This window comes from Methylotenera sp. (assembly GCF_029945705.1).
Classification (GTDB): Bacteria; Pseudomonadota; Gammaproteobacteria; order Burkholderiales; family Methylophilaceae; genus Methylotenera.
Genome location: NZ_JAQSDC010000056.1, coordinates 1 through 57,671, shown reverse-complemented (window position 1 = coordinate 57,671; position 57,671 = coordinate 1). Strand labels below are relative to the sequence as shown.

General features: G+C 42.2%; 55 protein-coding genes (1 of these 55 running past the window's edge). 9 read left to right on the top strand and 46 right to left on the bottom strand.

Annotated features, from left to right (window positions below):
• From PSU78_RS12635 to PSU78_RS12610, 6 genes are all read right to left on the bottom strand, one after another.
• Window positions 1–1,061, bottom strand: the 5' portion of a protein-coding gene (locus tag PSU78_RS12635; protein ID WP_300388543.1) for an EAL domain-containing protein. Its footprint begins 1,633 nt before the window's first position; 1,061 of the gene's 2,694 nt are visible here — the first part of the coding sequence; it begins with the start codon at window positions 1,059–1,061; its stop codon lies beyond the left edge, outside the window.
• Window positions 1,062–1,463: 402 nt separating this feature from the next.
• Entirely contained in the window at window positions 1,464–2,240 is a 777-nt protein-coding gene (locus tag PSU78_RS12630) for a metal ABC transporter permease (protein WP_300388541.1), read from the bottom strand.
• A 75-nt stretch (window positions 2,241–2,315) separates the two neighbouring features.
• Entirely contained in the window at window positions 2,316–3,221 is a 906-nt protein-coding gene (locus PSU78_RS12625; protein ID WP_300388539.1) for a zinc ABC transporter substrate-binding protein, read from the bottom strand.
• Between the two features lie 10 nt (window positions 3,222–3,231).
• On the bottom strand, window positions 3,232–4,590 hold the full coding sequence (locus PSU78_RS12620; RefSeq protein WP_300388537.1) for a hypothetical protein: 1,359 nt from the start codon (window positions 4,588–4,590) through the stop codon (window positions 3,232–3,234).
• A 66-nt stretch (window positions 4,591–4,656) separates the two neighbouring features.
• Window positions 4,657–5,001, bottom strand: coding sequence for a DUF2946 family protein (locus tag PSU78_RS12615; protein ID WP_300388535.1), 345 nt, complete (start codon window positions 4,999–5,001; stop codon window positions 4,657–4,659).
• A gap of 86 nt (window positions 5,002–5,087) precedes the next feature.
• Window positions 5,088–7,013, bottom strand: a complete 1,926-nt coding sequence (locus PSU78_RS12610) for a sigma-54-dependent Fis family transcriptional regulator (protein ID WP_300388577.1) — start codon at window positions 7,011–7,013, stop codon at window positions 5,088–5,090.
• 300 nt (window positions 7,014–7,313) lie between these two features.
• Between PSU78_RS12610 and PSU78_RS12605 the strand changes: the two genes are divergently transcribed.
• Window positions 7,314–9,200, top strand: coding sequence for a methanol/ethanol family PQQ-dependent dehydrogenase (locus PSU78_RS12605; RefSeq protein ID WP_300388533.1), 1,887 nt, complete (start codon window positions 7,314–7,316; stop codon window positions 9,198–9,200).
• Between the two features lie 91 nt (window positions 9,201–9,291).
• Here PSU78_RS12605 and PSU78_RS12600 read toward each other — a convergent pair whose 3' ends face one another.
• The 6 genes from PSU78_RS12600 to cysB form a co-directional block, all read right to left on the bottom strand.
• The gene (locus PSU78_RS12600; RefSeq protein ID WP_300388531.1) at window positions 9,292–10,647 is read right to left on the bottom strand and encodes an ATP-binding protein; all 1,356 of its coding nucleotides are present in this window, start codon (window positions 10,645–10,647) and stop codon (window positions 9,292–9,294) included.
• Window positions 10,623–11,288: a response regulator gene (locus PSU78_RS12595; protein ID WP_300388529.1), complete on the bottom strand. Its 666-nt coding sequence runs from the start codon at window positions 11,286–11,288 to the stop codon at window positions 10,623–10,625. The genes PSU78_RS12600 and PSU78_RS12595 overlap by 25 nt, the downstream gene beginning before the upstream one ends.
• A 16-nt stretch (window positions 11,289–11,304) precedes the next feature.
• Complete coding sequence (locus tag PSU78_RS12590; protein WP_300388528.1) at window positions 11,305–12,063, bottom strand: hypothetical protein; 759 nt, start codon at window positions 12,061–12,063, stop codon at window positions 11,305–11,307.
• Window positions 12,064–12,086: 23 nt separating this feature from the next.
• Window positions 12,087–12,845 carry a hypothetical protein gene (locus PSU78_RS12585; protein WP_300388526.1) on the bottom strand — a complete coding sequence of 253 codons (759 nt, stop codon included), beginning with the start codon at window positions 12,843–12,845 and terminating at the stop codon, window positions 12,087–12,089.
• Window positions 12,846–13,083: 238 nt separating this feature from the next.
• Window positions 13,084–13,653, bottom strand: a complete 570-nt coding sequence (locus tag PSU78_RS12580) for a DUF302 domain-containing protein (RefSeq protein WP_300388524.1) — start codon at window positions 13,651–13,653, stop codon at window positions 13,084–13,086.
• Between the two features lie 26 nt (window positions 13,654–13,679).
• Window positions 13,680–14,609, bottom strand: a complete 930-nt coding sequence (gene cysB / locus PSU78_RS12575) for an HTH-type transcriptional regulator CysB (protein ID WP_300388522.1) — start codon at window positions 14,607–14,609, stop codon at window positions 13,680–13,682.
• Between the two features lie 168 nt (window positions 14,610–14,777).
• On the opposite strand from cysB, the gene PSU78_RS12570 reads away from it, so the two are divergent.
• The 7 genes from PSU78_RS12570 to fdxA all read left to right on the top strand — a co-directional run bounded on the left by PSU78_RS12570 (window position 14,778) and on the right by fdxA (window position 21,348).
• Window positions 14,778–15,548, top strand: coding sequence for a sulfite exporter TauE/SafE family protein (locus tag PSU78_RS12570; RefSeq protein WP_300388520.1), 771 nt, complete (start codon window positions 14,778–14,780; stop codon window positions 15,546–15,548).
• 73 nt (window positions 15,549–15,621) lie between these two features.
• Entirely contained in the window at window positions 15,622–17,304 is a 1,683-nt protein-coding gene (locus PSU78_RS12565; protein ID WP_300388518.1) for a nitrite/sulfite reductase, read from the top strand.
• The gene (locus PSU78_RS12560; RefSeq protein WP_300388516.1) at window positions 17,301–17,918 is read left to right on the top strand and encodes a DUF934 domain-containing protein; all 618 of its coding nucleotides are present in this window, start codon (window positions 17,301–17,303) and stop codon (window positions 17,916–17,918) included. Before PSU78_RS12565 ends, PSU78_RS12560 begins: the two co-directional genes overlap by 4 nt.
• Window positions 17,918–18,676: a phosphoadenylyl-sulfate reductase gene (locus PSU78_RS12555; RefSeq protein ID WP_300388514.1), complete on the top strand. Its 759-nt coding sequence runs from the start codon at window positions 17,918–17,920 to the stop codon at window positions 18,674–18,676. The genes PSU78_RS12560 and PSU78_RS12555 overlap by 1 nt, the downstream gene beginning before the upstream one ends.
• Window positions 18,677–18,699: 23 nt before the next feature.
• Window positions 18,700–19,644, top strand: coding sequence for a sulfate adenylyltransferase subunit CysD (gene cysD / locus PSU78_RS12550; RefSeq protein ID WP_300388512.1), 945 nt, complete (start codon window positions 18,700–18,702; stop codon window positions 19,642–19,644).
• Window positions 19,645–20,928, top strand: a complete 1,284-nt coding sequence (cysN, locus tag PSU78_RS12545) for a sulfate adenylyltransferase subunit CysN (RefSeq protein ID WP_300388510.1) — start codon at window positions 19,645–19,647, stop codon at window positions 20,926–20,928.
• Window positions 20,929–21,024: 96 nt separating this feature from the next.
• On the top strand, window positions 21,025–21,348 hold the full coding sequence (fdxA, locus tag PSU78_RS12540; RefSeq protein ID WP_013147898.1) for a ferredoxin FdxA: 324 nt from the start codon (window positions 21,025–21,027) through the stop codon (window positions 21,346–21,348).
• Between the two features lie 112 nt (window positions 21,349–21,460).
• Here fdxA and PSU78_RS12535 read toward each other — a convergent pair whose 3' ends face one another.
• On the bottom strand, window positions 21,461–22,120 hold the full coding sequence (locus PSU78_RS12535) for a hypothetical protein (protein WP_300388507.1): 660 nt from the start codon (window positions 22,118–22,120) through the stop codon (window positions 21,461–21,463).
• Between the two features lie 246 nt (window positions 22,121–22,366).
• On the opposite strand from PSU78_RS12535, the gene PSU78_RS12530 reads away from it, so the two are divergent.
• Window positions 22,367–22,873: a YgjP-like metallopeptidase domain-containing protein gene (locus PSU78_RS12530; RefSeq protein ID WP_300388505.1), complete on the top strand. Its 507-nt coding sequence runs from the start codon at window positions 22,367–22,369 to the stop codon at window positions 22,871–22,873.
• A gap of 53 nt (window positions 22,874–22,926) precedes the next feature.
• On the opposite strand, the gene PSU78_RS12525 is transcribed toward PSU78_RS12530, so the two are convergent.
• The 33 genes from PSU78_RS12525 to rfbD form a co-directional block, all read right to left on the bottom strand.
• Window positions 22,927–24,126: a multidrug effflux MFS transporter gene (locus PSU78_RS12525; protein WP_300388503.1), complete on the bottom strand. Its 1,200-nt coding sequence runs from the start codon at window positions 24,124–24,126 to the stop codon at window positions 22,927–22,929.
• Window positions 24,127–24,194: 68 nt separating this feature from the next.
• Window positions 24,195–25,424, bottom strand: a complete 1,230-nt coding sequence (gene pqqE / locus PSU78_RS12520) for a pyrroloquinoline quinone biosynthesis protein PqqE (protein ID WP_300388501.1) — start codon at window positions 25,422–25,424, stop codon at window positions 24,195–24,197.
• Between the two features lie 24 nt (window positions 25,425–25,448).
• A complete protein-coding gene (gene pqqD / locus PSU78_RS12515) occupies window positions 25,449–25,757 on the bottom strand; it encodes a pyrroloquinoline quinone biosynthesis peptide chaperone PqqD (RefSeq protein ID WP_300388499.1) in 309 nt (102 codons plus the stop codon).
• A 39-nt stretch (window positions 25,758–25,796) separates the two neighbouring features.
• Entirely contained in the window at window positions 25,797–26,573 is a 777-nt protein-coding gene (gene pqqC / locus PSU78_RS12510; RefSeq protein WP_300388497.1) for a pyrroloquinoline-quinone synthase PqqC, read from the bottom strand.
• Between the two features lie 9 nt (window positions 26,574–26,582).
• A complete protein-coding gene (gene pqqB, locus PSU78_RS12505) occupies window positions 26,583–27,497 on the bottom strand; it encodes a pyrroloquinoline quinone biosynthesis protein PqqB (protein ID WP_300388496.1) in 915 nt (304 codons plus the stop codon).
• Between the two features lie 100 nt (window positions 27,498–27,597).
• Entirely contained in the window at window positions 27,598–27,669 is a 72-nt protein-coding gene (gene pqqA / locus PSU78_RS12500) for a pyrroloquinoline quinone precursor peptide PqqA (RefSeq protein WP_012777389.1), read from the bottom strand.
• Between the two features lie 164 nt (window positions 27,670–27,833).
• The gene (gene aroG, locus PSU78_RS12495) at window positions 27,834–28,904 is read right to left on the bottom strand and encodes a 3-deoxy-7-phosphoheptulonate synthase AroG (protein ID WP_300388494.1); all 1,071 of its coding nucleotides are present in this window, start codon (window positions 28,902–28,904) and stop codon (window positions 27,834–27,836) included.
• Window positions 28,905–30,047: a histidinol-phosphate transaminase gene (gene hisC / locus PSU78_RS12490; RefSeq protein WP_300388575.1), complete on the bottom strand. Its 1,143-nt coding sequence runs from the start codon at window positions 30,045–30,047 to the stop codon at window positions 28,905–28,907.
• Window positions 30,048–30,081: 34 nt separating this feature from the next.
• On the bottom strand, window positions 30,082–31,164 hold the full coding sequence (gene pheA, locus PSU78_RS12485) for a prephenate dehydratase (RefSeq protein WP_300388492.1): 1,083 nt from the start codon (window positions 31,162–31,164) through the stop codon (window positions 30,082–30,084).
• Window positions 31,161–32,243 (bottom strand): 3-phosphoserine/phosphohydroxythreonine transaminase, encoded by a 1,083-nt coding sequence (serC, locus tag PSU78_RS12480; RefSeq protein ID WP_300388490.1) that lies wholly within the window; start codon window positions 32,241–32,243, stop codon window positions 31,161–31,163. The genes pheA and serC overlap by 4 nt, the downstream gene beginning before the upstream one ends.
• Before the next feature lie 50 nt (window positions 32,244–32,293).
• A complete protein-coding gene (gene gyrA, locus PSU78_RS12475) occupies window positions 32,294–34,957 on the bottom strand; it encodes a DNA gyrase subunit A (RefSeq protein ID WP_300388488.1) in 2,664 nt (887 codons plus the stop codon).
• Window positions 34,958–35,091: 134 nt separating this feature from the next.
• Window positions 35,092–36,276 (bottom strand): O-succinylhomoserine sulfhydrylase, encoded by a 1,185-nt coding sequence (locus PSU78_RS12470; RefSeq protein WP_300388486.1) that lies wholly within the window; start codon window positions 36,274–36,276, stop codon window positions 35,092–35,094.
• A gap of 223 nt (window positions 36,277–36,499) precedes the next feature.
• Window positions 36,500–38,056 (bottom strand): amidophosphoribosyltransferase, encoded by a 1,557-nt coding sequence (gene purF / locus PSU78_RS12465; protein WP_300388484.1) that lies wholly within the window; start codon window positions 38,054–38,056, stop codon window positions 36,500–36,502.
• A gap of 106 nt (window positions 38,057–38,162) precedes the next feature.
• The gene (locus tag PSU78_RS12460) at window positions 38,163–38,654 is read right to left on the bottom strand and encodes a CvpA family protein (protein ID WP_300388482.1); all 492 of its coding nucleotides are present in this window, start codon (window positions 38,652–38,654) and stop codon (window positions 38,163–38,165) included.
• Between the two features lie 57 nt (window positions 38,655–38,711).
• The gene (locus PSU78_RS12455) at window positions 38,712–39,479 is read right to left on the bottom strand and encodes an SPOR domain-containing protein (RefSeq protein WP_300388480.1); all 768 of its coding nucleotides are present in this window, start codon (window positions 39,477–39,479) and stop codon (window positions 38,712–38,714) included.
• 78 nt (window positions 39,480–39,557) lie between these two features.
• Window positions 39,558–40,871, bottom strand: coding sequence for a bifunctional tetrahydrofolate synthase/dihydrofolate synthase (gene folC / locus PSU78_RS12450; RefSeq protein ID WP_300388478.1), 1,314 nt, complete (start codon window positions 40,869–40,871; stop codon window positions 39,558–39,560).
• Between the two features lie 68 nt (window positions 40,872–40,939).
• Window positions 40,940–41,803, bottom strand: coding sequence for an acetyl-CoA carboxylase, carboxyltransferase subunit beta (accD, locus tag PSU78_RS12445; protein WP_300388476.1), 864 nt, complete (start codon window positions 41,801–41,803; stop codon window positions 40,940–40,942).
• 73 nt (window positions 41,804–41,876) lie between these two features.
• Window positions 41,877–42,680: a tryptophan synthase subunit alpha gene (gene trpA / locus PSU78_RS12440; protein ID WP_300388474.1), complete on the bottom strand. Its 804-nt coding sequence runs from the start codon at window positions 42,678–42,680 to the stop codon at window positions 41,877–41,879.
• A gap of 20 nt (window positions 42,681–42,700) precedes the next feature.
• On the bottom strand, window positions 42,701–43,903 hold the full coding sequence (trpB, locus tag PSU78_RS12435) for a tryptophan synthase subunit beta (protein WP_300388472.1): 1,203 nt from the start codon (window positions 43,901–43,903) through the stop codon (window positions 42,701–42,703).
• A 68-nt stretch (window positions 43,904–43,971) separates the two neighbouring features.
• Window positions 43,972–44,589 carry a phosphoribosylanthranilate isomerase gene (locus PSU78_RS12430; RefSeq protein WP_300388470.1) on the bottom strand — a complete coding sequence of 206 codons (618 nt, stop codon included), beginning with the start codon at window positions 44,587–44,589 and terminating at the stop codon, window positions 43,972–43,974.
• A gap of 62 nt (window positions 44,590–44,651) precedes the next feature.
• Window positions 44,652–45,470, bottom strand: a complete 819-nt coding sequence (truA, locus tag PSU78_RS12425; protein WP_300388468.1) for a tRNA pseudouridine(38-40) synthase TruA — start codon at window positions 45,468–45,470, stop codon at window positions 44,652–44,654.
• Between the two features lie 25 nt (window positions 45,471–45,495).
• Entirely contained in the window at window positions 45,496–46,143 is a 648-nt protein-coding gene (locus PSU78_RS12420; RefSeq protein ID WP_300388574.1) for a CbiQ family ECF transporter T component, read from the bottom strand.
• A 73-nt stretch (window positions 46,144–46,216) separates the two neighbouring features.
• The gene (locus PSU78_RS12415; RefSeq protein ID WP_300388466.1) at window positions 46,217–49,192 is read right to left on the bottom strand and encodes a FimV/HubP family polar landmark protein; all 2,976 of its coding nucleotides are present in this window, start codon (window positions 49,190–49,192) and stop codon (window positions 46,217–46,219) included.
• A 150-nt stretch (window positions 49,193–49,342) separates the two neighbouring features.
• Window positions 49,343–50,455, bottom strand: a complete 1,113-nt coding sequence (gene asd, locus PSU78_RS12410) for an aspartate-semialdehyde dehydrogenase (RefSeq protein WP_300388464.1) — start codon at window positions 50,453–50,455, stop codon at window positions 49,343–49,345.
• 47 nt (window positions 50,456–50,502) lie between these two features.
• Entirely contained in the window at window positions 50,503–51,558 is a 1,056-nt protein-coding gene (gene leuB, locus PSU78_RS12405; protein WP_300388462.1) for a 3-isopropylmalate dehydrogenase, read from the bottom strand.
• Window positions 51,559–51,640: 82 nt separating this feature from the next.
• Window positions 51,641–52,279: a 3-isopropylmalate dehydratase small subunit gene (leuD, locus tag PSU78_RS12400; RefSeq protein WP_300388460.1), complete on the bottom strand. Its 639-nt coding sequence runs from the start codon at window positions 52,277–52,279 to the stop codon at window positions 51,641–51,643.
• Between the two features lie 57 nt (window positions 52,280–52,336).
• Complete coding sequence (locus PSU78_RS12395; protein WP_300388458.1) at window positions 52,337–52,456, bottom strand: entericidin A/B family lipoprotein; 120 nt, start codon at window positions 52,454–52,456, stop codon at window positions 52,337–52,339.
• An 18-nt stretch (window positions 52,457–52,474) separates the two neighbouring features.
• Window positions 52,475–53,890: a 3-isopropylmalate dehydratase large subunit gene (gene leuC, locus PSU78_RS12390; RefSeq protein WP_300388456.1), complete on the bottom strand. Its 1,416-nt coding sequence runs from the start codon at window positions 53,888–53,890 to the stop codon at window positions 52,475–52,477.
• Window positions 53,891–53,919: 29 nt separating this feature from the next.
• Window positions 53,920–54,414: a YajQ family cyclic di-GMP-binding protein gene (locus tag PSU78_RS12385; protein ID WP_300388454.1), complete on the bottom strand. Its 495-nt coding sequence runs from the start codon at window positions 54,412–54,414 to the stop codon at window positions 53,920–53,922.
• A 108-nt stretch (window positions 54,415–54,522) separates the two neighbouring features.
• On the bottom strand, window positions 54,523–54,834 hold the full coding sequence (locus PSU78_RS12380) for a pyrimidine/purine nucleoside phosphorylase (protein WP_300388453.1): 312 nt from the start codon (window positions 54,832–54,834) through the stop codon (window positions 54,523–54,525).
• A 163-nt stretch (window positions 54,835–54,997) separates the two neighbouring features.
• Window positions 54,998–55,540, bottom strand: a complete 543-nt coding sequence (gene rfbC, locus PSU78_RS12375) for a dTDP-4-dehydrorhamnose 3,5-epimerase (RefSeq protein ID WP_300388451.1) — start codon at window positions 55,538–55,540, stop codon at window positions 54,998–55,000.
• Entirely contained in the window at window positions 55,537–56,424 is an 888-nt protein-coding gene (rfbA, locus tag PSU78_RS12370) for a glucose-1-phosphate thymidylyltransferase RfbA (protein ID WP_300388450.1), read from the bottom strand. Before rfbA ends, rfbC begins: the two co-directional genes overlap by 4 nt.
• A gap of 44 nt (window positions 56,425–56,468) precedes the next feature.
• Window positions 56,469–57,371 (bottom strand): dTDP-4-dehydrorhamnose reductase, encoded by a 903-nt coding sequence (gene rfbD, locus PSU78_RS12365; RefSeq protein WP_300388572.1) that lies wholly within the window; start codon window positions 57,369–57,371, stop codon window positions 56,469–56,471.
• Window positions 57,372–57,671: the final 300 nt, after the last annotated feature.

Sequence of the window (57,671 nt, the reverse complement as noted above, 5' to 3'; positions counted from 1 at the left end):
ATATTGAGTACGTTAGACATGAGAGTATTCGGTTTAGCTTCCAAACCATCATTCTCAAAATTCCCATCTGCAATACGTTTTACGACATCAATAGCCAGAGCGGGATCGCCACCAATCGGATTAACGATCAAACGTCGCAATTGCCATAGAATAATCACAAGAAGTGCCGCACCTATTAGCATGCATGTAGTAATAACGATCCACGAGTGTGATAAACCAACTGCGCGAGCCTCACTCAATGGATAAGCAACAACTACCTTAAATCCCCAATTGGGAATTTTTTCTGAGACAAATTTCCAGTCTTTAGGCTGCTCAAGAAATAAGTGTTCTGCCTTAGCTAATTTGATGTGCGCTGAATGGAATCGAATTTTATTATTGCTATCAAGTACCATAGTAAAACCACTTTTCAGCTGTCGCTTATTACGTACGGCATCACGAATCACTTTCATATCGACTTTGTAACCCACATAATAAGCGCCTATCACATTACCCTGAGCATCATACATAGGGTCGTAACGCGTGATATAGGGCTCATCTAGAATGTCCACAACACCATGAAATGCTTTTCCTTGACTAAGCGCCGTGAAAGCGCTGCCGTTAGGATTGAGTATAGTGCCAGTTGCTCTAGACATATTGGCTTTTAAAACATTAGTGGAAACTCGCACAAAATCGTGACCATCTTTTATAAAAATAGTCGCAGTACCACCGGCTAAGCTAGTCAAATCATCGACCAGTTTAAATAAATTGGTGACGGGTGTGCTGCCGAAGATTAAGTTAGGAACGACCCTGCCTTGAGAGTTAATCTGACCATCAATGAACGGCTCACCAAGGATTTGACTTTGCTCTTTTAAAAGACGCATGGATAAATCAGCTTTATCCGTGACAAGCTCATCCGTTACATTTAGTAAACGAACTAAGGTTTTTGCTTGTTCATCTGCTTCGATTTGAATGCTATCTAGCTGTTGCGAGGTCTGTTGTTGAATTAACACAAATGGCACAGCTGCTAAAAGCATGAGCACAGGTAGAATGAAGCGCCAAATTGTGGATATTTTACTAATCATATAAATTTACAATTCATTTACACTTTATTGCGCAATCATAAGCTAAGTTTAGTTTTTTAAACAACTGCAATACCAGATTAGCAATTTAAGCATCTCGTCATTGTCTGAGTTAAAACTTAAAAGACGGCACGTAATTCGAACTGGCTTTTCTGCCAATATGGTATTTTCAAAACTCACGCTATTAATTATCACGAGATTTTTATGTAGACTAAAAACACTCGCTAAAATTAGTGCATAGTTATTTAACTACGTGACAGTCGTATTTAATCTTGGGAATATAAGGGAGATATGGTTGCAAATCAGACCATTGCCTGATTTGCTAAATAAAACGCGTGGGGATAGTGTTCAAGTGCTTATATAGAATTTACTAAGCACTTGAATCAAACACTTAAATCAGATGCTCTATATTGTCTTACTACTGACTTTAGATTGTGCCATAAGTATACTAGCAAACACGCCCACCGCTGCCAAACACCAAACAATGACCGCCCCAGAAGGCAGATCAAATATGGCTGAAAGCGCTAAGCCCATTACGTAAGCAGTTGCGCCGATTAAATATGCACCTAACATTTTTCTTGGTTCTGACCAATTTCTAACGGCAAGCGCAGGAATAATCAAACTAGAAAATACTAAATAGACGCCAACCAGTTGCACTGAAGCAGTGACTGCTAGGGCAAATAAGCCATAAAAACCTGCACGACCCATTTTGTCTTTCAAGCCAAACCAGACAGCTAAAATTAGCAAGGTAAGGACTGAAACTGGTAATAACTGGGTCATACTGACCCAAAGAATTTGACCTGCCAGTAAGTCTTTTAAGTGCTCGCCCCCATGTGGGTTGTTAGCCAATAACAGTATTCCCGCACTCGCTGCCAACACAAAAAATACACCGATTAATGCCTCTTGTACTTCTGGCCACTTTTTTTCTGTCCAAGTAAGCAGTAATGCGCCCAATAACGCGGCACTTACTGCAACGATTTGCACCTTGATACCTTGCGGCTCCCAGCCCATAGCATCGGCTGCAATAACCCCTAGAGCAGCAATTTGTGCCACGGCAAGGTCGATAAACACGATACCTCGCTTAAGCACTTGCTGACCTAGCGGCACATGTGTGGCCAATACTAATAAGCCAGCTAAAAAAGCTGGGCCAAGGATGGTAAGATTTAAGGTATCAAGATTCATTAGTGCACTCCGTATCAATATCTATTGGTAATCAAAATAGTCATTTAGCTTTACTTAACCACATCACTATGCACATTACTTAGCCGCATCTAAAAGACGTTGCACAGTGTCATCAAATAAAGAAAACAAGTCTTTTGCACGATCTGACCCGCCTACTGTAAATGGCAATGCTACTGCTGGAATCTTAGCTCTTTCAGATAACCATTGCGATGGACGCTCACTGTTGTATGCAGCTCGAATCACCATTTTTGCAGGTTGGCGCTGCAATTGCGTAAGCACCTCACTAAGATGACTGCTAGTTGGCTCAACGCCTGGTTTTGGCTCTAATGTCGCCACTTCACGCAAACCCAGCCAGTCTTCTAAATAGGGGAAACCTTTGTGTTGTACGACAATAGCCATGCCTTTAAGTGGCGCTGCTTGAGTCTCCCAGCGCTTGCTTGCCTCTTGCCAGCGTTGCGCAAAATCTTTATGTTTAGCTTGATAAAACGTAGCGTTAGGTGCATCGACTTCTGCAAGTCGCTGTGATAACGCATCACCCACTTTAGCTATATTACGTGGATCGGTTTGAATATGCGGGTTGCCGCCTGGATGCACGTCACCATCTGCACGATCTAAACGGCTTGGAATTTCTAACATACGCACATAATGCGCCGCCTCAAAGTTACCAGCTTTACCCGCTAACACATTGGTATTACCAGCTTGGCGCAGCAACACTGGCAACCAACCAATTTCCAGCTCGGAGCCTGTACATACCAACAAATCAGCTTTACGCAGCTGCGCAACTAAGCTGGGTTTTGCTTCAATATGATGAACGTCTTGCAAGGCGTTGGTTGCAGTAAATACAGTGACTTTATCGCCACCTAGCTCTTGCGCAAGCGCGCCCCACTCTGGCTCACAGGCAAATACATTCAGTGCGGCTTGAGCGGATTGCGTTGTAACGAGTAATACAGATAGTGATAATGCTTTAAATATATGTTTCATCTAAATCTCCTTAATATTTGTGGGCACCGTGAGCGCCTAAGCTCATTTGGTACTGGATGAACACTTGATTGTCAGTCGCTTCTTGGCGAGATTTATCGCTAGATACCTGTAAGCGGATACGAGAGAATTCGCTTGGACTAAAGTCCAGCATGGCGCTGATGCGTTTAGGGTCATAACTACTATTCGCTAGATTTGCGGCATTATCGCCATAGTTAACGCTACCGCTGTTCAATTGGTCGTAACGCAAGCCAGCACGCCAATAAGGCAAGAATTTATAAACGCCTTGTAAGTACCAGCCATCTTGCGATGCCGTGTAGCGACCAGTGTTAGCCGCTTGATCAACATCATATGTGAGGTCACCTTTCTGAGTGCTATGCAAGTATTCACCCTGCAACTTGAAGCTAGTATTAGTAGCATTACCATTTGGCGCCCATTTCCATACAAAATCGGCTAACCAAACTTTACTGTTACCAGTGAAGCTATTGGTTACATCACTACCCAAGGCATCAATATCGTTAGACTTCCTATCTTTAGGTGAAACGTCTAGATAAGACAAGCCTGCGCGCCAACTACTGCTAATGCCTAAGTCGCCACCAACATGCGCGAATATTGAGCCTGCACCGCCGCCATTTTCATCTCGTCCCTCTGTATCAGCAATACGTCCGCGGCCATATTCAGCACCAAACTCCAGAAATAAATCAGTTGGTGCCAGCCATTTCAGTTGTATCCCATCATCACCAAACTGATTGCCAAGGAAAGCCTGATAAGCCAAGGGATTGTCTACAAAATCCCAAGTATGGGCATGCTGGTCATTGAGATAGCCAATGCTAGAAAAAAACCGGCCGGCCTTAAGCGTCACACCATATGGCAAGGTGGTTGTTTGCACAAAAGCCTCTTCCACGCCTATGGTGTTGTCTGGCGCTAATGCTAAATTGAGGCCGCCATAAAAGTTAGGGTCTACGCTGGCATAAACCCCTAACTCAGACTCGCCTAAATTAAAGCCCTTGGTACCAGGCCCGATTTCACCACCCGCTTGAAAGCCTGTGATGTGGTAATTGGAATCTTGAGAACGGTTGGCATAAGTACCAGATAAAATTAAAGAAATATCTGGATTAAGCGCATTGCTGGCAGTTGGTCTAGCACTGGCTTGTACGGAGGCTTCCTCGGCCTTTTTATCCGCATTACCTGCGACCGTTTCAGTCGTTTGTAAACGGGTCTCTAAGGTTTGAATACGTGTTTCATAACTCTGTTTCATTTGTTGAATTTCAGCGCGTAGTGCTTCTAATTCGTTGCTATCGTTTGCTTTTGCTGCAGCGGGCAGCAAGAAGGTAAGCGCAATGGCGCGCACCAATATTTTCTGGTTGAACATGTGAACCTCGTCGTTGCAAAAATGAATAAAACCACGCCTTAAAAGGTGTGGATTAAGATTTAAGGTCTAAGCGAGGATAGGTGGGGCGCGAGAGTGGTAAGAAAAGAAACGTGTAGAAATAACCGACTGGTGTAGAACCGTCGATAACTCAAATTGTCCAGAAGCAATATTGAGGATATGCGCTTGCGAACCAATGGCAGCGGAAAGGCCTGCAAGTGATAAACACTTTCCACAGACCTCAGAATGATTCGTAGACTTATCTTCACTTGAAGATTTTTGAGTAGAGGATTGCTGATTTGAAGACTGTTGTTGAAAGTCTGCCGTATGCACATAAGCATGCACCATTGCCTGTTGCTGCCCGAACACGAGCAGCACAGCAAAAAAAAAGGTCAGAAATGAACGACGAATCATGAATTTATTATAGCAAACTAAATATTAAGTCATGTGAATTTATTTAGACACTCACCATTAGTCTATAAAAGCACTGATGAATAAAGTTAAGGAATCAATCTGATTAGTTTCAATTTTCGGTATAGTGTATTACGGCTAATACCAAGCTGGCGCGCCACTGCAGACACATTGCCAACATGTTGCTGCATGGCTGAACGTATAGCATTTTCAGCTAAACCCTCTAAAGCCAACACTTGCGGCGCGGCTATTTTAGGTCTTTGCACATTGCCTAGATTTAAGCCTTGTAATTCATCAATAAAATCTTGTGTAAGATGCATTTCAGAAACTTCTACGCCATCAGCAAGTGCTAAAGCCGTCCTTAACACATTGTGTAATTGACGAATATTACCTGGCCAAGGGTGGGTTTTAAAAACATCCATGACTTCTGGAGAAATATTAACTCCACTAGTTTGTTCAACTTGAAGAATGACATCAATGAGTGCCTGTAAATCAGTGCGGTCACGCAATGCTGGCAAAGCCACACTCAAGCCGTTTAAGCGATAATACAAATCACTTCTAAACTCGCCAGATTCGACTTTTTCTTTCAACTTTTGGTTAGTGGCGCTCACCAATGCAAAACTCACTGGAATAGACCTTGTACTGCCTAAAGGCGTGACTTTACGCTCTTGAAGTACGCGCAATAAGCGCGCTTGCAAGGCCAGCGGCATATCACCGATTTCATCCAAAAATAAAGTGCCGCCATCGGCTTGTTCTATTTTACCCGCACTACCTTTGCGCTTTGCACCTGTGAATGCGCCCTCTTCATAACCAAATAGCTCTGCTTCAATTAAGCCCTCAGGCAAAGCTGCACAATTGACCGCTATCCAAGGACCTTTGTGTTGCGGGCTGGCCTCGTGTATCGCGCGGGCGAACAGTTCTTTACCAACACCAGTTTCACCTTGGATCAAAATTGGAATATCACGATTCAGCACTTTTTTAATTTGTTGAATGGCATGCTCAACCTTAGCGTCACCGCTATTCAACAAATCTAAATTAGCCGCACTAGCCCTTTTTGCGTCACGTGACGTAATCGCAGGTGGCTGATGCTTTTGCAAAGCTTCTACTTTCACATAGAGACGCGCGCCGTTATTTAGTCTTAATGGCACGATTAACTTATCTACACCATTCATTTGTCTGAGTAAGCTTGCAAGAGGAATATCAAAAATATTCTCAAAATCAACGGTCTGGTTATTTTGCGAATTTAGACTGAGTTGAAATTGCCCGCTACGATTAGTCGCCACCAGTTTTCCAGCTTCTGTAAACATGGCAACGCCTTCCCACAAGGTGCCAATAAACTCGGGCCGCGCATGAAAATGTAAAATAACGTCGCTCTGATGGCTGGCTAAAAAAAGCCTGTTCTCAATCATTTGAGCAGACATTTTAACTAAAGCTAGCGTGTGTTGCTGCGAAGTGTTTGAGTCGTTCGAAACATCAAGTGTTGCAATGAGCTGATTCTTGGCACCAAAGATAGGCACGGCTGAACAACTAAGCGAATGATGGTAAGCCATAAAATGCTCTGCGCCCTGCACTGTCATTGCAGATTGCTCAATTAATACAGTGCCGATAGCATTAGTGCCACGATGATCTTCGCGCCATGATGCGCCAGGCGATAAAGCAATACGCTGCTCTTCTCTCAGTAAATGATGACTGCCTAAACTATTTAAAATCACGCCTTGGTCATCAGTCAAAATCACAATGTTACGCATATGTGCGATTTGCTCGTTCAGTGTTTCCATTTCAGGCAAAGCAAGTGAAAGCAACTGGCGATTTTGCTCACGCTTAAGCGCGAGCTCTTGGGCGGTGATCACTTCTAAATTAGATGGAGAATTAACATTGACGCCGTTAGCAAGGCAACGTCGCCAAGAACGCTCTATGGCCTCAGCAATACTACCTTGCTCTACATTCCCATTACTTAAGAAATCGTTTCTGGCTTGAGAAACGCTCTGCGGGCGATCTATCGAAAAATGATTCATTGATTGGGTAAAGCTTTCAATTTGGGTGAACAATTTATTGAACATGTGTCACGCAACACATTGTTCAATATTGACACAGTGTTAAAAAGTTAATGAATATCATATCTAAGCAAATAATCATTCAATAAAAATAGTTGATTGATTTTAAACCATTTTATTTAACCTTAACCACTTTATGTGGCTCATTTTTGATGTTGGCACATCAATTGCAATATCTACATAGCAACAGTCGTTACAAATACTTTTAGATGCGCGACATGAGCAACACATAACTTAAAAAATATTATATTTGAGGAAAATATGAACCATCAATTTAAACGTAAATTTGGTGCCAGCCTAGCGTTAAGTGCAGGACTTTTTGGCTTAATAAGCACACCTGCTTTTGCTGATGACGAGCAATTAAAACTAATGAACGATGATAATCAGTGGACTCAACCACGTAAAGATTACAGCAATACAGGTTATAGCCGTTTGTCACAAATCAATAAAAGTAATGTTAAAAATTTAAAACTTGCATGGTCATTCGCAACTGGCGTTAACCGTGGTCACGAAGGCGCGCCGCTTGTTGTTGGTGACATCATGTACGTGCACACGGCATTTCCAAATAACGTATATGCTTTAGATTTAAACGATAATCAAAAAATTGTTTGGTCATACTTTCCGAAACAAGATGCAAGCGTTCAAGCTGTATTGTGTTGCGACAACGTCAACAAAGGCTTAGGTTATGGCGATGGCAAAATTTTCTTGCAACAGAATGACGGTGTTTTAGTCGCATTAGATGCCAAAACTGGTAAAGCCATTTGGGATACTAAAGTCACTGATCCTAAATCAGGTTCATCTAACACCAATGCTCCACATGTGTTCAAAGACAAAGTGATTACTGGCTGTTCAGGTGGTGAGTTTGGGGTACGTTGCTACATCTCAGCATATAACATTAAAGATGGTGCATTGGTTTGGCGTGCATATAGCACAGGTCCAGATGATGAAATGCTGATTGGTAAAGACTTCAATAAAGCAAATCCGCACTACAGCGCATTATCAGCTTATGAAGATGTGAATGGCGGTAATAAGCTAGGCGGTTCATTCAAAGCTATTCCTAAAGAAAAACTTCAATATCCAGAAGCGAATCTAGGCGTAAGAACTTGGTTAAAACCACAAGCTAGAAAAGAGGGCTGGCAAACTGGCGGCGGCCCTACATGGGGCTGGTACTCATACGATCCAGCGCTTAATTTAATGTACTACGGTACAGGCAACCCTGGCACTTGGAACCCTGATGTGCGTCCTGGTGACAACAAATGGTCTATGACAATTTTTGCACGTGACTTAGACACAGGCGTAGCAAAATGGGGTTACCAAATGACACCTCACGATGAGTGGGATTACGATGGTATGAATGAGGTGGTATTGTGGGATGCGAATGGCAAAAAATTAGCCTCTCATTTTGACCGTAACGGCTTTGGTTATACCTTTGACCGCACAAATGGTACTTTGTTAGTCGCACAAAAAATGAACCCTTTCGTTAACTGGGCAACATCTATCGACATGAAATCTGGCGTGCCGATTAAAGATCCAAAATACTCAACTCACCAAGACTACAATGCTAAAGGCATTTGCCCATCTGCATTAGGTGTTAAAGATGAACAACCTTCAGCATTTTCGCCACGGACAAAAATGTTCTACGTGCCGCTTAATCATGTATGTATGACTTATGAGCCAGTTGAATCTAAATACGTTGCGGGTCAACCATGGGTAGGCTCAACATTGACCATGTTCGCAGGCCCTGATGGCGTAATGGGCGGCTTTATGGCTTGGAATGGTTTAACAGGCAAATCTGCTTGGTATAACAAAGAAAAATTCTCAGCTTGGGGCGGCGCTTTAGTGACTGCTTCAGACTTAGTGTTTTACGGTACGTTAGATCGTTGGGTTAAAGCGCTTGATGCCAAAACGGGTAAAGAGCTTTGGAAATTTCAAGTAGGTTCTGGCGTTGTTGGTAACACCATTACCTACGGTCACAAAGGTAAACAATACGTTGGCGTGCTATCAGGTATTGGTGGCTGGGCTGGTGTTGCAATGAACCTAGGTTTAACCAATGAAACCGACGGCCTAGGTGCTGCCGGTGGTTACAAAGAGTTAACTAAGTACAATGCAGCGCCGGGTGGCGGTGCAATGAATGTGTTTAGCTTGTAATTTGTAAAGCTGTATCGTGATAAGAGCCAATCTAAAAAATTGGCTCTTATTCATTGCAAGTTCCAAATCAATAACAATAAAAATGGCTCACTTAAGCACTCAATGCATCAACTGGCAGAGGTAAGTAAATCTTAACTTTTAAACCAGAAACAAAACTATCAGAATCAAGAAGCGCAATTCTCCCACCCGCCCTGAGTAAAATGCTTTTTACAATGGATAGACCAAGCCCCGAGCCTTGCGAGTCATTGCCTAATATTCTATAAAACGCATCAAAAACTCTCGCTCTTTCTGCTTCTGGTATGCCATGTCCGCTATCTTCAATCTCCAAAACTAAATCATTCAGCTCTTTACTTATACTTAAGTCAATTTGCCCACCATCAGGGGTGTAGCGTATTGCGTTGTCTATTAGGTTTTTAATGAGGCATATCAAATCTGCTTCATTCATCTTTACAATCGCGTCTATTGCTGACTTTACACCCACATTTAAACTTTTAGCTTCCGCGAGGGGAATTAAGTCTGCTAGCACTTTTAGTAGAGTTTGATGTACAGACAAATTTTCTGCTTCTACATTGTTGAGTCTTTGGGCTTTTGCAAAAGACAGTAGTTGCTCTAATAACACTGAAGCTCTAGTGATGCCTTGCCGTAACGTAGCTAAACGTTCCACTGCAATTGCCGTCATTTCAGCGCTTACAAGCCGCTCAGCTTGCAATGATAAAGCTGTTAATGGAGATCTTAACTCATGGGCAGCATCGGCAATGAATCGCCGCTGTGACTCTGCGGACTGATTGACTTTGTGAAAAAGAAAATTAATTGAACGTATAAATGGTAATACCTCGCTTGGCATATTTTCTTCAGAAAATGACGTCAAATCTTCGGCAGAGCGTCTATCAATACTTTCTGATAATGCTGTCACTGGCCTGAAAGCATTGCGTATTAATAAATATGCAACTGCAATTAGAACAGGTAGAAGTAACAACATAGGCAATGCCGTTGATACTGCCCCGCTGATCGCAGCCTCATCACGCAAAATAGTTTGCTGTCCAATCACAACCTGCTGTTGATTTACTAAGGTTAACTTTAAAACTCGATACTTAATATTATCTATTAATAAAGTTTGGAGTCCATCTGATAAATTACTAGGTAACTTTAATTGAGATGGCGAAGCAAATTCGTGTGCTTGATTTGAAGTTTGGCTATTGGGTATATATTGAATAATGATTTCAGTGCGTTCTGCCATCTCATTATTCAACGTTATGTTGCGTTGATTTTTCTGAACAAGAAAGCCTATTTGTTTAAGGCCTTCATCTTGAATTTCTCTAGCTTCATGTAGTGCACTAGAGTACGAGATGATGACAGATATTACCGCCATTAAAATAATGATTATCGCAATCCAAAATGAAAGTCGATATTGAATTGAATAGTTTAATTTGCTTTTGAAACCATCCATCCAACACCCCTAAGATTTTTTATCACATGGCTCCCAAGTTTTTTGCGTAATGCGTGAATTAAGAACTCAACAGCATTACTCTCAACCTCTTCACCCCAGCCATAGATTCGAGTTTCTAAATCACTACGTGAGAGAATGGCCCCTGGTCTTAACATCAATGCTTCTAAAAGAGCATACTCGCGATTTGAAAGCTGAAAACCAGCTTGATCACTCATGCTGACTTCGTGTGTAACCGTATCAAGCGTCAACAACCCGTTACTCAATAATGTATTAGCCCCACCATTATTTCTACGTAGCACCGCTCGCATTCTAGCCAACAATTCTGATAGCTCAAATGGTTTACTAATATAATCATCTGCTCCGCAGTCTAAGCCTCTTATTCGGTCATTGGTGCCATCGCGTGCAGTAATAATCAATACTGGTACTTGATGATTCTTTGCACGTAATGCGCTAAGCACTGACAGCCCATCCAACCCAGGTAAACCTAAATCCAAAAGCACAAGGTCATAATACTCAACAGCAAGCGCCTCAAGGGCAGCCTTGCCATTTGTGAGCCAATCGACAGCATAAGAAGCATCGCGTAAGCCGCCCTGAAGAGCCTCGCCAATCATCATGTCATCTTCAACCAATAAAACTCGCATAAGTGTGTGTGTGGCTTTAATAAACCACTTGTAGAGCAAGAAATACGGACAGCTTATTGGTTTCAGCGACACTATTCAATGCGCGCCCTGCCGAAAATAATAGGCCATAATCCTTTGATATATTGTAAATACCACCTAGATTAAAACCGCTACTGAGCTGGTCAGCCTTTGTCGTTGCTGATTCACGAAATAATTCGCCACCAATCTTAAAGTGATCACTTAGTGCATATAGCGCTGTTGCGCCAAGAAACAAAGAGTTAGTAGCCAATGAATATCGATTAATTCGGTATCCGGCCCCACCATATAGTGTCCATTTGCCAGTGTTAAGTTGTCCCCAGATGGGCAGAAATGCCTGAGTCTTACCGCTAGCCACCCCTAATTTACTATCTCCTGTTGGCAGCTGTAACATCGGATAAATACCCAACATGAATTCAACGTCATTTCCCTTTAGGTGCAAAAATCTATATTTAATGCCAATTTCAGTATTATCAAAGTCCGATTGCGTGTCGTCACCTTCAACTTGATAGGTATAGCGAGACTGAACATGCAATTGAATCTGGTCAGAATACCCATAATTAACATCAATGCTCGGCAATGCTGTTGAGGTAGAACCCTCAACCCACGTTTTACTGATGGCGTAATTCACCTCCCAGTCTTTTGCTGAAACAGGTTCTGGATCGTCCGTAATAAATGGCGCACCTGCAAATGCAAATTCAGTTGAAACCAAGCCGATGACTACAAAAGTAGTTCGTATTATTTTATTTAGCGTATTCATTTTAATTTTGACAGAAGATGCACTTAATGTGACTTCTGCGCAGCACGTTGCGGAAAGTAATAGATACACAAGACGATAAAGCCCAACAAAACCGCACTGGCTCCAAATCGACTTAAGTCCAAACCGCCCGCAGAAATTGGCTTATCGAGGTAGTCACCAAGCACAGCACCTAAAGGACGCGTTAACACAAACGCTGACCAAAATAAGATGGTTTTAGATACATTTATCCAAAAATGCGCTGCAATAATGAGTAACAATAATCCTCCAAAAATCATTGCTGCCCCTAGGTAACCTAAACTTGGTGTATCTGCGACCCAGTCACCCAAAGCGGTACCCAACGTTTGAGAAAACATAATGGTCACCCAATAAAACATCTCAGCTTTTGGCGTGTTAATACTCTCTACAGCAATAGAACCAATTGAACGATACCAAATAACTAATGAAGCTATGAGCAATGTGAATAGAAGTGTGGACCCACCAGCGTAGCCAATACCTAATGAGCGGTCTGCAAAGTCAGCAACTGTTGTACCTAGTGTGGTAGTGGCTATGATTGTCGTCCAGTAAAGTACTGGAGTAAATTTTTTGGCTTTAATCTGAGCAATTACTGCAACGGCAAAAATTACTGCAAAAATGACTGAGCTTAAAAGATAGCCTAAGCCAAGCGACATAGAAAACGCGTCTCCACCAGTCTCACCTAGGGTAGTCGCCACAATTTTGACTATCCAAAATAATAAAGTGACCTCTGGGACTTTGCTAATCACATGATTCAATTCTGTGTTCATATCTACTCCGGAAATTAGTTAAAACCAAAAACATTCTAAATGTAATGAAAGATCACTATAGCAATGAATACTTAGTGCTAACTTAGGGAAGGGAAAGCTAGAGAAGAGCCGCTTTAAATAAATCTCAGCTTAGCCACACTAGGCAATAGCTTTATTGCCTAGGTAACTTTCTCTCAATTTGGCAGCAAGTAAAGGTCTTTACCTAATGTGATGAGTGTATGTACTACAAAAATATCCATTAAATATCCCCTTTACTCGCTTTATCCATAATTTCCAGCAAGGTACTTTCTAATTCTTGAGCAGCTTTTTGGGCGCGAGGGGTAGGATTCTTTATACTTCTCAAATCATAAGTTGGTCTCGCTAAACCAATAAATAGTTTTAGTTTTTTGTTTGCATCGGGCTTTTCATAGAGCGCAATGCGACAAGGCGCGAACACCAAAAACTCAGGGTGATCTAAGAAAATATCGGTACCCAAGCTCAAATTACAGAAGCTGTGTACCTCTTTAATGCCTTGCGGGTCTATACCACGCTTTTTGATGTGTTCACCAATAGGAAAGTTAGCGGGATTAACAAAGTTTCTTCCCTCAGAGAGGCTTTTGAGGCTATCCACTACATCTTGATAACTCACACCATCATGCACAGCCAACTCATAAATTGCGGTAGTGTTATCTATTGGGGGCATACCCGCACGCACTTGGCCCGATAGCTCTACTTTCTCAGGAGTTACTTTATCAGAGATAGCTGGCTTTACTGCAGCACAGGCACTCACTATTAACACTAAAACTGACAATGAAATAAACTTACGCATCTCAACACTCCTAGCTTTAAAATGAATTAAGTGCCACTTATTTTAAGTGCTTCGTTCACTGCTTTACGATTAAATTTTGGCGCCATGAGTTCAATAAAACCATACATATAAGCACGTAAGAAAGCATCTTTACGAACACCTAAATAGGTCGTGCTGTTTGGAAATAGATGGCTGACATCAACCATTGCTAAATTTGAGTCACGCTCAGTGTCATATGCCATATTCGCTAGCAACCCTACGCCCAACCCTAATGTCACATAGGTTTTAATCACGTCAGCGTCAATTGCGGTCAGCACAACGTTAGGTGAAACGCCTGCTTCGCTAAACGTTTTTGATACCAAGCTACCACCTGTGTAGCCAAAATCGTAGGTAATCAACGGATAAGCCGCTAATTTCTCCAGTGTCAATGTGCCATCTAGCAGCAACGGATGACCGTGTGGCACCACCACGCAACGGTTCCATTCATAACAAGGCAGGCATAATAGGTTTTCAAAATCACTAATATACTCAGTCGCAATGCCAACGTCTGCATCACCTTTTGCAACTTGTTCAGCCACTTGGCTAGGGTTGCCTTGGTGAATGTTTAACTTAACATGCGGGTAAGCTGTCATAAATGCTTTTACAACCGCCGGCAATTTATAGCGAGCTTGAGTATGCGTAGTCGCAATTGTCAAGGTGCCAGTTTCGGTATTACTAAACTCATCACCTACGCGTTTGATATTATCGATTTGATGCATGACTTTTGCAGCTAACGATAGTATCTGCTGGCCTGGCTCAGTAATGCCCGTGAGCCGCTTTCCATTGCGTAAAAATACCTGCAAACCGATCTCTTCTTCAAATAACTGAATCTGCTTACTCACTCCTGGTTGTGAAGTATATAAAGCATCAGCTGCACTCGTGATATTAAGGTCTTGGCGAGCCACCTCGTTGAGATAACGTAGTTGTTGTAGTTTCATAGTCTTTTAATTTCGTTGTCTTTGTTATTTCAAAGTTAAGCAATTCAATATAACTAAAAATTATACATATAGAATGACATATTCTAAAAAATATATTTTATACCTGATATAGTGCGCAGTCTTTAGGAAAAATGTTTAATAAACTGCTTTAATTAACGGATACTCCACATGGAATTTGGTTATATTGTCGCTGGCTTTGTTGTCGGCATGTTGGTTGGTTTGACTGGTGTGGGCGGCGGCTCTTTAATGACGCCGATTCTTGTGCTATTTTTCCACATCAAACCCGCTTTAGCTGTAGGCACGGATTTGCTCTACGCTTCAGTGACAAAAAGTGTAGGTATTTTCGCACACGGCAAACTTGGCAATATCGATTGGAAAATAGTACGACTGTTAGCATTTGGTAGCGTTCCAGCGTCTATTTTAACGACCCTGTATTTGCGTAATCAAGATATCGCTTCAGATGCTGCAGTGAATACCATTAAATTTTGGCTTGGCATTGCGCTATTAGTGACTTCACTTTCTGTGCTATTTCGCAATCAGTTGGTTAAATTTTCAAACAAAGAACATTTGGTGAATGAGAAATGGACGCCCTATTTAACCGTCATATTAGGCATAGTGTTAGGCGCATTAGTCACGCTAACCTCAGTTGGCGCAGGCGCATTGGGGGTAACAGCCCTCTTAATCATCTATCCGCGTAGATCTATTCTCACTATTATTGGTTCAGATATTGCGCATGCAGTGCCACTAACATTGGTTGCTGGGCTTGGTCATGCAAGTATTGGCACCGTAGATTACAGCTTACTTGGCACTTTATTAATCGGCTCAATTCCAGGCATTTGGATTGGTAGCCACTTGAGTTCAAAAATACCTGAGCATGGGGTACGTATTGCACTTGCATTAATATTGATTTTTGTGGGCTTAAAACTCGTTTTCCATTAAAATAACGAGTTACCTAGCTCTGCACTGCCGTAGAAATTATTAGTTAAGTTTTTGAGATTAAGAAAAGCACAACATGTATAAGTATGATGAAATAGACCAGACACTAGTCGATGAGCGCGTTGCGCAATATCGTGATCAAACACGTCGTTATTTGGCAGGCGAATTAAGCGAAGAAGAGTTCCGTCCGCTACGTTTACAAAACGGCCTGTATATACAACGCCAAGCGCCTATGTTGCGTATTGCCGTGCCTTACGGCATGCTGTCAAGCAAGCAATTACGTAAATTGGCTGACATTACTGGCAAGTACGACAAAGGTTACGGACATTTCAGCACGCGCCAAAATTTACAATTAAATTGGCCTAAATTAGAAGATGTGCCAGAAATTTTAGCTGAATTAGCGACGGTTGAAATGCACGCTATTCAAACTTCGGGTAACTGTATCCGCAATATTACTACCGACCAATTCGCTGGCGTTGCACCTGATGAAATTATTGACCCACGCGTCATGGCTGAAATCATGCGTCAATGGAGTACATTTCACCCAGAATTTGCACTATTACCTCGAAAATTCAAAATTGCTGTTTCTGGTACTACGGACGACCGTGCTGTGGTGCAAATGCACGACATCGGCATGGAGTTTTATAAAGATAATAATGATAAAGTCGCCATTAAAGTATGGGTAGGCGGTGGTTTAGGTCGTACGCCGATTCTAGGCGCGGTAATTCGCGAGCATTTAGAATGGCAGCATGCGCTAACCTATTGCGAAGCGATTATTCGCGTTTACAACTTACATGGTCGTCGCGATAACTCTTACAAAGCGCGTATCAAGATTTTGGTAAAAGCACTTGGTATTGAAGAGTTCAAACGCCAAGTTGAAGAAGAGTGGTCGCACTTGAAAGATGCACCTAACACGATTCCTGAAGGTGAATTAGAGCGCGTTAGCAAACATTTCGAAGCTATGCCTTATGAAGTATTACCAGCACATGATGCAAGTTTTGATGGGGCTATTGCAAGTAATCCAGCTTTTGCTGCATGGGTAAAACGTAATGTGCATGCGCACAAAACTGCTGGCTATCGTGCCGTTACGCTCTCTTTAAAACCACATGGTACAGCGCCTGGGGATGCAACTGCGGAGCAAATGCATGTTGTTGCCGACCTTGCCGACCAATATAGCTTTGGCGAATTGCGTGTATCACACGAGCAAAACTTAATTTTGGCCGATATCAAACTAAGCGACTTGTTTGCTGTGTGGGAAAAAGCCCGTGCAAATGGTTTAGCAACGCCAAACATCGGCTTGTTGACTGATATTATCTGCTGCCCAGGTGGCGATTTCTGTTCATTGGCTAACGCAAAAAGCATCCCGATTGCTACTGCAATTCAAATGCAGTTTGATAATCTAGATTACTTGCATGATATTGGCGATATTGAACTCAATATCTCTGGTTGTATGAACGCCTGTGGTCATCACCACATTGGCCACATCGGTATCTTAGGTGTCGATAAAGATGGTTCTGAGTGGTACCAAGTCAGCATTGGTGGTAGCCAAGGTAATGACGCAAGCTTGGGCTCAGTGATTGGGCCATCATTCTCTGCAGAAGAAATGCCTTCCGTAGTACAAAAATTGATTGATGTTTACATTCAAGAGCGCACACCTGAAGAGCGCTTTATTGATACCGCACGTCGCCTCGGTGTTGCACCATTCAAAGCACATGTTTATGCAGACAAAAGCACAGCAAAACCAGGAGTAACCGCATGAGTAATCTAATCACGCTAAATAATGGCATTGCTTCCATTACTGAAAATGAATGGACTGTCGTTAAACTACCAGTTAGCCAAGTGGAAGAACGTAAACAGGCGGGTAAAGTAGTTTTATTCAAGCTCACTGGCGAAAAAACTGTTTCAGCCGAACAAATTGCTAATACTGAGATTCCAAGCAATGGCAAAATAATTGTACCACTAAGCGTATTTATCGCGCGCAAAGCCGAGCTACAAGGCCGTATGACCACCAATGAAATCGGCGTGTGGGTTGATACCCATGAAATTTTAGAAGATTTAGTGGCTAGTGTAAGCGATTTAAATAGCTTGCCGATTATCGCCGTGCATGTAGAACGTTTTGCTGATGGTCGCATATTTTCACTAGGCACCCTATTGCGCTCACGCTATGGCTTTAAAAATGAATTGCGTGCGATTGGAGATGTATTGCGTGACCAATTATACTTCTTTAAACGCAGTGGCTTTACTAGCTATCTCGTTCGTGCTGATCGCTCAGCCACAGAAGCTTTAGCAAGCTTGAGTGACTTTACCAACCCATACCAAGGTGCGGTGGATGAACCTCGCCCTGTGTTTAAACGCTACAATCGGATTGCGTAATGAATAGTATCGTTTCTATACTCAAACCAGCGGCTAGCAATCCCGCTACTAAGCCTGAATTGACTGATACTCTTGTTGCCAGCGTGAATGCAAAAGCGGCTGCCGTCATTATGTTATTGCGCGATGCTAGAGCTGAGTTAAAAGCAATTACCTTCGCCAACAGCTTTGGTGCAGAAGACATGGTGTTAACTGACATCATCTTAAAAAATCAGTTAGCGATTGAGATTTTCTCACTCGATACTGGTCGCTTACCTGTTGAAACGTATGACTTGATTGCAGAAACTGAAAAGCATTACAGCACAAAGCTTAATGTGTATTTTCCACAAGCCGCCACGGTCGAGTTTTACGTTAAGTCTAATGGCATTAATGCTTTTTACGAAAGTATTGATTTGCGTAAAAGCTGCTGTCATATGCGTAAAGTAGAACCTTTGCAACGCGCACTTAAAGGCAAAGCTGCATGGGTGACTGGTATGCGCGCGGCACAAGCCACTACACGAACTAGCTTACCAGTGCGCGAATTTGATGAAGGCAACAAACTAGAAAAGTTTAATCCATTAAGCGATTGGACAGAGCAAGAAGTTTGGGCCTATATCCGCATGCACGAAGTACCTTATAACCAACTGCACGATCAGTTTTACCCAAGTATCGGTTGCGCACCATGTACACGCGCCATTGCCATGGGCGAAGATATTCGTGCTGGCAGATGGTGGTGGGAAGACCCACTAAACAAAGAATGTGGACTTCACGTAAAGAATTAATTATATAAAGTAAGCTATTGAATATGTTAAATAAAGAAAAAATAAATCACCAACCCCTGTCGCATTTAGATTGGCTAGAGTCCGAAGCTATTTATATTTTGCGCGAAGTTGCAGGTCAATGCTCAAATCCAGTGTTGCTGTTCTCGGGTGGTAAAGATTCACTATGTATTTTACGTTTAGCTGAAAAAGCTTTTCGCCCAGGTCGCTTTCCGTTTCCATTAATGCACATTGATACTGGTCACAATTACCAAGAAGTGATTGATTTCCGCGATCAGCGTGCTGCTGAATTGGGCGAACGCTTAATTGTGCGCTCAGTTGAAGATTCAATGAAACGCGGTACTGTCGTGTTGAAATCAGCCGATGAATCGCGCAACAAACACCAATCCGTCACGCTACTTGAAGCGATTGAAGAATTTGGTTTTGATTGCTGCATTGGCGGCGCACGCCGTGATGAAGAAAAGGCCCGCGCTAAAGAACGTATCATGAGTTTCCGCGATGAATTCGGTCAATGGGATCCGAAAAATCAGCGCCCAGAATTGTGGAGCTTGTACAACGCTCGTTCACACAAAGGCGAGAACATTCGCGCTTTCCCTATTTCAAACTGGACTGAAATGGACGTTTGGCAATATATCGAACGTGAAAAACTACAATTACCAAGCATCTATTTCGCCCATCAACGCGACGTGGTCATGCGTGGCGGCTCAATCGTGCCAGTGAATGTGCCGCTTGTCAATGGCGAGGTGACCAACCCTGTGAAAGCTGGCGAAGAAATCATCAACATGCAAGTACGCTTTAGAACGGTTGGCGACATTAGCTGTACCGCACCAGTAATTTCAGATGCTGATACCGTTTCTAAAATTGTACTTGAAACTGCAACATCGACCATTACAGAGCGTGGCGCAACGCGCTTAGATGACCAAACCTCTGACGCATCAATGGAACAACGTAAAAAAGAAGGCTATTTCTAAATGAGCAATGTAACAAAACAACATAACGATAGTCTTTTGCGCTTTATGACTTGCGGCTCTGTCGATGACGGAAAAAGTACGCTTATCGGCCGCCTCTTATTTGATACCAAAACCATTTTGGCAGACACATTAACGCAAATTTCGAACACCTCGAAAAAGCGCGGTATGGAAGCGGTAGATTTGTCTCTATTGACCGATGGCTTGCAAGCTGAACGTGAGCAAGGCATTACCATTGACGTAGCTTATCGTTACTTCAGCACAGGTACACGTAAATACATTATTGCCGATGCGCCTGGTCACGAACAATACACTCGCAATATGGTAACGGCTGCGTCCACCGCTAATTTAGCGATTATCTTAATTGATGCGCGACGTGGCGTTTTAACGCAAACACGTCGTCACAGCTATTTAGCGCATTTGGTTGGTATTCAGCATATTGTAGTTGCCGTGAACAAAATGGACTTAGTGAATTACGACCAAGCCACTTACGACAAAATCTGTGCAGATTATCTAACGTTTGCCAATGAAATTGGCTTTGCACAAGCTAGAGATATTAAGTTCATTCCAATGTCTGCCTTAACTGGCGACATGTTGGTTGACCGCTTAGAGAACATGCCTTGGTACACAGGCGAAACGCTACTTGAGATGCTAGAAAAAGCACCTGCAGCACATACTGAAAATGATGAAGAGTTCCGCTTTCCAGTGCAATTTGTATGTCGCCCGCACGCCAGTGCAGATGCTGATTTACATGACTTTAGAGGCTTTATGGGTAGAATCGAAAGCGGCTACATTGCCGTAGGCGATGCTGTGACTGTATTACCAAACGGCTATCAATCTAAAGTTAAAGCCATTCAAATTGGTGATGAGCAATTACAAAGCGCACAAACTGAGCAAAGCGTCACGCTATTGCTAGAAGACGAAATTGATACTTCACGCGGCGACATGATTGTAAAAACAGGCAGCACCATTGAACCTGTTAAACAAATCGAAGCCTTTGTTTGCTGGTTGTCAGAAACGCCATTATCCCCTGCTCGTACTTATGTGATTCGTCACACTACGCGCGAGTCAAAGGCTAAAGTCGGCGCTATTGCATACAAAGTAGATGTGAATACGCTTGAAGAACAAGCGACTTCTGACTTAAAAATGAATGATATTGCGCGCATTACCTTCAAGTTAGCACAACCTCTTATGGTTGATAGTTACAGTGCTAACCGCGCAACTGGTGCTTTTATTGTCATCGACGAAAGTACAAACAATACGGTTGGCGCTGGGATGATTGTTTAAGCCTTGTTTGGTATAGCGCAGCAATTAAGCCATGCAAATTAATTAAATTTCAAATAAAATAGCGTTTTACGCTTTATAGCTGTTAAGGAACTAAAAATGACCTATGTCGTTACTGAAAACTGTATTCAATGCAAATTTACTGATTGCGTTGATGTTTGCCCTGTAGATTGCTTTGTAGAAGGCCCTAACTTCTTAGCAATTAATCCAGATGAGTGTATTGATTGCACACTATGCGTTGCAGAGTGCCCCGCTGAAGCAATTTTTGCAGAGGATGATGTACCAGCAGATCAACAAGAATTTATCGCCTTAAATGCGCGATTGGCTGAGTTATGGCCAGTCATTACCTCACGTAAAGCAGCGCTAGAAGATGCAGAAGCAATGAACGGTGTACCAGGTAAGCGTGATTTATTAATCGAATAACGTTTTCATTTTTTAATTAAAGAGATTTAGTTAAAAGTAGTATTAAAAAAAGGAGACTTTCGTCTCCTTTTTTATTTTTATTATGACGCAAGATACTCAACAACTAAGTCGATTAAGCATGGACGTGTTGATCCAAATCAGCTGCATTTACATCACCTTTCCAAAAGTAATAAAACTCTCGTCCAACTTTCAATATGACTTTATAAGCCTCATTTGATGAGAATAAAGTCAAGTTTGCATCGACAGCATGCCGGTAGGCGACTGGTTGTTTATGTGGAGCACTCCGTAATAGAATCAATAGAAGTTTAGCTAATTTTTTACATGCGCTGACTGCGAACTCCTCTACTCCGTTACCGCGCAACACTTTCTCATACTCCTCTAATGGCTGCATCTCTGATTTTGTTAACGTATGCTTATCTAATGATTCCCACAAATTTTTTAATTCAGTCTCACCTGGTTTCCATTTCATTAAATTTGCACCAAAGGCATTATCTTGATTCATCGCGACAACCGCTTTAATATCGTCTATCCAAAATGAAAAAAACTCTCTAATCACCGGCAAATAACTAAACCACATTGATTTGTCTAAGTTTTTAAACAACTGCTCTACCGCATCCCTAAAGGCGTTGCCATCACAATGAATATTTTCAATCCATGGAATAAGCTTAAGTATAATAACCTCACGCTGCCGAAGTTCAACTTTGGTAAAGCCTTTACGCTCTAAAAGATTTAGATATGCACTTAATGCGACATGTTCACGGCTCTTATTCATTATCTGCTCTACTTTCTAATAACGTCACTTACTGTTGTTGCTGTTCAGCGTCTCTATAAAACCCAAATACAAACTTACTAATACACAAGATATAATGCATTTTAAATGGAGGGTAAGCTTTTCAATTTAAAGAACAAAAATGGGTATCAGTGGCAATTTATCACTTGAATTGAACTCGGAACACTAGATAAAAAACCTCAAGAATCTTCAAGACTGAATTAAAGTTTGTATAATAATTAAAAATGTATGACACCACCTCCACTCAAATACTTGCAACATTACGCGGCTTCTCTGCAGGAGAAGATTCGGCAGTTACAATCTCAAGACATGCTAGGCGAATACATCGCGCAACGTTATCCAGAATCGCACCAGATTCAAACTGACAAAGCTTTGTACATCTATAGCAACGAGTTGAAGCAAACTTTTTTGCGCAATGCGCCATTGCTAGACAAAGTGCATTATGACAACCGCTTAACTGTCGATCATCATGCACTAGGATTGAATACTGCAATCTCACGCATACAGGGCGGCAAGCTTAAAGCTAAAAAAGAAATACGAATTTCTTCGTTCTTTAAAGAAACACCTGCGGATTTTTTAAAAATGATTGTTGTGCACGAACTTGCGCACCTAAAAGAACGAGATCATGACAAAGCTTTCTATCAACTTTGCCAGCATATGGAACCTAATTACCATCAATTAGAATTTGATTGTCGGGTGTATTTACTTTGGAAAACAGAGAGTTTAAACAAATAGCCCAAGTAAGGTAAATTTAATCGCCTCTGCAATTAGCTAATCTAAGCGCTAAGTTATGGCTGATTGAAAAATTTGCTTTGACGAATCATTACCCAGCCAAACAATAAATATCCTGCCATCGCTAACGCCAAGCCAGACGGCGCATACCAGACTAAAGGTACAATCAAACCAGCAGACACTGTCGACAGCAACATTTGTATAAATGCTTGACCTGAAGCCGCAGTGCCTCTGATTTTAGGATGACGATCAAGGGCGATAAGTGAAAGTATGGGCATTGCTAATGCCATACCGATGTTAAATAAAGCAATGGGCAAAATGTTAAAAACAGGATTTGTGGGTAATATATAACAAATCGCCACATTCAAGATGACCATTGAAGCCATCCACAGATAAGCCACTTTAACTACTTTTTGTTTTGCATAGCGCCCTGCGGCACGTTTTGCCAAATACGAACCCAAAATCATGCCGCAGACAGTAGGGATAAACATGTAGCCAAACTGATGTTCTGTAAAACCTAACTGCTTCACTAAAAACACTGGGCTAGCTAACACGTATAAGAAAAAGCCTGCAAAATTCGCACTCAGTGCCAAGACGACATAATTAAATTCTTTATCACCAAAGATGACTTTGTAGTCTTTGATGACTTGCTTAACAGAAAGTGGCATACGTTTTTCCACTGTCATGGTTTCAGGTAAATAACGCATCGCCGCCCATAAACTTAGCGCCGCATAAATTGCTAAGAAAATAAAAATGGCTTGCCAATGAATTCCTAACAATAATCCACCAATAATAGGGGCAATAGCAGGGGCAATACCAAACAGCATTTGCACCGTTGCCATCACCCGCTGGGCTTGTGCACCTTCAAACAAGTCACGTACCATTGCACGAGCCACCACATTACCAGCACCACCAGACATACCTTGTAATGCACGAAAGAACCACAATGTTTCGATATTCGTTGCTAAAGCGCAACCTATAGATGCCAACACAAATACACCTAGACCCCATTTAATCGTGGTAATACGACCTATTGAATCAGAAATAGCACCATGAAATAAGGTCATGAGTGCGTAAGGCAAAAGATAAAATGTTAGGCTTTGCTGTATTTGTACATCGCTTGCACCGAGTTGCACACCCATCACATGAAATGCTGGCAAATAGGTATCAATAGCAAAGGGAGCAAGTGCCGCAAGACTTGCCAACACATAAACTAAGAAATTAGAATGGGATGATTGGATAGATTTAATGTTCATAGACTTGAATAATGAAAAAAGCGCGCTAGCTTAAAATGCTGCGCGCTTTGTATTATATCTGCTAAAGCTTAAGGTAAGGCATGAAACTCTTCTACTCGCTCTTTATCACCAGCCGCGTATTTTTTAGAGTTCTTATCCGTTCTAAAAATAATCGGCTGATTAGCGATTACAGGGTTTTTGCTGTCTTCAATGGCTTTTTCAATTAAATGATGATTGGGTGAAAGCGAACACACTGGGTCGGCACTTTCAGCATCGCCTGTCAATAAAAACGCTTGGCAACGGCAACCGCCTAAATCATTCATTTTTTCAGGACAAGTGACACAAGGTCCTTTCATCCAAGCCGTTCCACGGTATTTATTGAATGCTGGCGATTCTTTCCAAGCGTATTCCAGACCATTTTCACGCACATTTGGGAATGCCATATTTGGCAAAACGCGTGCAGAGTGACAAGGCAAGACGTCGCCGTTAGCAGTCACAATCATAAACACTTCACCCCAACCGTTCATGCATTTCTTAGGGCGGTCGCCAAAATAATCAGGCACCACAAAAAAGATTTTCATCTTATTGCCCACTTTTTGGCGGAACTCATTGGTGATGCGCTCAGCTTCATCAATTTGCTCTTTCAATGGCATCAGTTGACTACGGTTAACAAGACTCCAGCCATAATATTGAGTATTGGCAAGTTCAATATAATCCGCACCCAGCGCCTCAGCCATTTCTAAAATTTCTTTCATATGGCCAATGTTGTAGCGGTGTATCACCACATTCAATACCATTGGATAACCATGATTTTTAATCATAGCGGCCACTTTTTTCTTTAATTCAAAGGTCTTGGTGTCAGTAATGAAGTTATTAATTTCTTCAGTAATATCATGCATTGAAAGTTGAATATGATCTAAGCCACCTTCTTTAAAAGCTTGAATACGCTTTTCAGTTAAACCCACACCGGAGGTAATCAGGTTGCTGTAATAACCCAACTTTCTAGCTTCAATCACAATATCTTCAATATCGTCACGTAGCAAAGGTTCGCCACCAGAGATGCCTAACTGAATTGCACCCATTTTGCGGGCATCACGCAAGGCTTGAATCCACTGCTCTGTGGATAATTCGTTTTGTGTATGCTTATCATAATCAGTTGGGTTGTAACAAAAAGCGCAATGTAATGGGCACCTATAAGTGACTTCAGCCAATAACCAAAGCGGCTGTGTTTGGGTAATATTAGCAGCAACACCATTATTTTTGGCTTGCGCATGTATTTCTTTTTGAACTACTGACTCACCAAGCGATGTTTGTGTCATGTGCTATCTCATTCTGTATAAAAACTAATTAACTTTCCGAATCCAAGCTTTTCCAAATGCCATATCAAACATGCCAATGACATCACCTTCAATGGTTGTAGCATCTGGAAATGCTACTTTCAGCTCATCCACAATCGCTCCCACAGTAGCTTTACCATCAACCCGCTTGATTACCTCACCTGCTCCACCGTGCAGTTTAACCATACCTTCTGGAAAAAGAATCACGTAGCTTTGCTGGGCCTCTTCCCATTGAAAGCGATGGTGCATGGCAATCGAAAACACATCTGTGAGCTGAATGCCTGATAGTGTAGGATCTATTGCTAAATTTTCCATTATATTTCCAATAAAATCACAAGAGTTGAATCGTAAGTTTTAGTCAAAATGAATAACTGGCTGATGGAAGTAATCTTTACCATCAATCTTAATATCAAGCGTTGAAGCCAGCATGATGGAGTCTGCAATTACCCATAAAACGTTTAATTTGAACTGTAAAATTTCTAGTGCGCGCATTTGCATTTCACGTGAGGTACTAAAATAATCTAAGGTAACACCCAAGCCCTGCTCTACATCACGGCGCGCTTCTGTTAAACGCTTTTTAAAGTAAGTTAAACCTTCTTCTTTAATCCAAGGGTACATAGTAGGCCATGAACTAATACGTTGTTGGTGTATGTGCGGTGCAAATAGTTCGGTTAAACTTGAACATACAGACTCTTGCCATGGACGCTGTTTAGCAAAATTGATATAGGCATCCACAGCAAAACGCACACCAGGACTCACCATTTTTAAGCTCACAATATCTTCACGGCTTAGGCCAACTGCGGCGCCAAGTTGAATCCACGCTTCAATGCCACCGACAGTATCACCCACGCCGTCATGGTCAGTAATTCGCACTATCCATTGCTTACGCACTTCAACATCTGGACAATTAGAGAGAATTGCCCCATCTTTCATCGGAATCGCAATTTGGTAATAGAAGCGATTTGCCACCCAGCATTGCAATTGCTCTTTGGTCAATTTACCTTCATACATCATCACGTGAAACGGATGATAAATATGATAGCCCTTGCCTTTTTCACGAAGTTTTTCTTCAAATTCTTCACGTGACCACGGCATATTTTGAGATAGATTATCTTTTGCAATTGCGTTCATTTTTTTCTCCTAAAGAATGATGTCCATACCATCATAGGCAACCTCAATGCCTGCTTTATTCAATGTGGCACGTTGGGATGAATCTTCATTCAGAATTGGATTAGTGTTGTTGATATGAATCAATATTTTGCGTGGTTTCTCCATCGCATTCAAAATACTCATAATGCCGCCATCACTTGATTGATCTAAATGGCCCATTTCACTTGCACGTTTATCGCTAATGCCTTCTTTAGACATTTCATCATCAGTCCAAACAGTACCATCCACCAAAATACAATCTGCGTTACGCATATATTCCAGTACATGTGGCTCGGCCACACCCAAACCTGGTGCGTAGAATAAACTTTTTCCTGTGCGCGTGTCTTTAATGTGCATGCCAATATTGTCGCCAGGCACAGGTTTGTCTCTGCGCGGAGAGTAAGGCGGTGCATTACTTAATAATGGTACCGCGGTAAACTCTATGCCTGCTGCGCTAGGAATGGTGAATATGGATTGGTCAGTAACGATTTCATGGTGATTAATACCACGGAAATAGCCTAAAATATTAAATACTGGAAAGCCAGTAGTTAAATCATCCTTTACCGCATCGGTACAATAAATTTCCCAAGGTTTGTTATGCTCGCGCAGTGTAAGCAAACCAGTGACATGGTCAATTTGTGCATCGGTAATGACAATCGCCGAAATTGCAGTGTCGCGAACTAGGCGTGCAGGTTGAAACGCAGGGAAATCATCTAATTGCTTTTTAATGTCAGGTGATGCGTTAAATAGTATCCAGTTAACGCCGTCAGCACTCACCGCTATTGAAGACTGTGTACGCGCTGAAGCTTTAATTGTGCCAGCACGAACGCCTTTACAGTTTTCACAATTACAATTCCACTGAGGAAACCCACCACCAGCCCCTGACCCTAATACGTGTATATACATGAGACTCTTTTTATTTAAATTAAAACTAAATTTTACGCTGTTTTAAAAGCATCAGAATAAAAAAAGGCTGTCAAAAATGACAGCCTTTTATTTGAACAAATTACTTGTTCATTACGTACATTGTAACTTCAAAGCCAAAACGCATTTCTGTAGCTGCTGGTGTTGTCCACATGATAAATTTCCTTTTTTAGTCGTTAATTAAATTCGTTGCTGCACATTTATTTATCGCTACAACGTGAGATGAATAATGCGCTCTATTCGGTCATAGCAATACTGCAATGTTACTGATTAACGACTAAGTAATTTCATGATGCCTCAGCATCACGAGCAGGCTAATTACTTTTTCTGGCGTCGAACACGTACCGCGTAAGCAAGCGTATTAAGCATATCAACTGTATCATCCCAACCTAAACAAGCGTCAGTGATTGATTTCCCATACTCTAACTCACACCCTGGCGTATGGTCTTGACGACCTTCGTTTAAATGCGACTCCAGCATGACGCCAATGATATGTTGATTACCGTTTGATAATTGTGCAGCAATATCTTGCGCCACGTCTTTTTGACGCAAGTAATTTTTGCTGCTATTACCGTGACTGCAATCAATCATTAATATTTGCTCAAGACCTGCATCAGACAAGTTCTCACAAGCCTCTTTCACACTTTTAGCGTCGTAATTGGGCGTTTTACCACCACGCAAAATCACGTGGCAATCTTCATTGCCTGAGGTTGAGAATATGGCAGAGTGACCCTCTTTAGTCACAGACAAAAAGTGATGTGGGCTAGATGCTGTTTTAATTGCGTCTATAGCTACACGGACTCCGCTATCTGTACCGTTTTTGAAACCGACTGGGCAAGACAAACCAGAGGTTAGCTCGCGATGCACCTGTGACTCAGTTGTTCGCGCTCCGATTGCACCCCAACTCACTAAGTCAGCCACATATTGCGGCGTAATCATATCTAGAAACTCCGCGCCAGCCGGCATGCCAAGCTCATTCACATCTAGTAGAAATTTACGCGCGATTTCTAAACCTTCGTTAATTTTATAGCTGCCATCAAGATGCGGGTCGTTAATCAAGCCTTTCCAACCTACCGTCGTGCGCGGCTTCTCAAAATAAACGCGCATCACAATCAACAAGTCTTGTGACAAATTTTTGCGAACTTCCATCAAGCGGTTCGCGTATTCCAAACCCGCTTTGGTATCATGTATTGAACATGGTCCGACAACCACTAAAAGACGGTCATCAGATTGATGTAATATATGGTGAATTTCTTTACGCGTGGCTAAAATGTTTTGTGTTGAATCGGCACTTTCTTTCAGGCGATCCAATAACTCTAATGGCGTAATTAGCTTCTTTATCTCACGTATGCGTACATCGTCTGTGGCTAGCTTTTTATATTCGCTCATTTAATCATTACTTTTTAAAATTTGTTCTAAAACTTCTAGAAAACGGGCATTTTCACTGAATAACCCAATACTTACGCGTAAATAATCGGGCATTTCATAGTTGGCAATTGGACGCACAATCACACCATTCTGCAATAGTTTTTGATTCACCTGCGCTGCATTTTGCGACTTATTCTTCACGGTAAAACTCACAAAGTTTGCAAACGATGGAATATATTCCAGTCCTAGTTTATTAAAGCCTTGTGTCAACTGCGCCATACCAGCTTGATTCAAGGCATAAGAGCGTTCAACAAAATCATCGTCAGCAAGTGAAGCAACCGCTGCAGCTTGAGCAATACTATTCACATTAAAAGGCTGGCGCACACGATTCATCAAGTCAGCAATGTCAGCATGACATAAACCAAAACCAACACGCAAACCAGCTAAGCCATAAGCCTTGGAAAAAGTGCGTGAAATGATTAAATTATCAAACTCATTCAACCAAGAAATCGCTTCTGATTTATTAGCTGCTGATAAATATTCATCATAAGCTTCATCCAGCACAACTAATACTGTTTTTGGCACTTGCTTTAAAAACGCCAGTAATTCAGCTTTGCCTAGCAATGTCCCTGTAGGATTATTCGGGTTAGCAATAAATATAATGCGTGTTTTTGTAGTAATCTCTGAAAGCATTGCAGGCAAATCATGTCCGTAATTTTTAGCTGGCACAACCACGCCTGTTGCTCCCGTTGCTTGCGTGACTAATGAATAAACCGCAAAAGCGTGTTGAGAGTAAATAACCTCACAACCAGCTGTTAAAAAAGCACGTGCAGCAAGCTCTAATATATCGTTGGAGCCATTACCAAATACCAGTTGATTCGGCGCAACACTAAACTTTTGACTGACAGCATCACGCAAAGCAAAACCATTGCCGTCAGGGTAGCGTGCAACATCAAGCAAAGCTTCTTGAATAGCATAGTCCGCTTTAGGACTAATACCCAAAGGATTCTCATTCGATGCAAGCTTCACAATATCTTCTACTTGCAAGCCCATTTCGCGTGCAAGTTCAGAAATTGGCTTGCCGCCTTGATATGGCGCAATCGCTTTAATATACGCAGGGGCTAACTTTGCCACAGCACTGTGGGCTTGATTACTGCTAGACATACTCATACAAGAAACCTTAAAAACTTAATTTTGCTTAAATTACTGCAACTGGATAGGAACCCAGCACCTTGAGGAAAGATGCGCGTTCAGAGCATTCAGCTAATGCCGCCTTCACTTTCGCATCATATTGATGACCTTCAATATCGACAAAGAACACGTAATCCCACAAGCCTTGCTTAGATGGGCGGGATTCGAACTTAGTCATACTGACACCATGCCTTGATAATGGTTCTAACAGATGAACCATAGCGCCTGGGATATTCTTGGATGTCATTACTAGCGAAGTTCTATCTTGACCAGATGGTGCTACTTCGTGCGAACCTAACACTAAAAATCGCGTTGTGTTTTTAGCATCATCTTCAATATTCTCGGCAAGTATATTCAAGTCAAAGAGTTCTGCCGCCCGCTTGCTTGCAATCGCTGCCGCAAAAGTACCGTCAGTAGAAACCAAGTCATGAATCATTTGTGCTGCGCGTGCGTTGCTAGTCACCGCTTCACGTGTTACTTTTGGCATGAGGCGATTAAGCCACTCATGGCACTGCGCCAGTGATTGCGTATGTGAAAACACGTGGCTAATATTAGCAATATCAGTTTGTTTAGATAGCAAACAATGATGAATTGGCAGCGTGATTTCACCACAAATCTTGAGCGGGCTTGATAACAGCAAATCTAGCGTGAGCCCAACTGCGCCTTCGGTAGAGTTTTCAACTGGCACGACACCGTAATCTGCTTGACCAGCCTCAACTGTTCGAAACACTTCATCGATTGAACCGCAAACTATTGCACTTCTACCCAAGCCAAATTGCTTGAGTGCGGCTTCTTCACTATAAGTACCTAACGGCCCTAAGAACGCGATAGACAGCTCTTTTTCAAGCGCACGACAGTTTGACATCACTGCACGAAAAATATTACTTACAGCCTCGTTAGCTAGCGGCCCTTGATTGTTCGCTTGCAAGCGACGCAATACTTGCGCTTCACGTTCTGGCCGATAAATCACACCATCATCTTTCAAGCTACCAATCGCACGTGCAAGTTTTGCCCGCTCGTTGACTAGCTTAAGCACTTGCTCGTCTATGGCATCGATTTGATCGCGATGTTGTTTAAGTTGTTCGCTCATGCCGAATGTTTGCTTTCAAAAACTTTCATATAAGCAACTAGTGCCTGCAAACCTTCAATCGGCATTGCATTGTAAATACTGGCTCGCATGCCTCCCACGGCACGATGACCTTTAAGTTGCAATAAACTATTTTCCTGCGCACCTTGCAAAAAGGCATCATTTAATGATTCGTCTTTCAAATAGAAAGGAATATTCATGCGTGAACGATTTTTTAATGCAACATGATTCACATAAAAATCTGTTGAATCAATATAGTCGTAAAGTAACTTAGCTTTAGCTATATTGACCTCCTCAATAGCAGCCACTCCACCCTGTTCAATCAACCACTCAAATACCAAACCCGCGATATAAATACTATAAGTAGGCGGCGTATTAATCATAGACTGATTTTCAGCCTGTGTTTTCCAATTGAATACAGCTGGCGTTAGTGATGAAGCGCTATCAAGCAAATCTTCCCGCACAATCACTATACACAAACCTGCTGGGCCGATATTTTTTTGCGCGCCACCGTAAATCACACCGTATTGGCTTACATCAATTTCACGCGAAAGAATGTGTGAAGACATATCCGCGACAATAGGCACGCCATTGGTGTTGGGTAAATCAAGAAACTCAACGCCACTCATGGTTTCATTGGTACAAATATGCAAATAAGCTGCATCTTTGTTAAGTTTCCAGCTAGAGAATTCAGGCACGTAAGTATATTTATCAGCCTCTGTACTGGCAACTACATTAATTTTTCCATACGCACTGGCGTCCTCAACACTGCGTTTACTCCAACCGCCCGTCACAGCATAATCTGCGGCTTTGCCGTTAAGTAAATTCAGTGGGATCATCGCATTTTCAGCAATCGCACCGCCTTGCAAAAACAATACTTTGTAATTGTTTGGAATATTCAACAGCGTACGTAAATCAGCCTCAGTTTTAGCCAGAATACTCATAAACTCTTTACCGCGATGCGACATTTCCATCACACTCATGCCAGAGCCATGCCAATCCAGCATTTCTGCTTGAGCACGCGCTAATACAGGTTTGGGTAAAACTGCAGGACCTGCAGAAAAATTAAAAATCTGAGTCATTATGAATAATTCTTTATTTGAAGTTTTTTATCATGAAGCTTTTTATAAAATTAAGCGTTATCGTCTGCTTCTGTATCTTCATTTGCATCAGATTCAAGCTCTGAATTAGATTCAACCACCTCATCTAACTCTACTGTTGCATCCATATCTGCATCAACTTCTGATTCAGGTAATTCAGGATCGTCAGATTCAACAATTTTCTCAAGTCCAGAAAGTTTCTCACCTTCACCTAGATTAATCAACGTGACACCTTGTGTTGCGCGGCCTAATTCACGAATCTCTTTCACACGGGTGCGAATCAATACGCCACCAGTGGTAATCAGCATAATTTCATCGTCTTCGTTGACCAATTTAGCCGCCACGACCAAGCCATTACGCTCACTGATAGCAATCGCTTTAACACCCTGCGTGCCTCGGCCAGAATGACGGAAATCCGCAAGCACAGTACGTTTTCCATAGCCATTTTCAGTAGCCACTAAGACAGACTGTTGATCATTATCAGCAATCAATAATGACAGTACTTGTTGATTGTCAGCCAATTTCATACCGCGAACACCGCGAGTAGCTCGACCCATCGAGCGCACATCATCTTCACTAAACCAAACCGCTTTACCGCCGTTTGAAACCAAAATAACATCATTAGCGCCGTTGGTGATTTCAGCACCAATCAAGAAGTCATCTTCATCTAAGTTGATGGCGATAATGCCTGATTTACGTGGGTTTGCAAAATCAGACAACGGCGTTTTCTTAACGGTACCTTGTGATGTTGCCATGAAAATAAAGTGATTTTCGTCAAACTCTTTTACTGAAAGAATCGCATTAATTTTCTCGCCCTCTTCAAGCGGGAATAAGTTCACAATCGGTTTACCACGGCCAGTGCGGCTACCTTGCGGCACTTCGTAAACTTTCAACCAATAGACTTGACCGAGACTACTAAAACACAAGATGAAATCATGCGTATTTGCAACAAACATCTTGTCAATAAAGTCATCTTCTTTAGTTTGTGCCGCTTGTTTACCACGACCACCACGGCGCTGTGCACGATACTCATCAAGTGGTTGCGATTTCACATAGCCTGTATGAGAAAGAGTTACAACCACATCTTGCGGGGTGATAAAGTCTTCTAAAGATAAATCTTGTGCATTTACTACAATTTCACTACGGCGTTTGTCGCCAAATTGCTTACGAATTTCAGTTAACTCATCGTTAATAATGGCCGTCACACGCGCTGGCGTTGCCAAAATATCTAGTAAGTCAGCAATAATATCCATGACTTCTTTATACTCACTGACAACTTTATCTTGCTCAAGACCAGTTAAGCGTTGCAAGCGCATTTGCAAGATTTCTTGCGCTTGTACATCACTTAAATGATAGCCATTTGGCATCAAACCAAACTCGACACTTAAACCTTCTGGGCGTGAAGCTTCCATCGCCGCACGTTTAAGCATTTCTTCAACCACTGGTGATTTCCAAGCTTTTGCCATCAAAGCCACTTTTGCTTCTGGCGGTGTTGGTGCGGCTTTGATGATAGCAATCATCTCGTCCACGTTTGCAAGTGCAACGGCTAAACCTTCTAAGATGTGACCGCGTGCACGTGCTTTTTTCAATTCAAACACAGTACGGCGTGTAATAACTTCACGCCTGTGGCGCAAGAACGCCTCTAACATTTGTTTTAGGTTGAGCAAACGTGGTTGACCATCTAACAAGGCCACCATATTCATACCAAACGTGTCCTGCAATTGCGTTTGTTTGTATAGGTTATTCAATACAACTTCTGCAATCTCGCCACGTTTAAGCTCAATCACAACACGCATACCCGACTTGTCTGACTCATCGCGCAAATCAGAAATGCCTTCGATTTTCTTCTCGTTGACCAATTCAGCGATTTTTTCAACAAAGGTCTTTTTATTCACTTGATACGGAAGTTCATCAACAATCAAAGCTTGGCGACCACCACGCTCTAAATCTTCAACGTGTGTGCGACCACGCATCACCACACGTCCACGACCCGTGCGATAACCTTCTTTAACACCCACTGTGCCGTAAATAATACCCGCGGTCGGGAAGTCTGGCGCTGGCACTAATTCAATGAGTTCTTCAATACCCATTTCGGGGTCTTTAAGCAGCGCAAAGCAGGCGTCCAATACTTCATTGATATTATGCGGGGGAATATTAGTGGCCATACCCACAGCAATACCAGAACTACCGTTAATCAGCAGATTGGGAATGCGTGCAGGCATGATGAGCGGCTCATGTTCGCTGCCATCGTAGTTAGGGCCAAAATCAACGGTTTCTTTGTCAATATCAGCTAACAATTCATGCGCGATTTTCGACATACGGATTTCTGTATATCGCATCGCCGCAGCGTTATCACCATCGACAGAACCGAAGTTACCTTGACCATCGACAAGCATGTAGCGCAACGAGAAGTCCTGCGCCATACGAACGATAGTATCGTAAACAGCCGTGTCGCCATGTGGATGGTACTTACCGATGACATCACCCACGATACGCGCAGATTTTTTGTAGGGTTTATTGTAGTCGTTTGAAAGCTCATGCATCGCAAATAAAACGCGACGATGAACTGGCTTTAAACCATCACGAACATCCGGTAAAGCGCGCCCTACGATAACACTCATTGCGTAATCGAGATACGATCTACGCATCTCATCTTCTAAGCTTATAGGTAGGGTTTCTTTAGCGAATTGATCCATGTGCGAACTAACTTTTAATGGTTTTTATGTGCCATTATTTTAGCACAAAAAGAGTGCAAATTAGTAGCGCTAACAGTGATTAACGATTAGCTGCTTACAATACCTACTCTAGCGTTGAGCAAGTATTGTAAGTGCTATTTTGTAAGTAAAAACAAGTCAGCTTTTAAGTCTTCAACATGCTCTAATCCAACAGCAATTCTCACCAAACCATCTTGAATTCCAGCGGCTGCACGCGCATCAGCTGTTACGCGACTATGCGTAGTAGTCGCTGGATGCGTGATGGTGCTTTTGGCATCACCTAAATTTGCTGTTATCGAAATCAACTTGGTGGCATCAATCAGCGCCCATGCGGCTTCTTGAGCTGTTTGACCAGTTTTTGGCTTAACTTCAAAACTCACTATACCGCCACCATTGCTCTGTTGCTGCATAGCGAGTGCATGCTGTGGATGTGATTTCAAACCTGGGTAAAAGACACGCGCCACCTGTGGTTGTGCTTCTAACCATGTTGCCAATGCAAGTGCATTCTTAGCATGCGCTTCCATACGAATGAATAAAGTTTCTAAACCCTTTAAAAACACCCAAGCATTAAATGCGCTCATGGTCACACCTGCGGTGCGCAAAAAGCCATAAACAGGCTCCATCAGCGCCTTGCTGCCAAGTACAGCACCACCTAAACATCTACCCTGCCCATCGATATATTTAGTGGCTGAGTGGATGATAATATCAGCACCTAATTCAAGAGGCCGCTGAACTGCAGGTGTACAGAAACAATTATCTACCACGAGATAGGCACCAGCTTGATGTGCAATATCAGCCAAGACACGAATATCACCAACCTCCGTCATTGGGTTTGATGGCGTTTCCACAAAAAACAGTTTAGTTTTTGGCGTGACAGCCGCTTGCCATTCAGCAGGGTTCGTTAACGAAACATAAGTCACCTGCAAACCCCAGCGTGCCATGATATTGCTAAATAACTGAACGCTAGTACCAAAGATACTACGTGAAGCGACAAGATGGTCGCCAGCATTACATAAACCCATGACGCAAGCTAAAATCGCCGACATACCGCTTGAGGTAGCCACGCACTGCTCTGCGCCTTCTAAGGCAGCTAGTTTATTTTGAAACATGGTGACAGTTGGATTGGTAAATCTCGAGTAAATATTACCAGGCTCAGTACCGCCGAAACGCGCCGCTGCTTGAGCCGCACTGTTAAATCTAAAACTAGAATTCAAAAACAAGGCTTCAGAGTTTTCACCGAACTCGGTCATCTCGTTACCCGCGCGTACGCTTAAGGTTTCTGGGTGGTATTGTTTATTCATTTCACTCTCATTTCAATTAGCGCTACTTATATCATTTCTTTTGGGCATTAAAAAACCCGTTTAAGCTTTAGCCAAAACGGGTTCTTTTTTAAACTCGCTTTAGCTGTATTTATTATGCGCCCGCAAGCTGAGTAAGACCTTGATTAAGCTAAGTCACTCAAATCAGCGCAATTTGATATTAGACCTGTGAAGCAGTATGGTCAAGATGCATTTGCATTTAAATCTAGCTAACTTCCGTCGCCTCTTCAGCAGGCTCATTATCGAAACTATCAATCAGATTTAGATCCATCTGCGTGCTTGAGTTTGCTGGCTTTTGCTTTTTATTCATGTCGCCGCGCGCAGTCTCAATATTATTTAAGTAAGCTTCATTAATGTCGCCCGTCACATATTTACCGTCAAAACATGAGCAATCAAAGTTTTTAATATGCGGATTACTTAATTTAACATCTTCTATCAGCGCATCTAAGTCTTGATAAATCAAGGCATCCGCACCAATTTCTTGGCAGATTTGTTCGTCAGTTCGATCTGTAGCCAGTAATTCATCGCGGCTAGGCATATCAATACCATACACATTTGGAAACCTGACTGGAGGTGCCGCAGAAGCAAAATAGACCTTATTCGCACCTGCATCACGCGCCATCTGTACAATTTGTTGTGACGTTGTACCACGAACGATAGAGTCATCAACTAACAAGACGTTTTTACCTTTAAACTCTATACCAATTGGATTTAGTTTTTGGCGTACTGATTTCTTACGTAGTGCTTGGCCTGGCATAATAAACGTACGGCCAATGTAACGATTTTTAATGAAGCCTTCACGATAGTCCAAACCTAAAGCAATCCCTAATTGCAAGGCACTTGGGCGACTGGTATCTGGAATTGGAATCACCACATCAATTTTTTTATCAGACCATTCACGTTTGATTTTCTCAGCAAGACTTTTGCCCATATCTAAACGTGTTTGGTAAACCGAAACGCCATCAATCACTGAATCAGGGCGAGCTAGATAAACATACTCAAAAATACAAGGGTTGAGTTTCGCTTCATCTGAACATTGACGTGAAAAAAAATTACCTTCCATATCAATAAAAACTGCTTCGCCTGGCGCTACATCGCGCACCATTTGGAAACCCAGTACATCCAGCGCAACGCTTTCTGAAGCCACGATATATTCCGTACCTAGTGCAGTTTCAAGCTTACCAATCACTAATGGACGAATACCATTTGGATCACGGAACGCTAACAAACCAAAATTAGCAATCATCGCCACTACGGCATAGGCACCTTTACAGCGCTTGTGCAATGCAGACACTGCATCGAAAGCCATATCTGTGTTTAATACGGCATTGCGCGAGGTTTTCTCAATTTCGTGCGCCAAGACATTCAGCAAAACTTCAGAGTCTGAATTGGTATTGATATGGCGTAAATCTTGACGAAACATTTCTGATTTTAGTTGCTGTGAGTTGGTCAAGTTACCATTGTGTCCAAGCACGATGCCAAACGGAGAGTTCACATAGAAAGGTTGAGCTTCAGCTGCGCTAGAAGAGCCTGCAGTTGGGTAACGAACATGAGCGATACCCACATTTCCAATCAAGCTGCGCATATGACGCGTTTGAAACACATCTTTCACTAAGCCATTGTTTTTATGCATGAAGAACGTATTGCCATCGGTAGTTACAATGCCTGCAGCATCCTGACCGCGGTGTTGCAACACTAACAAACCGTCATACAATAATTGGTTAACTGGATTTTTACCTACAATGCCTATGATTCCGCACATGAAGAAAGCCTTAAGTGATTAATTCTAATTAAAAATTCTATAGTTCTAAGATGTAGGCCTTGATGCAGCTATTCAAGTCTTAAGATGTAAATTAACTTTAGCTAATTTAATCGTATTTAACATGCTTAGCAATGCTTATCGGCACCCACGGCAACATACTGACAACCAATGCTTCAAGTGGTGCGCTAAACATGGCATTTCGCCAGCGTGCATCATTGGGCAATTCGGTAAGTCCCGCTAAAAATACAACAATACATACAATTAATAATCCACGCGCCAAACCAAAAAAAGCACCTAACAGTCTATTAAGCCAGCCCAGCCCCATTTTTTTAAAAACAGATGAAAGTGCAATAGCTAACAAACTGGCAACTAGCAAAGTGGCAAAAAACAAAACTAAAAATGCAGCCAATATACGTAGCGACTCGGTTGGTATATCCTCTGGCATCATTGGCAGAATCTGACTTGCATAAGTTTTAGCCGTTACAAAAGCGGCTACCCAACCTAGAATTGCCAATGCTTCTCTAAAAAAACCACGCATCACGCTTAATATGATGGAAAAACCAATGATAGCGAGTGCTACATAATCAAAACTTGTCATGTATTTTTCAAATCAATTAATCACACTAAATAATCGAACATATAAAAATATGTCTCATTAATTATTACTAATGACCATTCCAGTTAAATCTGCCGATTGCAATTTAATGAGTGCGTAGGCAGCTTCTTGGCGTGAATTAAAGCGCCCTGCTCTTAAGCGAATTTTTTCACCTTTTGGTGTTGTAATATTTTCGGTGTGAGAATCAAGCCCAACTTGCTTTAATCTTGCTTGCAACTGTTTTACGTTAGCGGCATCTGAGAAAACGCCAACTTGTATAGTAAAGGTTTCGCCATTTGTTGAAGCAGCTTTCACTTCTGGTTCTTTTAACGATGGTTCTTTAACATCAGTTTTTTTAATTTCAGGTGTTTTTGGTTCAGTTGATTTAACTTCAGACTTTTTAGTATCTGTAGTAATAACCTCTGCTTTTTTAAGAAGCTTTTTGTCTTCGGCTTTTTTCTCATCAGCTAACTCTTTTTTTATATCACTAACTTCTTTAGCACTTTCAGACGGAACTTGTTTATCTATCTCAGTAACAGCAGGTGATTCTGATTTTACTGATTCAGGCTTCACAGATTCGCTTGCTGAAGCAACTTCTGCTTGTGGTTCAATTGACGTTAGATTCGCCTCGGCTTTTGGCAATTGCTGACCAACATCATCAGGCATCGTAATTTTGATAGCTTCTTGTGGTGCTAAAGCAGCACGATCTTGCAACACCATTGGTAATACAATCACCATCAAAAGCACAAGAGCGATAGCACCTACTAAACGGCGACGTGCGCGTTTCTTTAAGGCTAGTTCTAGATCATTAGGTGACTCAGTTGCCATTGCTGCTTCCTTAGGGATTCATTCTAAAAGATTAGTTTTCCGAGAGATTAATTTTACAACTTAGCTTTATAGTTCGGACTAAAACGTTTGCATCACGCTTGCAACTGTATAAAAAGAACCGAATACGAGTATTTTATCATTTTCACCGACATCAATACAGGCTTGTTGGTAAGCAATATTGGCATTTGAGAAGGTTTTAAACTTCGCATGCGGATCGATTTCAGAAACAATTGCAGCCAGCTCCTCAGCTGCTGCACCTCTAACATTATCAATTCCCGCGATATACCATAGATCAATTTCATCTTTAACGGCCTGCACCACGCCTTGCATGTCTTTATCTGCCAGCATTGCAAACACTGCGATTGTTTGGCCTTGAGGCGTTCTGCTCGCATTGAGGTTTGCAGCTAAGGCGCGCGCAGCATGTGGATTATGAGCAACATCTAAAATAACATGTGGTGAAGTGGAAACTGTCTGGAAACGCCCAGCTAAACTTACTTGATGCATAGCGCTTGCTATATTGGCAGCGGTTACAGGCAGCTGAGATTGAAGTGACTCAACAGCACAAACAGCGCATGCTGCATTATTGAGCTGATAAGCGCCTTTTAAAGCTGGAGTAGGTAATAGATAAGCGACCTCTCCAGCGGAGTATCTCCAACTATCGACTCCGTCTAAAGTAAAATCAAAATCATGGTGCACACGTTTAAAATTGGCTTTAACTTCATGCGCAAAGGAAACTAAGCTCAATGGTGGGTTAGGGTCGCCACATATCGCTGGTACGTATGGACGGTAAACGCCCGCTTTTTCAAAACCTATGCTTTCACGCGTATTGCCTAAAAACTCTTGGTGGTCTAAATCAACACTTGTCACAATAGAGCAGTCAGGCTCAAAGGCATTCACAGCATCTAGCCTGCCTCCTAAGCCTATTTCTAAAATTGCAACATCCACGCCCGTCTGTATAAAATGCCACATGGCTGCTAGCGTGCCTACTTCAAAATAGGTGAGTGCAATGATTTCGCTATTTGCATCTACACTGGCATCTGTACTGGCAGCTTCCCCCCTAGCAGCATCTACCGCAGCAAATGCTGCACAAAGCGCGTCGTCACTCACTTCTTGTTTATTAATACGCACACGTTCGTTATAACGTAGCAAATGCGGTGAGGTATAGCAGCCTACTTGATAGCCAGCATCAGTATAAATTTGCTCTAACATTGCACATGTAGAACCCTTACCATTGGTTCCCGCCACAGTGATAATGGTAAATTTAGGATGCAATTTCAGACGGTCAATCATTTGCTTAACCCTATCCAAACCCATTGCAATAGATTTGGGGTGCAAACTTTCAATATAACTTAGCCATTTGGCTAGGTTTTTCGTCGATTTAGAATGATGCATGTGATGAGCCATCAGCCAAAATTAGCCTTAGGCATTGAAACAATTGAGAAGAAGCTATGCGCAAATAATTAAGCCGCAACAGGTAAGCGCATCAAGTTAGCCAAAAGACCTGCTAATCGATTACGCATTTCACGTCTATCAATAATTAAATCAATAGCGCCATGCTCTAACAAGAATTCTGCACGCTGAAAGCCATGTGGCAAGGTTTCACGCACAGTTTGCTCAATCACGCGTGGACCCGCAAAGCCAATTAACGCTTGTGGTTCTGCCACAATAATATCGCCCAACATGGCGAAACTTGCTGATACACCACCCATGGTTGGATCAGTTAATACAGAGATAAAGGGTAATCCAGCTTTACTCAACTGGGTAAGCGCCGCGCTGGTTTTAGCCATCTGCATCAATGAGAGCAAACCCTCTTGCATACGCGCGCCACCACTGGCGGAAATACAAATGAACGCCATTTTGTTATCAATGGCCGTCTGCACACCTCGGACAAAACGCTCACCAACGACTGAGCCCATAGAGCCGCCCATGAACTTGAATTCAAATGCAGCAACAACCACTGGCACGGTTTTAATGCTGCCTTGCATCACAATCAAAGCATCTTTTTCCCCAACAGATTTTTGTGACTCTCTAATACGCTCAGCATAGCTTTTGCTGTCTTTAAACTTTAGTGTATCAACAGCCACAACATTTGCACCGATTTCGAATTGACCTTCTGCATCAAGTAATTGGGCTAATCTGGCTCGCGCGCCAATACGATTGTGATAAGAACATTTTGGGCAAACTTCAGCGTTATCAGCTAGATCTTTCATATACAAAACTGTTTGGCAGGCTGGACATTTACTCCATAAACCCTCTGGTACAGTTTTCTTATCGCCGCCAACAACACGTTTGATCTTTTGTGGTAATTGATTTAACCAACCCATAACACTATCCCCTTGGTAACAGTTTTTACGATTTTATCGTTTAATTATTTTGTTGCCGATTATTAAAAACTAGTTATTTTGCAGCGTCCACTGCGGCTTTAAGCTCATCCATCAACGTAGCTACATTGATTAACAAGTTCTCATCATTTGAAGCTTCAATGGTTTGCACCATGCGGCTACCAACTACAACCGCATCAGCGATAGCAGCAGTAGCTTTTGCAGTTGCTGCATCACGAATACCAAAACCCACACCTACCGGCAAATTGGTTTGCGTGCGGATTGAAGCCACTCGTTGTGAAACTTCAGTAATATCCAAATTCGCAGCGCCAGTAACGCCTTTTAGTGACACGTAGTAAACAAAACCACTGGCTTGATTCACAATTAAATCCACACGCTTTTGGTCAGTGGTTGGTGACAACAAAAACACAGGATCAATATCCCTAGAGCGCAATTGCTGAACAAAGTCACCACACTCTTCTGGCGGATAATCCACAGTTATCACACCATCTACATCCGCTGCTTTTGCACGATCTGCAAATGCTGTAGCGCCAATTGCTTCAATAGGGTTTGCGTAACCCATGAGTATAATTGGCGTTGTTTGATTGGTTTCACGAAATGTTTTGACCATATCGAGCACAGCAGTTAAACCAACCTTATGCATTAAAGCACGCTCACTGGCGCGTTGAATCACAGGGCCATCTGCCATTGGGTCAGAAAATGGTACGCCTAGCTCTATCATATCTGCACCATGTTTAACCAAAGTGTGCATCAGACTCACGGTGTGCTTAGGGTGTGGGTCGCCCGCTGTGATATATGGAATTAAAGCCGTTTTGCCTTGATGTTTAAGTGCTGTAAAAATTGTTTGAATACGTGACATGAGTTATATTTTTTATAAGTTTAAAGAGTAATGTTAGCTAGCTTGGCCACGGTATTAATATCTTTATCACCACGACCTGATAAATTGACTAATATAATTTGGTCTTTGCTCATGGTTTTAGCTAGCTTTTCTGCATAGGCCAACGCATGGCTGGTTTCTAGCGCAGGAATAATACCTTCAGTGCGGCATAGATTATGAAATGCTGCCATTGCTTCATCATCAGTAATCGCAACATATTCCGCACGTTTAATGTCTTTCAACCAAGCGTGCTCCGGTCCTACACCTGGATAATCCAAACCAGCAGATACTGAGTGTGTTTCAATAATATTACCATCAGCGTCTTGCATTAAATACGTGCGATTGCCATGAAGAACACCGATAGGGCTATTTGCAGTTAATGGTGCAGCATGCTTGCCTGTATCCATGCCCAAGCCCGCAGCTTCAACACCGATTAAACGCACATTAGGCACATCAATATAAGGGTAAAAAATACCCATAGCATTGGAACCACCTCCCACACAGGCCATCACTACGTCAGGTTGACGACCAGCCATTTCCATCATTTGCTCTTTAGCTTCAATGCCAATCACTGCTTGAAAGTCCCTCACCATCATAGGATATGGATGTGGACCTGCTACTGTGCCGATAATATAAAAAGTGTTATGAACATTGGTCACCCAATCGCGCATTGCTTCATTCAAGGCATCTTTAAGCGTTTTGGAGCCGCTTTCAACAGGTACAACGGTTGCACCTAACAACTTCATTCTAAATACGTTTGGCGCTTGACGTTTAACGTCTTCAGAGCCCATATAAACAACGCACTCAAGCCCTAACCGTGCTGCAATGGTGGCTGTAGCTACACCATGCTGACCCGCGCCTGTTTCTGCAATGACGCGGGGTTTACCCATGCGTTTAGCCAATAAAGCTTGACCGATAGTGTTGTTAATTTTGTGAGCGCCAGTATGGTTAAGATCTTCACGTTTAAGATAAATCTGCGCACCACCGACTTTATCAGACAAACGTTTTGCATGATAAATTGGGCTTGGGCGACCAACAAAGTGTTTCAAGTCATAAGCATACTCAGCTAAAAACACTGGATCGTGCCTGTACTTTTCATACATCACACGTAACTCTTCTAGCGCTTCAACTAAAGTTTCAGCAACAAAGGTACCACCAAATTGTCCAAAATGCCCACTTGCATCTGGCATATCATAAAGCTGCATTTCTAGTTCTCCACATTCAAATTTTTGAGCAATATTTCTAAGGGAATTGAAATTGCCAATACATGTTTTTAATTGCTATACACTTGGCGCATAAATGCTGTAATTTTTGCTGCATCTTTTACGCCTTTTGATGCTTCTACGCCACCGCTGACATCAACGGCATAAGGCATGACTTGGCGTATCGCTTGAGCCACATTATCAGGTTTTAAACCGCCTGCGAGTATGATTGGCTTTGCCAGCTGCTTAGGAATTAAATTCCAATCGAATACATGACCTGTTCCACCAAACGCGCCCTCTGTATAGGCATCTAATAATAAGGCTTTAGCGGCTGAATACTCTTTTGCATATTGTACCAAATTTGTATCCGACTTAACGCGAATTGCTTTGATAAAAGGTAAAGAGTAGCTAGCACATTCCTCAGGACTTTCGTCTCCATGAAACTGCAAAAGATCAATATTAGCTTCTGCTATGACTTCATTAATAAAGCTAGGTTCAGCATTTACGAATAAACCAACCACACTGACAAATGCTGGAATATGATGAGCAATTTCTATCGCTTGATTGATGCCGACATTTCGCGGACTTTTATCATAAAAAACCAAGCCAATCGCATCAGCCCCCTGTTCAACAGCACTTAATGCATCTTCAACTCGCGTAATACCACAAATTTTGACTCTAACTCTCAAGAAAAACTTTCACAGTGACTTTTAAATTTAAATACAAAATGCCTAAAGCGTTATTGTAACGCTTAAATGAGGACATGGATGTGACTTTGGCTATCGCTTTGTATGTCTTGTTGACTGTCAGCTTGATTAATTGGAAGCCCCCACTTTGGGTCGTAGCCTACTCCAGTTAGATATAATCCATTAGGAGAGAAAGTGGGTGGCGATAGCGTTCTATCACGCTTATGCAGCAGCTCTTTCATATACACTGGTGGATAAGCACCCTTGCCTATATAAACCAACGCACCTATCATGTTGCGTACTTGGTGTTGTAAAAATGCATTGGCAGTAAACTCAAAGATAAAGTACTTGCCAGTCATTTTCACGTCAGACTTAATCATATGTCTAGTCGCCGTTTTAGCTTGACACTCCGAAGCTCTAAACCCACTAAAATCATGCTCTCCAATTAAATAGCTTGCAGCTTCAGACATCGCCTCGCCATTAAGCGGTAAGTGAAACCAGCCAGCTTTAGTTGCCATTAAGGCTGGTGCAACTGGCGCGTTGTAAAGTAAATACTGATAACTGCGCGAAAAAGCTGAAAAGCGCGCATGAAAATCGTCATCTACTTCATGCGCCCACTCTACTCGAACTGTCTCAGGCAAATACGCATTGACACCACGCACCCAAGCTGTAACGGGGCGAGTACTCGTTGTATCGAAATGAACCACCTGACAATGCGCATGCACACCAGTATCTGTGCGACCTGCTGCATGCACTCTCACTTGATGTTGGGCGATGCTTGATATAGCCAACTCAAGTGCATCTTGAACCCCGCCTCCGTTGGGCTGACTTTGCCAACCACAGAAATTGGCACCATCATAAGCTAAACCAAGGGCAACTCTCAAAGCGACACCTTAATTACAACAAGAATCAAAACAATCCCTCAACATTAAACTCTCTAAAATAAAATAGTGCAATTGTACTAATAATCAATACCATGACTACCAGTATATCAGTCCATTTAAGTGGGAAACTTTGCAACACAATTACCCTATCTTTATGTACTAGCTCAGTTGTTGAAAGCATTTTATCCAATTGATCAAACTTAAACTTGAACTTCTCTTTTGCCGCCAATTCCTCAACATAATCCAATGTGAGCAATAACCTAGCGGTAAATTTATTGGTATTAATGCCTAATAGATTGAGTGGCGAAAGTAATAAATGCAGCCCGATCATCAACTGTTCTTTTGAGCTTGTTGCAAACAAGATACTAAGAACAGCAAGCGCAATTAAAAGTTTGGCTATTTGCACAAACCCCAAGACACACCCCTCAATTGTAGGTGCGACAACGTTTGGTATGTGCTGAACATACTCGCCCGGTGTGCCAAAAGCATAAATAATAAATATTGAAATAAATAGCCATTTCATACGCTTAACCACACGTAAGAAACCACCTTGCTCTAACCATAATGCATAAATAAACAGGGCTATGCACAAGACTAAAACGTGTGGATTACTCAGGTAACTCATGAGCAATAAGGTAAAAATGAATAGTAAAATTTTAACGATGGGATGCATTGTTTTCATTAAAGTACTAAGCGCTTAAATAAAAAAGCCGAGCTATTTGCTCGGCTTTTTTATTTAATTTAGCTTATACCAAACTATCTAATAATTCTTTTGCACGTAATTGCTGCACTGGTCCACCCTCTTTTAGAATTTCCTCCAAAAGTTCACGCGCACCCTCTTTATCATCCATATCAATATAAGCTGCAACAAGATCTAACTTAATATTAACATCTGGCGACTCAGCCATTACTTCACCAGCAGCAGCTTTTTTAGGCGTAGGTTTTTCATGTGACAATTCAGATTCATCATCAGCTAAATTCAAATCAATAGCAGATAAATCGAACGTGTTGGCTTCAAATTCCTCAGATTTAGCCCTCACCTCTTCCTTGGAGGCAACTGGCTCTTCGATACTAGGGAAGTCGAAAGTTATTTCTGAGGCATCCATTTGCAATTGCTCTGCCGCAGGCTTAACATCTGTGTCTGCCGCAAAATCAAGATCAAATGAAATATCTTCTATAGAACTTGGTGTCGCTAAATTTATCTCAGTCAACTCATCTGCATCTGTTGGCAAATTGAAGTTCATGTCAAAATCTGCTGATGAAATCTCAGTGCTATCAGTCAAACCAGAGCTGTCAGCTAAATCAACACCGCCGCTAAAGTTAGGAATATCAGGTGCATTAAACTCCAATGTATTAGCCGTCATCTCGGGCGCTGCAATTTCACTAACAATCTCTTCTGGCACTGATTTACTTGTAAATTCACCTAAATCAAAATCCATCAAATTCGATGTATCGTCTTTAGGGGGAACTTCGGAGAGTTTTTCATCTGCAAGGAAGTCCACCGTACTTGCCGATTCTAGAGCCATAGCCGTAGGTTTATTGCCTTCTGCTGCGTCATCTATAGTACCAAGGTCAAAAGAAATATCTGAATCGATGTTTTGTGCTTCGGCAAAACTTTGCATCACGGCTGAATTGGCATCGTCTTCGCTAGACTTATTATTAGCTAACATATCATCATTGAATGAGAAATCTAAGCCCGCACCCTCAGCAACCGCCACATCAGAAAAATCAGCTGCAGCAAGTTTTTGTGTGACTGGGGGACTCACAGCAACAGCTTTACTCACATTATAAAGCGGATTACTTGGCTCCATTTCAACTCCAATAGCAGCCACTTTAGCCCACGTTGGATCATCAGCGCCTAATGTAGTGTAAAGCTCGCCTGCTATTGTCTCAAACGCTGAAGTGTCCTTACGCGCCGCATACATTTCCAGTAATTTAAGATGTAATTCGTAGCGTTTCGGCTCTTTTGAAATGGCATCCTTCAGTATTTCTTCAGCTTGCGCATCACGACCATAAGCCATGTAAACTTCTGCCTCAGCAATTGGATCGACATCATTAGTATCGATCATGCTGCCATCAGCGCTTTGTGCAAAATCTGTTAAGAATGAGGTATCAGACATACTGGCATTACCAGTCGTGTTGCCAAATACTGTGTTAGCGCGCAATCCACCAGAAGTTAGAATGCCACGCTCAAAACTATCTAAGTCTTTTCTACGCTTGTTGCGCAGAAACATCCAGCCAGCACCCAGCAACGCTACACCTCCAGCCCCACCCAACACCGCTAAATCAACTGAATTCATCAGACCAGCAAGGAAGCTAGGCTCCTCTGCCACAGGGATAGGCACAATCACAGGTGCAGCTGCAGTAGGCTTTTTAACTTCTGGCTGTGCAATTGGCATTTCTACTGGAGGGGTCACCACTTCAGTTGGTTTTGCATCAACTACAGGGGCAACTTCGGTTTTAGCAACATCTGTTGGCGCATCAACTGCTTCAGGTTTTTTAGCCGTGGCTTCTGCATTCTTTTGCATGTCTGCCATCGACTGACTTTTCATCGCAATCAGTTTCTGCATGTCCGCGATTTGTTTTTCTAACGCAGCAGTTTTATCATTAGCTTCTTTTAAAGAATTCTCACGCGCAGTGGTTTCCTCTTGTAGCGCAATAATTTTCGCCTCTACAGATTTAGCAGCATCTTTTGCATTTTTTGTACCGGCTTTATCCCCCGCTGAGAGCTTAACAACATCTTTAGGACCCATGGCTACAGGCGCTGCCTTATCCTCCGCCGTAGCAATTTTTCCTGATGTAGATTGTTTTTGTTCAGCTTCAGCCATTGCTGGAGCAGCCTCAACATTACCTGCTAAAGCGTTACGATAAGCGTTCCAATTAGCTGAATGTATTTTGATTGTTTTTTTAGCTTGCTGATCATCAATGTTAGTCAACTCTTCTTTAGACGGCACTTTAATAATTTGACCAACTTTAAGGCGATTCATATTGCCTTTAGCAAAAGCCTCTTTATTGTTCTCATACAAACCAACCAGCATCTGGTCTAAGCTAACACCTTCAACCTGTACTTCTTTTGCAACTGCGCTAAGTGTGTCACCGCGTTTGGTCGTTAGCTCTTGCTCATTCTTAGCTACAGGTTCTGAAACTGGCTCTTGCTGAACGACTGGTGGCGCTGGTCTTTTTTGCTTTTTTGATTTTTGTGTGACTGGCTGAGCAGTATCTCCCATACTAGAAGTTGGAGCTTTAGCAGTAGATTGGGTATTACTTGCACCCCCACTCGAAGGCAAATTCACTGGAACTGAAGCTGTACTTTCAGGTTTGTAACCAGGTGGGTCTAACAATACTGTATATTCACGCTGTAAACGTCCTGTAGCCCAGTCTACTTGTATCAGCATATCGAGATATGGATCACTGACTGGCTGACTTGAACGTATTTTTAGAACGGGTGAACCATCGGCATTTTTTGCAATTTCCACTTTAATATTATTGTGGATACCTAAGCGTGGTATGCCTTGTTGTGCGTATGCATCTTCTGAAGCAATTGAAGCAGCAAGAGTAGAAAGCTCTTCTGGTGTTACTGATAAAAGCTCGATTTCAGCTTTGAGTGGTTCACCTATCCCTGAATTCACGTTCAGCTTACCCAGTCCTGCAGCGTAGCTAGATAACGGCAATAGTGCTAAGCACACAGCCAGAGAAATTTGCTTTATTTTAGATTTACGCACATTTAGCCCTTGATCAAACTTTATACCTAAATATTAAAATAACATCAAATAGTTAGCTATGCAAGCTGATAATGCACATTATATTCAAAGGCTATATATGCGTTGCGTTTGAGTGCTATTATTTTCACAACAGCACTCAGGTCATTCAAGTTATTTCTCTATTAAAATCCGCAACATACGGCGCAACGGCTCAGCAGCACCCCATAGCAATTGGTCGCCAACGGTAAACGCTGATAAATAGTCATCACCCATACTTAACTTACGTAAACGACCTACTGGTGTATTTAAAGTACCAGTCACAGCAGCAGGTGTAAGCTCGCGCATACTAGCATCACGCTCATTTGGAATCACTTTTGCCCACTGATTAGCCTCTGCCAGCATTTGGTTGATTTCATCTAATGGCACGTTTTTTGTTAGTTTAATTGTCAGCGCTTGACTGTGACAACGCATCGCGCCGATGCGCACACAAAGACCATCAATCACAATAGGATTAGCTTCGCGGCCTAAAATCTTATTCGTTTCAACGCCGCCTTTCCACTCTTCTTTACTTTGACCATTACCTAAATCTTTATCGATCCAAGGAATCAAGCTACCTGCCAGTGGCACGCCAAAATTTGAAGTTGGGAATTTATCATCACGCAAAGTACCTGCAACGGTGCGATCTATGTCTAGAATGGCAGAGGCAGGATCTGCCAATAACTCGCTAGCTGCAAAATGCGCTTCACCCATTTGTTTGAGTAATTCACGCATATTTTGCGCACCTGCGCCAGAAGCTGCTTGGTAAGTCATTGAAGTTGCCCATTGCACTAAATTGGCTTTAAACAAACCATTTAATGCCATCAACATCAATGACACTGTGCAATTGCCGCCCACCCAGTTTTTATTACCGTGTGCATAAGCATCTTGAATCACGTGCATATTCACTGGATCAAGAATAATCACGGCATCTTTTTCCATGCGCAATGTTGATGCCGCGTCAATCCAATGCCCAGTCCAACCTTCTGCACGAAGTTTAGGGAATATCTCGCTGGTGTAATCGCCGCCTTGGCATGACACAATTGCATCCATTGCCTTTAAATCTGCAATACTCATTGCATCTTTTAATGATGCAGAATCTTTACCAATGTTCGGTGCTTTTCCACCGACTTGTGACGTCGTGAAAAACTGCGGTTCGATTAAGGCAAAATCACTCTCTTCCATCATGCGCTGCATGAGGACTGAACCAACCATACCGCGCCAACCAACAAATCCAACTTTAAGCATTTTCATAACCTTATTAATTTAATGCAGCAACTATTTAACGTTTAAATTTATAGTGCCGCAACAACAGCTTCGCCCATCGCATTACAGCCCACCAAGTTACAACCTTCTGTTGCAATATCAGCGGTTCTATAGCCTTGAGCTAAAGCTTTTTTACATGCGTTTTCAATCTTAACTGCATTAGCTTCATCATTGAATGTATAACGCAACATCATAGCGACTGACAGAATAGTTGCTAATGGATTCGCAATATCTTTACCTGCAATATCAGGTGCAGAGCCATGACTAGGCTCGTACATACCTTTGTTATTTGCATCCAGTGAAGCAGATGGCAACATGCCAATTGAGCCTGTGAGCATTGAAGCTTCATCAGACAGAATGTCACCAAAAATATTACCAGTGACCATCACATCAAATTGTTTAGGCGCGCGAATCAATTGCATTGCAGCGTTATCAACGTACATATGGCTTAACTCAACTTCTGGATACTCTGCTGACAACTCAATCATCACTTGGCGCCACAACTCAGTCGTTTCCAACACATTTGCTTTATCTACAGAGCAGACTTTCTTGTTACGTTTCATTGCAATATCAAACGCCACACGGCCAATACGTTTAATTTCAGACTCGTTATAGCGCATCGTATTGATGCCTTCGCGCTCACCATTTTCTAACGTACTAATGCCGCGCGGCTGACCAAAGTAAATATCACCTGTAAGCTCACGAATAATCATTAAATCTAAACCAGAAACCACTTCTGGCTTGAGTGTGGACGCGCCCGCCAACTCAGGATAAAGCAAAGCTGGGCGTAAGTTTGCAAACAAATTAAGCTCTTTACGAATGCGTAATAAACCACGCTCTGGGCGTAAATGACGCTCTAACTTATCATATTTCCAGTCACCTACTGCACCCAATAAAACCGCATCAGAATCTTTAGCTAATTGCAAAGTCGCATCTGGCAGCGGATCACCCGCAGCCTCATAACCAGCACCGCCAATCGGTGCTTCTGTCATAGTGAGATTTAAATTGAGTGCTTTTAGCACTTTAACTGCTTGAGCTACGATTTCTGGACCGATGCCATCACCTGGCAATACTGCGATTTTCATGAAATTACTTTCTTAACTTAAAACTTACTAAATTTGAACTTATTTGATTTAATAGCCGCGCAGCTTTTTAATTAAAAACCAGTTAATTAAACAGCCATGGTTGCGCTTGTTGATGCTTTGCTTCAAACGCTTTGATTTTGTCTTGATGTTGCATGGTTAAACCAATGTCATCCAAACCATTCAACAGGCAATGTTTACGGAAAGCATCGACCTCAAACTTGTGCACTTCACCACTTGGAGTGGTCACTGTTTGAGCACTTAAATCCACATCGAGTTTGTAGCCCTCTGTTGCAAACACTTGGTTAAACAAGTTATCTACAATTTCAGCTGACAACACAATTGGCAACATACCGTTTTTGAAACAGTTATTAAAGAAAATATCCGCATAACTTGAAGCAATAATGACTTTAAAACCAAAATCTTCAAGTGCCCATGGCGCGTGTTCTCTTGATGAACCACAACCAAAATTTTCACGAGTAAGCAAAACGCTAGCGCCTTGATAACGTGCTTTATTTAACACAAAATCAGGGTTGATTTTACGCTTGGAGTTATCCATACCAGGCTCACCGTGGTCTAAATAGCGCCATTCATCAAATGCGTTCGGTCCAAAACCTGAGCGCTTAATCGACTTCAAGAACTGCTTAGGAATAATCGCATCCGTATCGACATTGGCGCGATCTAAGGGAGCGACCAAGCCATCTAATTTTGTAAAAGCTTCCATATTTTTCTTTAACACACTCTTTAAAATATAAGTCTTTAAATGACTTAAGTAGCGAAATTAACTCGCGGATTTTTTGATGGCTTCACCACCTTTTTCAATATCTTGGCCCATGCCATGGATAGTGTTACAAGCAGTTAGCGCAAAACTCAAAGCGAGTAAAGTTAACATTTTTTTCATTCAAAACCCCTTATAAACTTAAGTTAATGATTGTCGTACATCTACAAAATGTCCGGCTACCGCAGCAGCAGCAGCCATTTCAGGACTCACTAAATGCGTACGGCCGCCTTGACCTTGACGACCTTCAAAATTACGATTCGAGGTTGAAGCACAACGCTCACCCGGTTCAAGTCGGTCAGCATTCATTGCCAAACACATCGAGCAACCTGGTTCGCGCCACTCAAATCCAGCTGCTATGAAAATCTTGTCCAAGCCTTCTTGTTCCGCTTGTGCTTTTACCAAACCAGAGCCTGGCACCACTAACGCCAACTTAACATTAGGTGCGACATGCTTGCCTTTAGCCACAGCAGCGGCAGCACGCAAATCTTCAATGCGTGAGTTTGTACAAGAACCAATGAAAACTTTATCAATATTGATTTCGTTGATAGGCGTATTTGGTGTTAATCCCATGTAAGCGTAAGCACGCTCCCAATCTGCGCGTTGCACCTCATTTTTAGCTAAATCCAAGCTCGGCACGCGTCCGTCGATACTCACCACCATTTCGGGTGAAGTTCCCCAAGTGACTTGCGGCTGAATATCTTCAGCATTTAAAGCCACAACGGTATCAAACTCAGCACCTGAATCAGTATGCAATGTTTTCCAATAGGCAACGGCTGCGTCCCATTGGTCTGCTTTAGGTGAAAATGGACGACCTTTCACATACTCAATCGTCTTATCATCCACTGCAACCAAACCTGCGCGCGCACCTGCTTCAATCGCCATGTTACACAAGGTCATGCGGCCCTCCATGCTCAAGCCGCGAATCGCAGAGCCAGCAAACTCAATCGCATATCCGTTACCACCAGCAGTACCTGTTTTGCCGATAATGGCTAATGCTACATCTTTAGCCGTGACACCTTTACCTAATACGCCATTGACTAAGACCTGCATGGTTTTAGACTTCTTTTGCACCAAGCATTGTGTCGCCATGACGTGCTCGACTTCTGACGTACCGATACCATGCGCCAATGCGCCGAATGCGCCATGTGTGCTGGTATGAGAATCACCGCACACCACGGTCATACCTGGCAAAGTCGCACCCTGCTCAGGACCAACCACATGCACAATCCCTTGGTTTTTATTCATGAACGGAAAATAAGCTTTTGCACCAAACTCATTAATATTGCTTGTCAACGTTTCAATCTGCAAACGTGCTACAGGGTCAGCAATCCCCGCCAAGCCTTTATCCCAGCCATTGGTAGGTGTGTTGTGATCAGCAGTGGCTACAATTGATGAAATACGCCATGGCTTACGACCAGCCAGACGTAAGCCTTCAAATGCTTGAGGGCTTGTGACTTCATGCACCAAATGACGGTCAATGTAAATCAGCGCCGTACCGTTTTCTTCATGTACAACGTGGGAATCAAACAACTTATCGTATAGCGTTTTTGCCATTTTTTTAACCTAAGGTTTCAACCTAACAACTAATCTCTAAAATTACCAAACTGCAATGGAAAATCCGTCACAGACTTTTTCACAAAAGCAATTGCATCTTGCAATAAATCGCGCTTTGCACCATTCACACGAACAGTGTCGCCTTGAATACTTGCCTGTACTTTTAAGCCAGAATCCTTAATCAATTTACTGATGCGTTTTGCTAAATCGCCATCAATACCATCTTTGATTTTAAGCTCTTGCTTAACTTTATTGCCGCCGACTTTTTGGACATCCTTATGCTCAAGACGTTTCGTTGAATCAGGCTCTTTCTTCTCCATCCCAGGCAGCAAAATATCTTTAATCTGATCCAGCTGAAAGTCATTATCACCAAACAAGGTGATAACACTGTCTTTCTCATTCAACTCAACCTTGGCTGAAGTGCCTTTAAAATCATAACGATTGGTGATTTGCTTACCCGCAGTATCAATCGCATTTTTTAACGCGACCATATCAACTTCAGATGAAATATCAAAACTTGGCATAATTTAACTCCTAATAAACCTATAAGCGAAGACTATGCAAGGCATGATTGCGAAGGCAGTACGTTTAGTACGACGAGCGCGAAATAACGCCGCAGAGTCGAGCCGTCTTTACTCGAAGTGGCAAACGTAGTCTAGGGTTTCGATTACTTCAATATCAAAACTTGAGTTACCAGGGACAGTAAATTTCTCACCCTCAGCATAAGTTTTCCATGCTTCTTCACCGCTTAAGCGAACTTTGCATGAGCCAGAATTAATTTCCATTAATTCTGGTGCTGCTGTATTGAATGTAAGTGTACTTGGGAAAATAACGCCAATAGTGCTGCGCGTGCCATTTGGAAGCATGACTGTGTGACTAACACATTTACCATCGAAGTAAATATTAGCTTTCTTTTTTACGCTGACATTGTCAAATTGTGCCATTTGCTGCTTTCATTAATAATCAAAATAACATTATCGCAGAAAAGACACGCCTAACCAACACCCAGCCAATATGGTGCATAGAGATTAAAGCGTGCACGAACAGGTTTGAAGAGAATAAACGACTTAATACAATGAGTTCTAGCTAGAACTCAGAATAAATTGACTAAAAACACTCCGCTTCAGCAAAAGATTTACCTTGTTGATCTTTTGCAGACAATAACGCTGCACCATTAATAGGCCATTTGATATCGACTTTAGGGTCATTCCATGCGATACAACGCTCGAACTCAGGCGCATAATAATCAGTCGTTTTATATAAAAACTCTGCGGTTTTAGAAAGCACAACAAAGCCGTGCGCGAATCCTTCTGGCACCCAAAGTTGTTTTTTATTTTCCGCGGACAAAATCTCACCTATCCATTGACCAAAAGTAGGCGAATTCTTGCGAATATCTACAGCAACATCAAATACCACGCCCTGCACTACCCTCACCAATTTACCTTGTGGCTGTTGAATTTGGTAATGCATCCCACGCAATACGTTTTCTGCCGATTTAGAGTGGTTATCTTGTACGAACTTAACTGACTTACCTATTGCAGCTTCAAATTTCGCATGATTAAAGCTTTCAAAAAAGAAGCCCCTATCGTCACCAAAAACGTTGGGTTCAATCACTAGTACATCTGCAAGGGCTGTTGGCGTGACTATCAAGGTTGTACTCCATCTTTCAACATGCGAAGCAGATACTGACCGTAGCCATTTTTAGCTAATGGCTGTGCCAGCTTTTCTACTTGCGCTGCATTAATAAAGCCTTTGCGATAAGCGATTTCTTCTGGACAAGCGACTTTAAGCCCTTGTCGTTGCTCTATCGTTTGAATAAAGTTACTCGCATCAATCATGCTTTCATGAGTGCCTGTGTCTAGCCATGCATAGCCGCGCCCCATAATTTCAACACTTAATTGATTGCGTTCAAGGTAAACACGATTCAAATCTGTAATTTCTAATTCGCCCCTTGCAGAGGGTTTTAGGTCGGCTGCAATATCTATGGCCTGATTGTCGTAGAAATACAAACCGGTCACCGCATAATTACTTTGAGGTTTTAGTGGTTTTTCTTCCAAACTAGTTGCACGACCATCGCCGTCAAAAGCCACCACACCATAACGCTCTGGATCTTGCACGTGGTAAGCGAACACCGTTGCGCCATGCTCGCGCGCAGTGGCTTGCTCAAGCTGCATATGCAAGTCATGTCCATAAAAAATATTATCGCCAAGCACCAATGCACTAGGGTCATTGCCAACGAAGTCTTTACCAATAATGAATGCCTGTGCCAACCCATCTGGACTTGGTTGTACTGCATATTCTAAATTCAAACCCCAGTCGCTGCCGTCACCCAATAACTCCTGAAAACGCGGCGTATCTTTTGGTGTCGATATGATTAAAATATCGCGTATTCCCGCTAACATTAAAGTACTAAGCGGATAATAAATCATCGGCTTATCATGAATGGGTAACAACTGCTTTGAAACAACTTTGGTTACAGGATAAAGCCTAGTGCCAGAACCACCTGCGAGGATAATACCTTTACGTGTTGCCATAACTCACCTCAACTTTTTCTTTTATTTATACTTCACAATAGCTATTAATGATGTTTATTTAGAATTTCAGCCAGCAATCGAGTGACGCCACTTTGCCAACTTGGCAAAACTAAGTCAAAACTATTTTGTAATTTTTTAGTACTTAAACGTGAATTCAATGGTCTTTTGGCTGACGTAGGAAAAGCTGAGGTCGGCACAGCCTGAATTGCATCAACAGCCACTTTAATCTCAACGCCTGCTTGACGCGCTTGCTCAATGACAAAGCTGGCGTAACCGTGCCAAGAAGTCTCACCACTTGCAACAAGATGATATAAACCGCTCACTTCTGGGCTTACTAAAGCTTTGCGAATAGCGTGTGCAGTGACGTCTGCAAGTAAATCAGCTCCTGTTGGCGCACCAATTTGATCGTTAATCACTTTTAACGCATCTCGCTCTTGCGCAAGCTTCAGCATGGTTTTAGCAAAGTTTCCGCCGCGCGCAGCATACACCCAGCTCGTGCGAAATATTAAATGCTTACAGCCTGATACAACAATCGCATTTTCGCCCTCTAGTTTGGTGTGACCATATACACTTAATGGCGCAGTAGTGTCCGTTTCAAGTCTTGGCGCTTCACCACTGCCATCAAACACATAATCAGTTGAATAGTGAACCAGCCATGCCCCAATACGCTTAGCTTCATTCGCCAAAACGGTTGGTGCAAGCGCATTAATAGTGCGCGCCAGTTCATGCTCGCTTTCTGCTTTATCTACTGCAGTATGTGCGGCCGCATTCACAATCACATCTGGTGCAATAGCTCGAATAGCTTCTGCAAGCCCATCAAGATTTGTAAAATCACCGCAATAATCCAAGCTGCGTGCATCCAAAGCAATCACTTCACCCAAAGGAGCTAAGCTGCGCTGTAGCTCCCAACCCACTTGACCATTTTTACCAAACAAAAGAATTTTTATTGAACTCATATTTCACCTACACGAAAACTATTATTCTAATTAAATTTTTCAAATAGAAATCAAGCAATAACAGGAAGATAACCCGTCAATTATCCTATATAAACGTTGAATCAACCCACTATTGCTTAAAGCAATAGGCATACTTAAAGAGCCTCACCTATTTGAGTATTGGGCAAAATGCAAGTATGCGTATAATAAATATGAAGTTTTTGAGTTATTTCACATGATAATATTAGGCTTAAACCTAAGGGCATCTCTAAAAATCCACCATAATTTTGCAAACTGAGACTATGTGTGGCT

Coding starts and splice junctions, on each gene's coding strand:
- folC (WP_300388478.1), bottom strand. CDS start 40,871: ATGCATCATTCTAAATCGACGAAAAACCTAGCCAAATGGCTAAGTTAT.
- PSU78_RS12570 (WP_300388520.1), top strand. CDS start 14,778: ATGGAATTTGGTTATATTGTCGCTGGCTTTGTTGTCGGCATGTTGGTT.
- PSU78_RS12565 (WP_300388518.1), top strand. CDS start 15,622: ATGTATAAGTATGATGAAATAGACCAGACACTAGTCGATGAGCGCGTT.
- PSU78_RS12615 (WP_300388535.1), bottom strand. CDS start 5,001: ATGATTCGTCGTTCATTTCTGACCTTTTTTTTTGCTGTGCTGCTCGTG.
- leuC (WP_300388456.1), bottom strand. CDS start 53,890: ATGGCAAAAACGCTATACGATAAGTTGTTTGATTCCCACGTTGTACAT.
- trpB (WP_300388472.1), bottom strand. CDS start 43,903: ATGCAGCTTTATGATATGCCAGATGCAAGTGGGCATTTTGGACAATTT.
- PSU78_RS12460 (WP_300388482.1), bottom strand. CDS start 38,654: ATGACAAGTTTTGATTATGTAGCACTCGCTATCATTGGTTTTTCCATC.
- aroG (WP_300388494.1), bottom strand. CDS start 28,904: ATGAGCGAATATAAAAAGCTAGCCACAGACGATGTACGCATACGTGAG.
- purF (WP_300388484.1), bottom strand. CDS start 38,056: ATGTGCGGAATCATAGGCATTGTAGGTAAAAATCCAGTTAACCAATTA.
- PSU78_RS12380 (WP_300388453.1), bottom strand. CDS start 54,834: ATGGCACAATTTGACAATGTCAGCGTAAAAAAGAAAGCTAATATTTAC.
- pqqE (WP_300388501.1), bottom strand. CDS start 25,424: ATGACACAAACATCGCTTGGTGAGTCAGTAGTTCAAAAAGAAATACAT.
- pqqB (WP_300388496.1), bottom strand. CDS start 27,497: ATGTATATACACGTATTAGGGTCAGGGGCTGGTGGTGGGTTTCCTCAG.
- accD (WP_300388476.1), bottom strand. CDS start 41,803: ATGGGTTGGTTAAATCAATTACCACAAAAGATCAAACGTGTTGTTGGC.
- gyrA (WP_300388488.1), bottom strand. CDS start 34,957: ATGGATCAATTCGCTAAAGAAACCCTACCTATAAGCTTAGAAGATGAG.
- PSU78_RS12595 (WP_300388529.1), bottom strand. CDS start 11,288: ATGCGAGTTTTATTGGTTGAAGATGACATGATGATTGGCGAGGCTCTT.
- cysD (WP_300388512.1), top strand. CDS start 18,700: ATGTTAAATAAAGAAAAAATAAATCACCAACCCCTGTCGCATTTAGAT.
- PSU78_RS12420 (WP_300388574.1), bottom strand. CDS start 46,143: ATGCATCCCATCGTTAAAATTTTACTATTCATTTTTACCTTATTGCTC.
- PSU78_RS12455 (WP_300388480.1), bottom strand. CDS start 39,479: ATGGCAACTGAGTCACCTAATGATCTAGAACTAGCCTTAAAGAAACGC.
- PSU78_RS12535 (WP_300388507.1), bottom strand. CDS start 22,120: ATGAATAAGAGCCGTGAACATGTCGCATTAAGTGCATATCTAAATCTT.
- leuD (WP_300388460.1), bottom strand. CDS start 52,279: ATGGAAGCTTTTACAAAATTAGATGGCTTGGTCGCTCCCTTAGATCGC.
- pqqC (WP_300388497.1), bottom strand. CDS start 26,573: ATGAACGCAATTGCAAAAGATAATCTATCTCAAAATATGCCGTGGTCA.
- PSU78_RS12630 (WP_300388541.1), bottom strand. CDS start 2,240: ATGAATCTTGATACCTTAAATCTTACCATCCTTGGCCCAGCTTTTTTA.
- pqqD (WP_300388499.1), bottom strand. CDS start 25,757: ATGGAAAATTTAGCAATAGATCCTACACTATCAGGCATTCAGCTCACA.
- rfbA (WP_300388450.1), bottom strand. CDS start 56,424: ATGGCAACACGTAAAGGTATTATCCTCGCAGGTGGTTCTGGCACTAGG.
- fdxA (WP_013147898.1), top strand. CDS start 21,025: ATGACCTATGTCGTTACTGAAAACTGTATTCAATGCAAATTTACTGAT.
- trpA (WP_300388474.1), bottom strand. CDS start 42,680: ATGTCACGTATTCAAACAATTTTTACAGCACTTAAACATCAAGGCAAA.
- serC (WP_300388490.1), bottom strand. CDS start 32,243: ATGACTCAGATTTTTAATTTTTCTGCAGGTCCTGCAGTTTTACCCAAA.
- PSU78_RS12625 (WP_300388539.1), bottom strand. CDS start 3,221: ATGAAACATATATTTAAAGCATTATCACTATCTGTATTACTCGTTACA.
- PSU78_RS12525 (WP_300388503.1), bottom strand. CDS start 24,126: ATGAACATTAAATCTATCCAATCATCCCATTCTAATTTCTTAGTTTAT.
- hisC (WP_300388575.1), bottom strand. CDS start 30,047: ATGTCTAGCAGTAATCAAGCCCACAGTGCTGTGGCAAAGTTAGCCCCT.
- PSU78_RS12600 (WP_300388531.1), bottom strand. CDS start 10,647: ATGGATGGTTTCAAAAGCAAATTAAACTATTCAATTCAATATCGACTT.
- PSU78_RS12385 (WP_300388454.1), bottom strand. CDS start 54,414: ATGCCAAGTTTTGATATTTCATCTGAAGTTGATATGGTCGCGTTAAAA.
- leuB (WP_300388462.1), bottom strand. CDS start 51,558: ATGAAAATCGCAGTATTGCCAGGTGATGGCATCGGTCCAGAAATCGTA.
- PSU78_RS12470 (WP_300388486.1), bottom strand. CDS start 36,276: ATGAATAAACAATACCACCCAGAAACCTTAAGCGTACGCGCGGGTAAC.
- cysB (WP_300388522.1), bottom strand. CDS start 14,609: ATGAAACTACAACAACTACGTTATCTCAACGAGGTGGCTCGCCAAGAC.
- PSU78_RS12560 (WP_300388516.1), top strand. CDS start 17,301: ATGAGTAATCTAATCACGCTAAATAATGGCATTGCTTCCATTACTGAA.
- PSU78_RS12555 (WP_300388514.1), top strand. CDS start 17,918: ATGAATAGTATCGTTTCTATACTCAAACCAGCGGCTAGCAATCCCGCT.
- PSU78_RS12605 (WP_300388533.1), top strand. CDS start 7,314: ATGAACCATCAATTTAAACGTAAATTTGGTGCCAGCCTAGCGTTAAGT.
- PSU78_RS12610 (WP_300388577.1), bottom strand. CDS start 7,013: ATGAATCATTTTTCGATAGATCGCCCGCAGAGCGTTTCTCAAGCCAGA.
- PSU78_RS12530 (WP_300388505.1), top strand. CDS start 22,367: ATGACACCACCTCCACTCAAATACTTGCAACATTACGCGGCTTCTCTG.
- PSU78_RS12395 (WP_300388458.1), bottom strand. CDS start 52,456: ATGAAAAAAATGTTAACTTTACTCGCTTTGAGTTTTGCGCTAACTGCT.
- asd (WP_300388464.1), bottom strand. CDS start 50,455: ATGCTTAAAGTTGGATTTGTTGGTTGGCGCGGTATGGTTGGTTCAGTC.
- pheA (WP_300388492.1), bottom strand. CDS start 31,164: ATGAGCGAACAACTTAAACAACATCGCGATCAAATCGATGCCATAGAC.
- cysN (WP_300388510.1), top strand. CDS start 19,645: ATGAGCAATGTAACAAAACAACATAACGATAGTCTTTTGCGCTTTATG.
- PSU78_RS12620 (WP_300388537.1), bottom strand. CDS start 4,590: ATGTTCAACCAGAAAATATTGGTGCGCGCCATTGCGCTTACCTTCTTG.
- PSU78_RS12580 (WP_300388524.1), bottom strand. CDS start 13,653: ATGCGTAAGTTTATTTCATTGTCAGTTTTAGTGTTAATAGTGAGTGCC.
- PSU78_RS12590 (WP_300388528.1), bottom strand. CDS start 12,063: ATGAATACGCTAAATAAAATAATACGAACTACTTTTGTAGTCATCGGC.
- PSU78_RS12585 (WP_300388526.1), bottom strand. CDS start 12,845: ATGAACACAGAATTGAATCATGTGATTAGCAAAGTCCCAGAGGTCACT.